Origin of the sequence: Brucella sp. MAB-22, assembly GCF_025908475.1 — a bacterium.
Taxonomy (GTDB): domain Bacteria; phylum Pseudomonadota; class Alphaproteobacteria; order Rhizobiales; family Rhizobiaceae; genus Brucella; species Brucella anthropi.
Genome location: NZ_CP109781.1, coordinates 57672 through 114849, shown reverse-complemented (window position 1 = coordinate 114849; position 57178 = coordinate 57672). Strand labels below are relative to the sequence as shown.

Here is a 57178-nt window from a genome sequence, read left to right as displayed (position 1 = left end):
CACGACTGCGATGCCCGGTCTCGTGCTGGGGCATGAAATTACCGGTGAAATTATTGAAAAAGGCAGCGATGTCGAGATGCTCGATGTGGGCGACATCGTTTCAGTCCCGTTCAATGTCGCTTGTGGTCGCTGCCGTTGCTGTAAATCCCAGGACACAGGTGTTTGCCTGACGGTCAACCCGTCGCGTGCCGGTGGCGCCTATGGATATGTTGATATGGGAGGCTGGATTGGCGGGCAGGCCCGCTATGTCATGGTGCCCTATGCCGATTTCAATCTGCTCAAGTTCCCCGATCGCGAGCAAGCGATGGAAAAAATCCGCGACCTGACGATGCTTTCTGACATCTTGCCGACCGGCTTTCACGGTGCGGTGAAAGCCGGCGTCGGGGTTGGTTCGGTTGTATATGTCGCGGGTGCGGGACCGGTGGGGCTTGCTGCTGCGGCATCCGCTCGCATTCTGGGCGCTGCGGTCGTTATGGTCGGTGACTTCAACAAGGAACGGCTCGATCACGCACGGAAAGTGGGGTTCGAACCAATCGATCTTTCGGCAAGCGATCGTCTCGGCGACATGATTGCAGAAGTCACAGGCAGCAACGAAGTGGATAGTGCTATTGATGCTGTTGGGTTCGAGGCGCGCGGTCATAGCGGTGGCGAGCAACCGGCGATCGTGTTGAACCAGATGATGGAGATAACTCGTCCCGCCGGGGCAATCGGTATTCCGGGGCTTTATGTCACCGAAGACCCAGGTGCTGTCGACAATGCTGCGAAACAAGGCAGCTTGTCGTTACGGTTTGGCCTCGGTTGGGCCAAGGCGCAGTCATTCCATACCGGACAGACACCGGTTCTGAAGTACAATCGCCAGCTGATGCAGGCGATCCTGCATGGGCGCCTGAATATCGCCGAGATCGTAAACGCTCAGGTCATTTCACTTGAGGACGCGGCAAAGGGCTATGAAAGTTTCGATCAGGGCGCTGCGAAGAAATTCGTTCTCGATCCGCATGGCCTTTTGAGCAAGGTGGCTTGATTCAAGTCGATTTCGAAATGCGAAAAAAGGGCGCTCTCACGAGTGCCCTTTTTGTTTGTGATTGTTGCAATCTGTAACGTTACAGATTCATAGATCTTGAGTGTTTCATGCTGAATATCTTACGAGATAAAACACAAGATGATTCTTTCGCGCCAAAAAAGTTCTTTAAGGAAAACAACAGAAGATCAATATGTTAGACTCTGCCTGAGCGCCAGATTCCACTCGTTGGAAATTAAGGACTTGCAAACGAGATTGTTTTGAATACCATATCTGTAACGTTTCAGATTTGGGAGGATATGGAATGTTACCAGAAAGAGCAAAAGTTCTCGCCACATCCGTGTGTCTCGCTATGACAACGTTAACAATGGCAGATTCGGCTTCTGCGGCTAATCTTGAAGTTACGCATTGGTGGACATCTGGCGGTGAAGCGGCAGCTGTCAAAGTTCTCGCTGAAAAATATGATGCGCTCGGCGGCGACAAGTGGGTCGATGGGGCGATTGCCGGTAGCGGCGCTACAGCCCGCCCGATCATTATCAGCCGTATTCTCGGCGGCAATCCAATGGGAGCGACCCAGCTCAATCATGGACGGCAGGCTGAAGAACTGGTTCAGGGCGGATTAATGACGGATTTGACCGAGCTCGCCGAAAAGGAAGGCTGGGCCAACTTCATTCGTCCGAAGAGCCTCTTGGAATCCTGCACTTATGAAGGGCGCCTCTACTGTGTGCCGCTGAATATCCATTCGTGGGAATGGATGTGGATCAATCCGCAAGCCTTTCGCGAGGCCGGAACCGAACCTCCAAAAAACTGGAATGACCTTATAGCTGCAGCTCCCAAGCTGAAGGAAAAGAACATTGTGCCGTTGGCGACCGGTGACGGTTGGCAGGTGAATGGCATGCTGACTGTCCTGACAACTGCGATTGGCGGTAAGGACCTCTATCTAAAGGTCAATAAGGACAAGAACGCCGATGCGGCACGCGGTCCTGAAATGAAGAAGGTTTTTGAAGCGCTGGCTCAGGCGCGCTCACTGGCTGATCCGGGTTATGTGGGCCGTTCATGGAACGAGGCGACCAACATGGTGCTGACCGGCCGCGCCGGTACGCAGATCATGGGAGACTGGGCGCAAGGCGAGTTTGGGACAGCGGGCAAGGTTGCAGGCAAGGATTATGACTGCTTGCCAGGACTCGGCGTTCATCAGTATCTGGATACTGGCGGTGATGCGATCTACTTCCCGAAGAACAAGGACCCGGAAGTCACCAAGGCACAGCTCAAGCTGGCAAGCATGCTTGTTTCCAAGGAAACGCAGGTTGCATTCAATCTGGCCAAGGGTTCGCTGCCGATCCGCGGCGATGTGGATCTCGATTCAGCCTCGAGCTGCATGCGTGCGGGTATCGATATTCTGAAGAACCCGGACAACATCGTTCCCTCTGTGGAGCAGTTGCGTGCGCCGGATACCCAAGGGCAAATCGAAAGTCTGGCTGCCGAGTTTTTCTCCAATCCAGACATGACGGTCGATGATATTCAGGAACGTTTTGCGGAGATTATCGAACAGGCACAATAGTCACGTTCAAGTCCTGCGCTGTCGATGAGGACGACGGTACAGGACACTCCGAGAACCGGAACAGGGAGGAGTATCATGGCCGTCATGGAAGAGGGCAATCGTGGAAAGCCGTCGGGAATATTTCGCAATCTGAATGCAAAGGTTGCAGCACTTCCAATGATCGCGACGGTTCTCGTGGTCTTCATTGGCTGCACGCTCTGGACGGTTGTTTATTCCTTCACGTCCTCAAAATCGCTGCCTATGTTGAATTTTGTCGGCTTCGATCAATATACGCGCCTGTTTTCTGCAACCCGCTGGCATGTGTCAGTCCGCAATCTGGCGATCTATGGCGTCCTCTGCATGGGCTTTTCCCTTGTGGCCGGGTTTGTCCTTGCTGCCCTGATGGACCAGAAAATCCGCTTCGAGAACACATTTCGCACGATTTTCCTCTATCCCTATGCCCTGTCGTTCATTGTGACGGGCCTTGTCTGGCAGTGGATTTTCAATCCGCAACTCGGACTGGAGAAAGTCATTCGCGATATCGGCTTCGACAATTTCCAGATGGCTATCCTGTCGAGCCGCACCTACGTCATCTATGCAATTGTCATTGCCGGGCTCTGGCAGATGACGGGGTTGGTCATGGTTCTGATGCTGGCCGGGCTGCGCAATGTCGATGATGAAATCTGGAAGGCTGCGCGAGTTGACGGCATTCCGAAGTGGAAAGCCTATCTCTTCATCATCCTGCCGATGATGCGCCCCGTTCTGGTGACGACCGTCGTTCTTATCGCGACAGGCATCGTCAAACTTTATGATCTGGTGGTTGCCATGACCAATGGCGGTCCCGGCATAGCGTCGGAAGTACCGGCAAAATACGTCTACGACTTCATGTTCGGCTGGGCCAATTTGGGGCAGGGACTTGCTGCTTCTACCGTCATGCTGGCCACGGTTCTGATCATTCTCGTTCCTTGGACAATGCTGGAATATAGTCGGAGGAAAGCGCGATGACTGAAGCTGTCCTCAACAGGAAGAGGCCAGCCGAAACTGAGGCTGTAGCAGCCCAGGCTCGTCCGGCACAAAAGCGGGCTTCGCAGCCGTGGGGTCGTAAGCCAAAACGGCGCTTTGCACCCGCCACCATCATGCTCTACAGCATTTTGTTTGTTGCCGCTGTCTATTACCTGCTGCCGCTTTACGTGATGGTAGTCACTTCTCTGAAGGGTATGCCGGAGATCCGGCTCGGCAATATCTTTTCACCACCAGTCGAGATCACATTTGAGCCATGGGTCAAGGCATGGAGTCAGGCTTGTACAGGCCTTTATTGTGAAGGCATCAGCGCGGGTTTTTGGAATTCGATCAAGATCACCGTGCCGAGCGTGATCGTCTCCATTGCCATCGCTTCAGTCAATGGTTACGCGCTGGCAAACTGGAAATTCAAAGGATCGGAAATCTTCTTTTCGGTTCTGTTGTTCGGTGCATTCATTCCATATCAGGTCATGCTGTATCCGCTCGTCATAATTACGCGCGAGCTTGGCATATTCGGTACACTGACAGGCGTTGTCTTCATCCATACCATCTTTGGAATGCCGATCTTGACGTTGTTGTTCCGCAACTATTTCGCCGGCCTGCCGCCGGAACTCTTCAAGGCAGCGCGTGTCGACGGAGCCGGGTTTTGGCGCATTTTCTTTCAGATCATGCTGCCGATGTCGCTGCCGATCTTCGTGGTTGCAATCATTCTGCAGGTAACCGGTATCTGGAACGACTTTCTGTTCGGTGTGGTGTTTGCAGGAACGCAGAATTTTCCGATGACCGTCCAGCTGAACAATATCGTCAACTCCATGCAGGGCGTGAAGGAATACAACGTCAATATGGCCGCCACCATTCTTACCGGGGCCGTGCCATTGCTCGTCTATTTTGTTTCTGGTCGGTATTTTGTACGCGGCATTGCCGCTGGCGCAGTGAAAGGATGAATTCATGAACTCCAGCGTTTCCATCCAGGATCTGTCGCTCGGCTTCGGCTCGGTCAATGTGCTGCAAAATCTCAATCTGGAAATCGGGGAGGGCGAATTCCTCGTTCTTCTGGGGCCGTCCGGTTGCGGCAAGTCCACTCTGCTCAATTGTGTAGCGGGCCTTCTCGATATCTCCGAAGGCAGCATTTTCATCAAAGGACGTAACGTTACCTGGGAGGAGCCGAAGGATCGCGGCATCGGCATGGTGTTTCAGTCCTATGCGCTTTATCCGCAAATGACTGTTGAGAAGAACCTTTCCTTCGGTTTGCGGGTTGCCGGCTTGCCGAAAGGGGAGATTGATAAACGCATCAAACGCGCGGCCGAAATTCTGCAGATCGAACCCTTGCTGCAGCGTAAACCTTCGGCACTGTCCGGCGGACAACGTCAGCGTGTTGCGATCGGTCGTGCGCTGGTGCGCGATGTCGACGTGTTTTTGTTCGATGAACCGCTTTCCAATCTGGATGCAAAATTACGTTCTGAGCTACGCGTTGAGATCAAGCGCCTTCACCAGAAACTCGGCAATACCATGATCTACGTCACGCACGACCAGATCGAAGCCCTGACATTGGCGGACCGCATCGCAGTCATGAAAGGTGGGGTGGTCCAACAACTGGCTGATCCGTCGACGATTTACAATCGCCCAAAGAACAGGTTCGTAGCGGGTTTTCTCGGCTCGCCGTCGATGAATTTTTTTACGGGAGAAATTACGGCTACAAATGGCAAGCCAGTCTTCCATGTTGGCGAGACCACCGTTCAGCTTGATGGATATGACGGTGGGCTGACGCCCGGACGTAAGGCCACTCTCGGGGTTCGTCCTGAGCATACTAGACTTGATGTCGAAGATGGTTTTGAGGCGACCGTCGATCTGGATGAGCCGATGGGTGCCGACAGTTTGGTCTGGCTTCGCCTGAACGGACATTCGCTATCCGCACGGGTGGAAGCGGGGAAGCGCTATCGGGCAGGTGAGAAGGTCAGGATCGGTTTCAAGCCGGATGCCCTGTCGCTTTTCGATGCGCAAACGGAGGAGAGGCTTTAGATGAATAGCGAAGAACGTTCCCCTTAAGAGCCTCTCCTGCGAGAGGCGAAGCTATTGGCTTTCAATGGACGGCACGAGGGCTTGCCTCGGACCGTGCGGGGATTTTTTGCTCGCAAGAAAGCCCGACACAATTCTGGATAGAGTTCTGAGGACGAGGACATGAACGGATATTCCTATCAACTTTACAGCTCCCGCAACTTCCAACCGTTGGAACGCACGCTCACCATGCTGCGGGATCTCGGCTATCGTCGGGTGGAAGGCTATGGGGGGATTTATGGTGATCCTGTTCGATTAAAGAAGGACCTCGACGCATTGGGACTTTCCATGCCTACCGGACACTTTGGTCTGGATATGCTGGAGAACGAAGTCAACCGTGTTCTGGAGATTGCCAAGGTCGCCGATATGAAGGCTATTTTCTGCCCTTATCTCGATGCAGACCGCCGCCCGGATAGTGTTGCCGGTTGGCAGGAGTTCGGAAAACGCCTTGCTGTCGCTGGAGAGCATTATCGCAAGGCGGGCTATGCATTTGGCTGGCACAACCATGATTTCGAATTCCGCCCGTTGGCCGACGGTTCCGTACCACAGGAACATATCCTCGATGCTTCGCCCGATCTTGCATGGGAGGCGGATATTGCGTGGATTATCAAAGGCGGTGCCGACCCGCTTGAATGGATCAGGCGCTATGGCGACCGAATCCTTGCGGTCCATGTCAAGGATATCGCCATAGCCGGTGAAAAAACCGACGAAGACGGCTGGGAAGACGTCGGACATGGCACTGTGGACTGGGCTGAATTGTTTACGGCTTTGCGCAAGACGCCCGTCCGCTATTTCATCATGGAACACGATAATCCGTCGGACGACACCCGATTTGCGCGCCGTTCCATCGAAACCGTAAAGAATTTCTGAGTTGGAGAACGAAATGACCAAGGCACTTGGTGTCGGCATTATCGGTTGTGGCAATATATCCGCTGCCTATCTGCGGCTGTCTCCCATGTTTCGAGGTATCGAAATAATAGCATGCGCCGATATAAATCCTGCTGCAGCAAAAGCGCGCGCAGACGAGTTTGGTATAAAAGCACAGACTATCGATGAGCTGCTTCAGAACGACGGCATTGATATCGTCGTCAACCTGACAGTTCCCGATGCTCATTATGCTGTCACGAAGCAAATTCTGGCCGCAGGCAAACATGCATACTCAGAAAAACCTTTGGTTCTCTCGATGGAGCAGGGGCTGGAACTGAAGGCGCTTGCCGATGGTCGCAACCTGAAAGTGGGGTGCGCGCCGGATACGTTTCTGGGTGGAGCCCATCAGCTGGCGCGGCGCGAAATCGATAATGGTAATGTCGGTCGCATCACCTCCGGTACATGCCATGTCATGAGCCATGGCATGGAACATTGGCATCCGAATCCCGACTTTTTCTTCCGAAAGGGCGGTGGGCCGATCCTTGATCTTGGACCGTATTACATCGCCAATCTCGTTAATCTGATTGGCCCCGTGAAGCGCGTCGCCGCTTTGACTTCTGCAGCTACACCGACGCGGACGATTAGCTCTGAACCACGCAAGGGCGAAGCCATTCCTGTGGAGACGCCAACGACCATTCACGCATTATTGGAATTCGAACAGGGCGCAACAGTAACACTATCAGCCAGTTGGGATGTCTGGGCGCATCGCCATGCGAACATGGAGTTGTATGGCACCGAAGGATCACTTTACCTGCCCGATCCCAATTTTTTTGGCGGAGAAGTTCAACTGGCGAAGCCGGGCGAACCAGCGGAAATAGTGGAAAATTGGGAGCATCCATTTGGCGTTGCCAATGAACAGCATTCTCAAGGTATGATGGCTAACTATAGAACGGCTGGTCTGGCAGATATGGCGGCTGCTATTCTGAACGGCCGCGATCTACGTTGTTCGCTGGAACGTGCACTGCATGGGGTCGACGTCATGCTGGCTATTTTGAGATCAGGCGAGGAAAAGCGTTTCATTGACATCGAAACGCGCTGTACGCGCCCGGAAGCACTGAACATTAAAGCGGCTGAGGCTTTGTTGCTGCCAGTTGAAAATGGAAAGAAACGGGCGGCGAACTGACTTTGCATCGCTCCTCCCGAGCGATAGGAGGCCATTCCGGGCTCACGGGTCCGGAGTGGCCTCCGCCCATTCTTATCCGATGGTCTGCAAGGACCTCACATCGATGCCGTTAATCCGGCCCAGAATGGCTTTGCCAAGCTGCTGCCCGGCCAGCTTGAAACTTTCCTCGACGACAATCAGCCCCGGGCGAAACCAATGCAAAATCTGCGTCGATTGTTTGGCTGCGACATCGACTTCATTACCGATACTCAATCCCGCATCTTCTACACCGGCAACAATTGCCAGGGCGGCTGCACTGCCAGAGCAGATGATACCGTCCGGTCGATCCGGTCTTTTCATCAATTGAGCAATATGCTGTCGCAAATCCTCAAGCGGTGTATCGAGATCAACGTCTTCGAGCGGCGATCCACTACAGTGAAAGGCACGCAGACCTTCATAAAATCCACCTACCATATGCCGGTAATAGGTGAGATGTGCGGGCGGAGTCAGTAAAGCGAGCCGCTTTCGTCCGCGCGCTGCCAGTTTGCCAACCATATCCAGCGCGAAAGTGAAATTATCAAAGTCGTGAAAAGGATGCTCAATGCCCGTATCAGTGCGACCATGGGTGGCGAACGGAAAATCATGTTCCGTCAGATAATGGACGCGTTGATCGTCCGGTTCTGTACGCGAAAAAATAATACCGTCGGCTGAGCCCGTTTCCACGATATAGCGGATCGGTTCGATTGGCGCCCGCGAATGAAAATAGGGTGTCAGAATGAGATGGTATTGCGTTTCGGCAAGAACATCCGCGACGCCATGAATGACCTGGCTGGTAAAGCCCATGATCTCGTCCTGTGTGTTCAGGACAAGGGCAATGACATTCGTCTTGCCGGTTCGAAGGCGCACACCGGCACGATTGGGACGATAACCGATCTGTCGGGCGATCAGTTGTACGCGTTTTCGTGTTTCCGGACCGATTTCCGGTGCATCCTTTAAAGCACGCGAAACCGTGGTCACGCCAAGGCCGGTCATGAATGCAATTGTCTTCAGCGTCGGACGTTCATTTTCAAAGAACGATTTGGCTGGATTTTGCGGCTTGGAAGCCTGCGGGCTCCGTTTTTCATTCATGCGTATTTCGTCCGGCAGCGAGGAACGATGTGTACGGGAAAAGCTAGAATTCGCTTTATCTATCAATAGCTTGTTTTGACGGACTTGTCATCTTTTATGATGTTGAATCGATATTTTCAGATACCATTTCGAACGGTTTTTATTGCGTTCCGCACGTACTCGCTGAGGCATGCTTTCCATCGTCTCGGTGCTTGTCATTGCCAGCGATAAGAACTTCTCCTTGAACGCTGTTTTGACTAGATTGTCATGAAGAAATTTCAGTATAATAGGACAATTCTGGATATGTCATGATGGAGTTGGTAGACGCATGTGGGAACCCATGTTGGAAATGCGCAAGGGCGTCACCAAGCACAGGCTTTTGACAGATAAAATTGTCGACGATATCGAGAAGGGCGTTCTTTTGCCGGCCACGCGCATGCCGACCCATCGGGATTTGGCGCACAAGCTCGGGCTTTCGGTACAGACGGTCAGTATCAGCTACAAGGAGGCAGAACGGCGCGGTTATTTGCGTGGTGAGGTTGGCCGGGGAACCTATGTCTGCAACCGGGTGACGGAGCGGGCTGATCGTTTCATGCTTGATCGGGATCCCAGCGGAACGGCGGATCTATCCATCATTCGCGCAGTCTATACAGAAGCCCACGAGAATGCATCGCGTCGTCTGCTGGAGGAAATGAGCCAGTCGGACAATGCGAGCTTCATGCGTCCATGTCGACCTATTGCGGGGCTGGATCGACATCGCGCGGTCGCGCGAGACTGGCTGCGTGGCCTGTCGGTTGATGTTGATCCGGGCCGGATCATTATTACGAATGGCGCTGCTCATGGCTTGTTTCTGGCAGTCGCAGCGGTTGTGCAGCCGGGTGAGGTTGTACTGACGGAAAGCCTTACCGATCATGGCATCATAGGTCTTGCCAATGTGCTTGGCTTCACGCTGCGTGCGCTGCCGACGGATAGAGAAGGTATATTGCCCGATGCTTTTGAAACTGCGTGCAAGGCGGGAGATGTAAGGGCGCTGGTGCTCATTCCGACGCTTGGCAATCCGACTAGTCATTTGATGGGAGTTGAAAGGCGCATTGCTGTCGCGGATATTGCCCGGCGATACGGCGTTTGTGTCATCGAGGATGAAGTCTATAAGCCGATCCTTGAAGAGCCTCTGCCGTCAATGCCGGAACTGCTGCCAGAACTGGGCTTCTTTGTGACAAGCTTCACCAAGACGGTTATGACCGGCTTGCGGACAGGCTATCTTGTGGTGCCTGCGCATTATTCCATCCGCGTAACGTCGATTTTGCGCGTCACGAGCTGGAGCGGCGTCAATCTCGTTGCAGAGATGGCCAGCCGCTGGATCGAGGACGGAACGGCGACCGAGCTTCTGGATATTCAGCGTAGCGAGTTGCGTTCAAGGCAGACATTGGTAGCCGATATTCTTGAGCCGCACATTGCTGGCAGCAATCCGCTGTCGCTTTGTGCCTGGTTGAAGATCCCGCGCAACTGGTCGGAGGATGGTCTGGTCCGTGCTCTGGCAAGCAAGGGCGTCGCTGTCACACCTTCTGATCCGTTCGTGGCAGGTGGTGAGCGGGGGGATGGCGGCATCCGCATCTGCCTCGGCGGAAGGCTTTCGCGATCTGCCTTGCAGACGGCTCTTGAAACTATTCGCGAAACCTTCGCGCAACTGCCGCCAGTCTATGACGTCAGTTCTATAGCCTGAGCGCTATAGAACTGATTGCAGAAATTCTTTCGTCCGCTCTTCGGTCGGAGACTGGAATATCTGTTCGGGCGTGCCCTGTTCGCAGATGCGTCCCTTGTCGAAAAAACAGACACGATCGGAAACTTCGCGTGCAAAGCGCATTTCATGAGTGACGAGGAGCATTGTCAGGTCATGTTCTTGCGCGAGACTGCGAATGACTGCCAGAACTTCGCCGACAAGCTGCGGATCCAGCGCCGATGTGGGTTCGTCAAAGAGTAGAACACGTGGACGCATAGCCAATGAACGCGCAATCGCAACGCGTTGCTGCTGGCCACCTGAAAGCTGTGAAGGGTAGTGATCTTTTTTGTCAGTCAGGCCGACAAGAGCAAGAAGATCGAGTGCACGCGCCTCGGCTTCGTCCCGCTTCATACCGAGAACGTGTACTGGCGCTTCGATGATATTGCGCAGCACAGACATGTGCGGAAACAGATTGAAGCTCTGGAACACCATGCCGACATGCGATCTGATTTTACGCAAGTGGGCTTCGCTCGCTTGAAACGGTCCTTTGCCGTTTGGTTGGTGATAGGACATATCTGCGAGTTCGAGCGTACCCTCCTGAAACGGCTCCAGTGTCATGAGAATACGGAGCACCGTCGATTTTCCCGATCCTGATGGGCCGATCAGTGTTACTTTCTCGCCTGTCTTGACCGAGAAATTGAATTGATCCAGCACAGTCAGTGCGCCGAAACGCTTGGCTACGTCCTGAAAGCGGATAATTTCCTGGGTCATTTGAGGGCGATCCCGTTCTTTGGAAGTGTGCGTTCGAGCAGGCGTATGAGCGCCGAGCAGATAAGTGTCAGGATGAGGAAGATCAGGCCGACCATGGACAGCGGCACCAAATATTCGAAGGTGCGGTCGCCGATCAGATTGGCGAGGTTCAGCATGTCGACGATACTGACGACAGACAGAACCGGGGTCTCCTTCAGCATGGAGACGAGGTAGTTGCCCATGGCCGGGATGATCCGGGGTATGGCTTGCGGAATGACAATGTCGCGATAGGTGCGCCAAGGCGTAAGGTTCAGGGCGCGCGCTGCTTCCCATTGTCCGCGCGGAATGGCCTCTATACCTCCGCGGTAAACCTCCGACGTATAGGCCGAATATTGAAGGCCAAGCGCCAGAGCGCCGGTCAGGAATGCGGGCAGAACAATGCCATAGACAGGCAGCACGTAATACAGGAAAAACAACTGTACCAGCAGCGGTGTATCGCGCAGAAACTCTACAACGACCACGGTCGGCCAGGATATGATTTTGTATGGGCTGCGGCGCAGAAGCGCAAAGACGAGGCCGAGCACTAGCGCAATAGCAAAGCCGGTGGCTGCGGCCTTGAGTGTTACTGTGAGGCCAATTCCCAGAATTGGTAGAATGGAAATCGCAAAGGATAGCGTGGACGAGGTGTCCCATGCATAGCCGTAGATCATGCGAAACCTCCTGCCATTGTCTGGCGTTTCAGTCGTCGCTCAAGCCAGCGAATAGCGGAGGCGAGCACCAGGGCCATTGCAAAATAACCAAGTAGTGTCAGCGAATAGATCGTCACATTGTCGAGCGTCAGATTGCGCAAACGCTGGGCCTGGAAAGTGAGATCGCTGATGGCGATAAGCGAGGCGAGTGCTGTATCTTTCAGATTATGAATAGCCAGATTGCCGAAAGCCGGCATCATCTCGACAACCGCCTGTGGCAGGACGATGTGAAACAATGTGTGGCCTCTGCTGAAGTTGAGGGCTCTTGCGGCTTCATGTTGCGCTTCAGGAACGGCCTGCAAGGCACCACGCACGACCTCAGCACCATAAGCACCAATGTTAAGGCCAAGCCCCATAATGCCGGTCGTGATCGGATCGAATGAAATGCCAATCAATGGCAGGGCGTAATAGAGCCAGAACAATTGCACGAGCAGGGAAGTACCCCGGAATATCTCGATATAGATCACCGCAATCGTGGAAAGGATCGGCCCACCCGCAAACCGGGCAATACCGGCTGCGAACGCCAGCAGAGTGCCGATAGCCATCGAACTGAGGGCAAGAACGACGGTGATTTGTGCGCCTTTGAAAAGGGCGGGAAGATACTCCGTCCAGTGCATATGGTCTTCTCCCGATAGAGATGAGACAAGGCCCGCCGAACCAATCATCATGGCACGGCGGGCGATAAAAGCGTTACTTTGCGTTGCAGAGGCTGGCCGTATCAACAGTCCGCGCCGCTTCGACGCTCTCTTCGCTAAGCCCATAGGTCATCAGGATTTTCTTGTAGTCATCGGTCTTCTTGAACTCGATAAGCTCCTTGTTGAAGGCGTCGTAGAACTCCTTGTCCTCTGGACGGAAGCTGAAAGCGCCAAAACTGCGCGCGGATTTGCCATCCACAACCGGATCGGTAAACGGATGTGCCTGTTCCAGTTGTGGCGAATTTTCAACGAGCTTGGCCACTGTCAGCTCTGTTGCGGCATAGGCATCCGCACGACCGGTCTGAACCGTGGATGGAGCGTCAGCATTGCCCTGAATCATGACGATCTGTGATTCATCGATACCCATTCCATGCAGGAAATCGATCTGATCGGCACCCGAAACAATTGCGACTTTCAGAGACGGATCTTTCTTGATGTCATCATAGGAATGAATGTTTTTTGGATTGCCTTTTGGAACCAGGAGACCTTCACCGTAGCTGGAATTGGCGACCGTGAACTGAACCTGTTTGCAGCGGTCGGGCAAAACATTCTGCTCGGCGGCGACAAACTCAAAGCGCTTGGCCTTCAATCCGGGAATAAGCGAGCCGAAAGGCGTAACAGTCCAATCGACTTCTTCAATTCCGAGTTTTTTGAAGATTGCTGCGGCAACGTCCGGGCCGATGCCTTTGGCTGCGCCACTCGCGTCCATATAACCATAGGGCACTTCGTTGGCAGTCGCTCCTCGCACAAAGCCCGCGCTTTTCAGATCGTCGATGGTGACGGCCTGTGACGGGATTGTAAGAGCTGCAAATGCTGCCGCGGAAAGCAGAGCGGAAATCGTATGAAATTTCATGCGCATGGTGTTCACTCCTCTTTATGGATGCCGGTTGTTTTTGGTCCGGCTTTTCAATTGGTCGGTACTGATTGATTTAAGACGAGGACGGTTCCTCGCTGATCGTGGCGATGACCGAAAGGCAATCACCCATCTTGATGAGACCCGGAAAGTGCCGTGCCGCGAGAATTCCGTCGAGTGCGGCGCGGTACTCTTGCGGAGCTACGCCGGTGCGTGCCACATTATGAACGCGGGCAATGAGGTCGCCCTTGCGTATTTCCGCGCCAAGATCGACCAAAGGTTCAAGCAAACCTTCGGTATCGGCAAAGCCGAAGCATTCCTGCGATGGCATATCGAGCCATGTCGTGGGTGAAAACTCCACTTCGCCATGCAAAATGTCTGCGTGACGCAGAAGGTTGCGAATGCCGCGCTTGGCGATTGTTGCCGACCGTGCTGAAATCGTGCCACCGCCGGAAAGCTCGGTCGTCACAAACACCTTCCCGGCTTCCTCAGCGGTCGTGTCGTACATGCCTACAGCATCGATCTCGATCATCCGCATGGAGAAAGGAGCCGAAAAAGCTTTGACGGCAGCAAAGCATTGGGCTTCCTGAGTTGCATCGGGCAGGGCGTGTGCTGCTGCATAGGGCAGGAAATCAAGTGTGCGGCCCCCGGAATGAAAATCCATGACGATATCGGCTGTGGGCAGCAGATAGCGGGTGAAATAATCGGCGATCTTTTCAGTTACCGTGCCATCCGGGCGGCCAGGAAAACTTCGATTGAGATTGCCTTTATCTATCGGCGATGTGCGTGTTCCCGCCGTGAAAGCTGGAAAATTCATTGCAGGAACAATGATAACGCGTCCGTTGATCTCAGCCGGTTTCAGATTGGCGGCGAGATCGTAGAGTGCAACCGGCCCCTCATATTCATCGCCGTGATTGCCACCCGTAAGAAGGGCTGTGGGTCCATCGCCATTGCGAATGACGCAGATTGGCAGCATCAGCGAGCCCCAGGCGGAATCGTCTCTGGACCAAGGCAGCCGCAAATGTCCGTGTTGCACGCCGTCGCGGTCAAAATCGACAGTTGGCGTGATTGGGGAGGGACGGGAAGGGGGCGAGCTAAGCATCATCGTAGCGTCCTAATTCTTGACCACGAGCTTGCGTGGCACATTCGACAGGCATTCGACGCCGGTTTCGGTGATCACGATGCTCTCGGTGATCTCCAGCCCCATGGTTTCCAGCCAGAGACCTGTCATGAAGTGAAAGGTCATGCCGGGCTGCAATTCGGTGTGATCGCCGGGGCGCAGGCTCATGGTGCGTTCGCCCCAATCCGGCGGATAGGACAGGCCGATGGAATAGCCGGTGCGGTTGTCCTTGATGATCCCGTATTTCTTCAAAACAGCGAAGAAGCCGTTGGCAATATCTTCGCAGGTATTGCCGGGACGAGCAGCAGCAAGTCCCGCTTCCATACCTTCGAGTGTTGCTTTTTCTGCATCAAGAAAAGCCTGCGTCGGCTTGCCGAGAAATACAGTCCGCGACAGTGGGCAATGATAACGCTTATAGCAACCTGCAATCTCGAAGAAGGTGCCTTCTCCGGTCTTCATCGGCAAATCGTTCCAGGTGAGATGCGGGGCGGAGGCGTCAGGTCCAGAAGGCAGCAACGGCACAATGGCAGGATAATCGCCGCCGAAATCGTCAACGCCGCGTGTGCCTGCATCATAGATTTCTGCAACCAGATCGCATTTACGCATACCCGGCTCGATTTTATCGACGATGCGCTGGTGCATGGCTTCCACGATGCGACCAGCTTTGCGCATATAGTCGATCTCGGTTGCACTCTTCACCGCACGTTGCCAGTTGACGAGTCCTTGCGCATCTTTGAACTGTGCATTGGGCAGATGCTTCTGCAAAGCATGGTGGGCCGCAGCAGTGTACCAGTAATTGTCGAACTCGACGGCTATCGTCTTGTTACCCCAACCCTTTTCCTCAAGGATTGAGGCCAGAAGATCCATCGGGTGGCGTTCCAGCGATTGCACGTAGTGGTCAGGATAGCCGATGATGTTGTCATGGCTTATCCACGCGGTGCGTTTCGCACCGTTGCCATCCTGACCGCGACCGTACCAGATCGGTTCGCCTTCCATCGAAAGCACAACGCATTGATGGACATAGAAGGACCAGCCATCATAACCGGTAAGCCAGTGTATGTTGGACGGGTCTGTGACGATGATGACATCGAAGCCTGCCTTCTCCATGGCGCGACGGGTTTTGGCTATCCGCTCATCATATTCCGCGCGGGTGAAGTTGAGTTCCACACTCATCGACTGGCTCCTGCAGTTATGGTTGAATCAATTTTCGTGCCTGCGTCGCGCAGGCTGGCGCGCTCCGTCGCAAGGCGAGCAATTGCGGTGTCCTGAACACCGGTGCCCGTGAGGTCGCAGAAGGTTATGTCCTCTGCCTGACGCTGGAATTTCGCCTTATTGAGAACGATCTGGCCCAGTTCTGAAAAGACAGTACCCGCTGCTACAATCCCAGCCGAAATTGCATGGTGCAATTCGCCAAGCCTGCGTGTCTGGGAGAGGCTGTCAGCGACATAGGTGATTGATCGCAGGAAAAGGGCGGGGTCGATCTCGTTCTTATGTTCGGCATCCGAACCCATCGCAGTAACGTGTTGGCCGGGTGCAAGCCATTCAGCCTTTATGAGCGGTGTTTCCGATGGCGTCGTCGTGACGATAATGTCAGTGCCATCGCAAGCTTCCTTTGCATCTGCGATTGCCGTCACCGGTATTCCGAGCTTTTGGGTAAAGTTCTGCGCGGCTTTTTTCGCGCTATCGACGTTGCGTGCCCAAATCCGCGCCTCGGAGATGGAGCGCACGAGTTTCAGCGCTTCAAGCTGCATTCCTGCCTGCATGCCCGCACCGATGATGGTGGCGACGCGGGCATTTTCCCGCGCCAGATATTTTGCTGCGACAGCACCGGCAGCCGCTGTACGCACATCGGTCAGATAGCCATTATCCAGCAATAGTGCTTCGATAAGTCCGGTCTTTGCCGAAAACTGGATCATCAGTCCGTTGGTAGAAGGCAGGCCGATGGAAGGATTATTGAAGAAGCCCGGACTTACTTTGATGGCAAAGCTGTCTAATCCAGGAATATAGGCCGTCTTCACATCGACTTCGCCACGCTCTGCAGGGATATCCAACCGAAGAATGGGCGGCATGCTGACACCGCCACTGGCGAGTGCCCGGAAAGCATCCTCCACGCACGCCACGCTTTCAAGGTCGAGGGCTATGATCTGTCGCAGATCAGCTTCGGTCAGAATTCTCATTTCAGCCATCAGCCTGCCCTCCGATAGCGGTCTTCCATGATTGCGCGGTGCAGTTCGGGATCGATATTGCCACCTGAGACTATGATGACGGCCGGTCCTGTCGGCCTGATCTTGCCACTCAACAAGGCGGCAATGCCGACGGCCGCAGCACCCTCAATGATTTCGCCTTCCTGTGTCGCGGCATGTCTGATCCCCGCTGCGATCTCCTCTTCATCGAGCAGGATCACATCATCAAGCAGGGCGTGACACATGGCAAAAGTCCAACGATTGTCGAGGCCTATGCCACCACCGAGGGAATCTGCCAGTGTATCCAGTTCTTCAACATTGACTGGTTTACCCGCTTCAAGGCTCGCTTGCATCGCCGCGCCGCGGCGCATGGAAATTCCAATTACCCGCGCTAGTGGGCGTTTTGCTTTCACTGCTGCAGCCACTCCGGCGGCAAGGCCGCCACCAGAAAGCGGAACAAGTACTGTATCCAGTTCGGGGAGGTCTTCGACAATTTCCAATCCCATGGTTCCCTGTCCGGCAATGATGCGCGGATCGTCGAATGGTGGGATGGCATTCATGCTTTCATCACGCACAAGTCGCATGACTTCTTCCATCGCATCGTCCTGGGATTTGCCGATGATGCGCACATCAGCACCAAGCTCACGGATGGCCTCGACCTTATTGCGCGGTACAAGCGATGAAAGGCAGATCGTGGCGGTCAACCCTTGCGTGGACGCCGCATGAGCCAATGCGCGCCCATGATTTCCGGTAGAGGCTGTGACAAGTCCCTGCTTGCGTTCATTTTCGGACAGGCTGAGAACGGCATTTGTTGCGCCGCGAAGCTTGAAACTACCCGTTGGTTGTCTGTTTTCAAGCTTGAGAAAAACCGGCACGCCTGATTGCGCGCTGAGACTTTTGGAGCAGATCAGCGGTGTTCTTTGGACCTGACCAATCAGCCTGTCTTGGGCTTGCTCTATTTCGTTGAGACTGATCATTTGCGACACACTTCCCGACATCCGCACCGCCGTTCAAAGCGGCGTGACAATGGGGAATACTGCACCAAGCAAAGCACTTCTTCGCTGCAGGCGAGCAAATTGAGGGCGCAATAAAGCACCATATGCGAAACCATTAGGCCGCATTCTCGTTCCCCATTTATTTGATTTTTGTTCTTGGCTATATGTGTGAAAGACCAATTACATCATGTCAATAATTATATTGGATCATTACAATATTGCTCTGAAGTGATTTATTACTGGCGCAGGCTTGCCTGCGCTATGCGACCATGCCAATGAGAATGGCCTTGAAACGCAAATACTCACTTACATTGGACCGTTATAATGAAATCCGCCCTCAAGCTTGATGCTGTTGATCTTCGCATTCTGGAAGCGGTGCAGCAGAACGCGCGGATCACCAAGCTCGCGCTCGCAGAGCAGGTGGGTTTGTCACCGACACCGTGCTGGCTGCGACTGCGCAAGCTGGAGGAGGCGGGCGTTGTAACGGGTTATCACGCGCGCATTGCCTATCGCAAAATCGCCCCCATTGCGCATGTCATGGTTCAGATCACGCTCGGTAATCACCGCCAGAGCGATTTTGACCGGTTCGAAAGAGCCGTCACAGCAGTACCCGAAATCGTGTCCTGCTGGTCGGTTGGCGGTGGGGTGGACTATTTTCTGATGATCGTGGCGCGCGACATTGATGGCTATCAGCGTCTGATTGACCGTCTTCTGGACCAGAATATCGGCATAGAACGCTACTTCACCTATATCGTGACCAAGCTGGTCAAGGACGAGAAAGCGAGCGCACCTTTGTCGCTGTTCAGGGAAGTCGCAGACTAGCCCAAACAGACTGTCTGGCTTTAAAATTTAGTCCAATTCGCATGTTCGTCGGGCTGCCTTTGGTCTGAATCCAGAGCTATCCTGTGACAAACTTCTTCCAGAATTGGGAGAAGCACAATGAATGCCGTTCTGGATCATCCGATACAACATGATGGCCTTAACAGGCTTCGGGACAAACATCTTTTTCGCGAACTTAGCTATATCGATGGACGCTGGGTAGCGGGACAAAAGGCCGAAACCTTCCCTGTTCTCGATCCTGCAACGGGTCAACGGCTTGCCCGTGTGGCTAGTCTTGGCGAAGCTGAGACGACGCTTGCGATCGATGCGGCAGTAAAGGCGTTTTCGGCCTGGCGTGATAAGCTGCCCCACGAACGATCCGCGGTCTTGCGGCGTTGGTTCGAGCTGGTCACGGCAAATCGCGAAGATCTGGCATTGCTGATGACGCTGGAGCAGGGCAAGCCGCTGGCGGAATCGCGCGGCGAAATCGACTATGGCGCATCTTTCATCGAATGGTTTGCAGAAGAGGCCAAGCGTCTTAACGGCGAAACCATAGCGAGCCATCTCCCAAATGCCGAGATGCTCGTGCGCCGCGAGGCGTTGGGTGTCGTAGCACTTGTAACGCCTTGGAATTTTCCGCATGCCATGATCACCCGCAAGGCGGCTGCAGCGATTGCCGCCGGTTGCCCGGTCGTCGTGCATCCGTCTTCTGAAACACCGCTTTCTGCACTCGCCCTCGCCGAACTGGCCGAACGTGCGGGAATGCCTGCGGGCATATTCAATGTGGTGACGGGCAAAGCCGTGCCTATCGTAGATGTATTGTGCCGCGACGAGCGTGTACGGGCGCTGAGCTTCACCGGTTCTACGGACATCGGCAGGCTGATTGCCACCAAATGTGCGAACACGATGAAGCGGCTTGTCATGGAGCTTGGTGGGCATGCGCCTCTGATTGTCTTCAACGATGCAGATGTTGACCGTGCAGTTGATGTTGCTATGGCCGCCAAATTTGCGACCTCTGGTCAGGATTGCCTTGCTGCAAACCGCATCTTTGTTCAGCGCGGCATTCTGAAAGCGTTCACAAATGCTTTTGCAGCGCGCATTGCGGCGCTGAAGGTTGGCAACGGTATTGATCCGACGGTGGAAATTGGGCCTCTGATGCACAGCCGGGCGGTGGACAAGGTCGAAGAGCACGCGCGGGACGCTGAAAAGCGAGGCAGTAAGGTACTCGTCGGCGGCAACCGGCTGGGAGAGAACTCGCTTTTCTTTGAGCCGACCTTGCTGGTCGATGTGCCTGACGAGGCGGCGATTATGCACGAAGAGACATTCGGGCCGGTAGCTGCCGTCACGGTTTTTGACGATGAGGACGAAGTCATCGCCCGCGCCAATGCCACACAATATGGTCTGGTTGCCTATGTCGTAACGGCGAATGGCGCCCGACAGCTCCGCATGGGGCGCGCACTCGAATATGGAATGGTAGCCATCAACCGCGCAAAAATTACCGGCGCGCCGATCCCCTTTGGCGGCTGGAAACAATCAGGGCTTGGCCGCGAAGGCTCCCATCAAGGCATCGAAGCCTTCACCGAACTCAAATATCTCTGCATCGATACCGCCGCGTGAAAGCGTGACGACAGGAAAGGAACATAACCATGTTGAATAATAGCAATGAACTGACCGCTTGGGACCGGGATCATTTCTTTCATCCATCCACGCATATGGGTATGCATGCCCGTGGTGAAACGCCAACGCGTGTGCTGGAAGGCGGCGAGGGCGTGTATATTGCCGACGTGAATGGTCGGAAGAGTCTTGATGCCTTTGCAGGTCTTTATTGCGTCAATGTTGGTTATGGCCGCACAGAAATTGCGGATGCGATTGCAGAACAGGCGCGCAAACTTGCCTATTATCATGCCTATGTCGGTCATGGCACTGAAGTGTCGATCACGCTTGCCAAGATGATCATCGACCGCGCGCCAGACCACATGAGCCGCGTTTATTTTGGGCTTTCGGGGTCCGATGCAAACGAAACCAACATCAAGCTGATCTGGTACTACAACAATATTCTTGGCCGCCCGGAAAAGAAGAAGATCATTTCTCGCTGGCGCGGATATCATGGTTCAGGCGTGATGACGGGAAGTATGACGGGTCTTGCAACCTTCCATAATGCATTCGATCTGCCGCGCGCGCCTATCCTGCATACGGAATCCCCTTATTATTTCCGTCGCGCAGACCGCTCGATGAGTGAAGAACAGTTCTCGCAACATTGTGCTGACAAGCTCGAAGAAATGATCCTTGCAGAAGGTCCGGATACGATTGCTGCCTTCATTGGTGAACCTGTTTTGGGCACCGGTGGTATCGTTCCGCCACCTGCTGGCTATTGGCAGAAGATTCAGGCCGTTCTTGATCGCTACGATATTCTGCTCGTTGCCGATGAGGTCGTTACCGGCTTCGGCCGTCTCGGCAGCATGTTTGGTTCCGACCATTACGGCATGAAGCCGGATCTGATTACCATCGCCAAGGGCCTGACCTCAGCCTATGCACCGCTTTCGGGTTCTATTGTATCGGATCGCATGTGGCAGGTGCTGGTTCAGGGCTCCGATCAGATGGGTCCAATTGGCCATGGCTGGACCTATTCTGCCCATCCGATCTGCGCTGCAGCAGGTGTAGCCAATCTCAAGCTCATCGACGAGTTGAAACTGGTTGAAAATGCAGGCTCCACAGGTGCCTATTTCCGCAAGGCACTGCAGGATGCTGTTGGCGATCACAAGCACGTTGGGGAAGTGCGCGGCGAAGGTCTGATGGCTGCAATCGAATTCGTGGAAGATCGCGATGACCGCAAATTCTTCGATCCTTCGCTGAAGATTGGCGCACAGGTTTCAACGGCACTTCTTGCCAACGGCGTTATCGCTCGCGCTATGCCTGAAGGCGATATTCTTGGTTTCGCGCCGCCTCTGTGCCTGACGCGTGAAGAAGCAGACAAGGTTGTTGCCGCGACGAAAAAGGCAGTTGCGACCGTCTTTGCTTGAGCCAGTAAAAGCCGTGGCTGTCGGATATTCAATGTCTGACAGCCACGGCTTTTCTCTTTGTCCGCCAGAACAGGAATGTGGCCTTGTCGAAGCCGTTCCATTCGCCATATGTGTTGGTGAGGCATTGAGGAACCATTCCTATGACGACGATTGGCTTGAAGCGTATTTATGAAGCTCCTTCACCGAACGATGGCTACCGTGTACTCGTGGATCGTGTTTGGCCGCGCGGTATGACGAAGGAGAAGGCGGATATAGATCTTTGGGCCAAAGATATTGCCCCGACCGCCAATCTTCGCAAATGGTTCTGCCATGATCCGGCGAAATGGAATGATTTTCAGATAAAATATCGCGAAGAGTTGGAAGGTAACAAGCCAGCACTGAAGGATTTGATCGCGACCGCCAAGGCAAGAGGTGGGCGACTAACGCTCTTATATGGCGCGAAAGACGAAGAGCATAATCAAGCTGTCGTCTTGCATGAATTCATGCAAACTCTGTAGACGACCTCAAAGAGTGCCACAACCGTGGCACTCTTTGGTATTCAATCTCGAAATCACCACTTGGTGTGGACCTTGAGTAGCGCTTTACGCCCTTCACCATAGCCGCAGACATAAATGCCCTGACAACCAGCGACATAGCTCTTGTCGAACAGATTGGTGACGTTGAGGTCGACCCCCCAATTGTCTTTTTCGTAACCGAGCTTCAAGTCGGCAAGCGCCACAGCTGGCACCTTGAGTGTATTTTCCTCATCAGCATAAGAGGAACCGAGGTAGCGTACACCGCCGCCGAGCGTCACCCCTTGAAAAGCACCGTCTGGCACCTTGTACTCGACAAAGACGGAGGCCTGTTGTTCCGGCAAGAGGTAAGGACGATTGCCGATAATATCGGGGTTGCTGTCATTCTCTTTGATTTTCAGGTCGTAGGCAGTAACCGAAGCAGTCACTTTCCAAGCATCGGTGATATTGGCCTGAACTTCCAGTTCGAAACCGCGCGAGTTGACCTTGCCAAGCTGCTCACGCGCGAAGCTGGAGCCAGTGAGGGCATTCTCCTTGGTCAAATCAAACAGTGAAGCGGTGATCAAGCCGTCGAACAATTCCGGACGGTATTTGACGCCCACTTCATACTGTGTTCCCGTCTCCGGTTGAGCATAGCTGCCATCTGCCAGCGTTTCGATGATCGGATTGAAGAAAGTCGCGACGCTGACATAAGGCGTTATGCCATTGTCGAATTCGTAGCCCAGTCCAGCGCGGCCTGAAGCTTTGCCCTTGTTATATTCGTAGCTAGGCAATCCTGCCGCGTCGGTTTTGACATAGTCGTAGCGACCATTGAATGTTGCGATCCAGCCGTCGCCGAACTCTACTCGATCCTGTGCGTAAATGCCGATCTGGTGACGTCGCAGATCTTGATCGATATAAGGGTCGAACATCGGGCCCTGTGGTTCACCATATATAGGATTGAAACCATCGATAACAGTCGCCCCGCCGGTCTGCTGCATCTGTTCAATCCGGAAATAACGGTACTCGACACCAAACAGAAGATTGTGTGTCAGAGCATCGGTCTCGATTGTTCCCTCAAGCTGGTTGTCGGCAAGGAAGGTGTTGACCGTCGTATCGTGCCTGAAATTGATGCGCGCAATGTTCGGGTTTCCTGGTGCCGGCTGCGGCAAGAAACCTTCATAACCATAGGCGTAAAGGGTGTGTTCTTTCACATGTGAAAAACCATAGCGAACGTTCTGTCGTACAGTCCAGTCATTGTCGAACTGATGCTCGAATTCATAGCCGATGGAGGCTTGCTCGCGCTCGTAGGAATCAATGTCGGGCTCGGTGAAATTTCGCTTGCGCGAAATCTTGCCGAACTCGGTTGGAACGACAGTGCCGTAGTAGGGAAGAAAGCCTCCACCATCGTGGGTCAGATCAAGATGGGTATAGTTGCCGAGAATGATCAGCTTCGTCGCTTCGTCCGGCTTGTATTCAATGCTTGGCGAGATGACGCCGCGAAATTCCTTGGCGAAGTCTGTATAATTATCACCGCCCTGAATCTTGCCGTTTACACGGTAATTGACCGTATCGCTGGCTTTGTCGCCGATGTCGAAACCAAGATAGGCGTTACCGTAACTATTGATGCCCGTTTCTAGATATCGTAGCCGCTCGTCGGTCGGACGCTTGCTGATATAGTTGACAATGCCGCCCGGATTGGACCCGCCGTAAAGGGCAGACGATGCTCCACGCAGAACGTCGATACGTTCAATGCCAAAGCTATCGATCAGGAAACCACCGAAGCCGTAGCTGAAGTTCTGCAAGCCGTCGAGATAGGTGCCGTATTGGGTGGCTTCGAAACCGCGAATATAGAGCCAGTCGGTATCGTTATCGACACCGAAAGGCTGTCCGAGCACACCTGGCGTATAGCGCAATGCTTCGTCCAGCTTTTGCGCGCCGATGGCATCCATCTGCTTGCGCCCTACAACTGATACGGATTGTGGAATCTTTTCGATGGCAACGCTGTCTTTCGAGCCGGTTGTCGTTGCTGTTGGAACAAAGCCGTTTACCGGCGCAACACCCTCATCACTACGACCATTTCCCGTCTGTACGACAACCGTGTCAAGGCGAACCGTATTGTTAGCCTCTTGCGCATAGGTTGTCGAAACCGGCAGAAACGCAAATGCTGCGTTGCCGGCCAGCAGCATCAGGAAGTGTTGCTTTATCGATGTGGTCATTCGGTGCAAGCCCCTTGAGAAATCCTATATCTGACCCAACTTGCCAACGTCCGATAAGACAACAGCCAGGTGCGGCGAATGCGTCAGCGCTGCAACGCATTGCGAATTAATATGAGTATTTACATCAAGATATTGCTAGAAGATTGTTCGTTATTTCGCCTAATTGAATGATCTTTGGCTAATGTAAAATGTCCTCAAATATCGCTCGCGCTGGGTTTACTGTTGGTGTTGTCTGACCCAGGCGGCAGGCGTAGTGCCGGTCAGTTTCTTGAAAACACGGGTGAAATGCGCCTGATCGGCGAAGCCCGTGAGAGCTGCGATATGGGGTAGGGACACGTTTGGTTGCAGAAGCAGCATCTGCGCTTGATCAATGCGCTTCCGCATCTGCCAGGAGTGCGGTGAAACGCCTGTCGAGGCTTTGAAGGCGCTGCAGAAATAGGATTCGGACAATCCGGCGAGCGTTGCCAGTTCTTGAAGGCGGATAACGCGCGCGTAATTATCCTCCATGAATTCAGTAACGCGGCGAAGCTGTCGCGGTGAAAGCTTGCTGTTAAGCGTCCTTTGTTCCAGCTGCGCTTCAAAGAGTTCTGTTACAAGTGCGGTTAGCAGGCCCTCTCCATAAAGGTCATGCATCGGTGCTTTTGAAATGCATTCTTCGGCCAGCAAGGAACCAATCTGTTCGATCTTCGAGTTCGAAAAGAACAGGCGAGGCTTTTCGATGCTACTTTTGTCCAGCACGTGACTGAAGCGTTGTTGTAGGGCAGCAATATCGAAATGCAGATCGAGATGCTTTAGTTTTCCCGGACGTGTTACGCGGCTCCAGATCGTCATGCCAGCAGGGACGTAGCAAAGCCTTTGCCGCGGTTGAACACTCGCCAGCGTATGGTTGGTTTGTTCGGGGCGGATTGCCAGTTCCCCTCGGCTTTCAAGCACAAGAAAAAGGCGCGGCGCTTCCGAAACATATTCTCCGCGTGCGCCTGGTCCGCAATCGACCGACCATACGTCGGCTATTGCGCCATTCCAAACGCGATAATGGAGATCGTCCAGTAAGCTGACGTCTTCAATGTGACTTTTCATATGCGGATGGAAGCCCAAACTCTTCTTCCCGATGGTGTTTCTCAAAACATGTATATCTTTCTCATATTTTGCTATCAACCTTCGATGAACTGCTTTATTGCAGGGCAGATATCTAGGTCCTGACCCTAGAGTTGACCAAAATCAGGAATGAGAATGATGACCTCCGCTCTGTTCGAACTCGAGAATGTCACCTTTTCAGCCGCCGGGCACGTCCTGTTGCAACCGCTGACGATGTCGATACCGGTGGGAAGCCTGACAGCGCTTATCGGGCATAATGGTTCAGGCAAATCAACACTTCTAAAAATTTTGGCTCGGCAGCAGCCAGTGTCCGGCGGGACTGTACGCTTTGCGGGTAAGGCGCTTGGTGATTGGGGTGACCGTGAGTTTGCGCGTAAGCTTGCCTACCTGCCACAGCAGACTGCACCTGCGGCAGGCATGCTGGTCAGGGAACTTGTCGCTTTGGGGCGCTACCCCTGGCACGGTGCTCTAGGGCGCTTCGGCGCAACGGACCGTCAGAAGGTGGAAGAAGCCATCGAACTGACCGGGATCGGAGCCTTCGCGGACCGATTGGTCGACACCCTTTCGGGCGGTGAGCGTCAGCGCGTCTGGCTCGCCATGCTGGTTGCTCAGGATGCGGAATGCCTTCTGCTTGATGAACCGACTTCGGCGCTGGATATCGCGCACCAGATCGAAGTTCTCTCGCTTGTGCGTAAGCTGTCACACGAAAAGGACCTGAGCGTCTTCGTCGTCTTGCATGATGTCAATATGGCCGCACGCTTTTGCGATGAAGTGTTTGCACTCCACAGCGGCAGATTGATCGCACAATCCACGCCTAAGGGAATTATGGTGCCAGAACGCCTGGAGGAAATCTATGGCATTCCGATGGAAGTCATGCAGCACACTTCTACGGGACAGTTGATCGCTTCGCCGCGATAGGCTGTCAGTCCCTACCTTCTTCGGGCGTTCCTAACGGAAACAGATGACGGAATGGTCGCGCTTCGTCGAGTGCGCGGGCATAGCTCGGCCGTGCAAGCAGACGTTTGCGATAGGTCCACACATTGGCGAATTTTTCGGGAATGGCATAGGTCCAGTCTGCGTAGAGCAGGGCAGGCGCCGCAGCGCAGTCGGCAAGGCTGAAATCATCCCCCGAGACCCATTTGCGCCCTTCCATATGTCGATCCAGAAACGCATAGGCTGTATCGAAGGCTGCTCGCCAGCGGTTGCCCCCGTCGTCATGCTCGCGACCAAGTGCGATATAGACGAGGCGTTGCTGCGGGTAGTTTATGTAATTATCGAAGAAACGATCCCACATTCTCACGTCCGCGCTGACAAGCGGGTCCGATGGGATCAGTTGTCTGGTGTGGGGATGGGTGGCGTCGAGATACTCGATGATACCGGTCGCTTCAAACACCAGTTTTCCATTATGCGTTAGCACGGGGAATTTACCGAAGGGCCAAACGGCGTTGAACTCGCTCGCTACCGGTTCCGTACCATCAAGCATTCTTGCTTCGAAAGTTATGTCCTTTTCATAGAAGGCGGTTATCGCCTTCTGGCAGTATGACGAAAAGGGATGAAGGTAGAGTTTCAAGGTCATCGTGGTCCTCCCAGACAGATGGCAGATGAACTTCAATCGCCGTTGGCGCGATAGTCCGCGCGATTGATGCCATGACGCTGCATCTTATCGTAAAAGGTCTTTCGCGGAATACCGAGCGCCTCAATCGTTTCCTGAACATTGCCATTATGGGCGGCAAGCGTTTCGCGGATGAGCGCTTCTTCGTAGCGCTCGAGCCGTTTTGGAAGTGTTTCTTGATTGCCGACCATCGATTGCAGCAAGTGAGCCGGTTTCGCAACGCCAAGCGCTACGCGGTCGGCAAAATGTGCCAATTCGCGGACATTTCCCGGCCAGCTATGGTTCATGAGATGTCGGTGTGTGGCCGCATCGATAGCGGGCACATCGCGATTGAATCGTTTCGACGCTCGCGTCAGGAAATGTGCGAAAAGCAACGGAATGTCGTCTCGTCTTTCTCTCAGCGGCGGGATGGAAAGCGTGACAACATTCAGCCGGTAATAGAGGTCCTCACGGAAGTCGCCTCTCTGGGCGGGGTCACCGAGGTCGATCTTTGCTGCAGCCACAACCCGCAGATCGACCGGGCGAACCTCATTCGTGCCGAGTGGTGTGATTTCGCGCATCTCAAGGACGCGCAGCAGTTTCACTTGCGTTGCTGCAGGCATGCTTTCAATTTCATCGAGAAACAGCGTGCCACCACTTGCATGTTCAACCCGTCCGAGCCGCTTTTTCTGAGCTCCCGTGAAAGCACCTGCCTCGTGACCGAACAGTTCGCTTTCAATCACCGTTTCGGGCAAGGCCCCGCAGTTGAGCGCTACGAAATTGCCTTTGCGACGATGGCCCCAGTTGTGCAGCAACTGTGCGACGACTTCCTTGCCACTGCCAGTTTCACCAGCCACGAGCACATCAACATCCGTATCGGCTATATCGCGCAAGGTACGGCGCAGATTTTCCATCGCCGGTGTCTGGCCGATCAACGGCAGATCGCCCTCCACATTCTCGGCGGCTTCGCGTAAGGCGCGGTTTTCAACGATAAGCTGTCGCTTTTCCCATGCACGACGGATGCTGTGCACGAGCCTGTCGGCTGCAAACGGCTTAGCGATGAAATCATAGGCACCGTCCTGAATGGCTTGCACCGCCATCGGAATATCACCGTGGCCAGTAATCAGGATTACTGGCAAATCGGGGTCAATGGTTTTGATCCGGGCAAAGAATTGGAGACCGTCGATCTGCGGCATGCGGACATCGGTAACGACAACGCCATCATACTCAAAAGTAACGCTGTTCAACGCATCCAGTGCGCTTGGAAAATCAGTAACCGCAAAACCGGCAAGCTCAAGCGTTTGACGAGTGGCGCGGCGGAGCGCCTTGTCATCGTCGACAAGAATAACGGAGGGTGACTTGCCCATCATGCTTTTCTCAGTTCGATGCGGAAAGATGTGCCTGCGGCATTACTTTCGGCGGAGATGGCCCCGCCATAGTCAGTGACGATCTCCTTGACGATCACAAGACCTAGACCGAGACCTTTCTCCTTCGATGTGTTGAAAGGCGAAAACAGATTGTCGCGAATATGCTGCGGCATACCCGGTCCATTGTCGGAAACCGATATGATGACCTTGTCACGATCTACATGAGTACGAACTTCTATTTTTCCATCATTCTGTTTTAAATCAATGGCTTCCAGTGCATTCTGGAACAGGTTGATGAAAACCTGTTCCAGCCGGATTGAATGACCGATAACTTGCAGTTCCGGCGGTGGTAGTGCGATATCGAGCTGATCCATGCGCCCGGAGAACCTGCTTCGCAACAGTACCAGCGCACCCGAAATGACCTGACTGAGCGAAGTCGGCTCGGAAGGAGTGCGTCCTTTGCGGGCAAGTGCTTTAAGGTCGCCCGTGATTGTACCTATGCGGTCCGTTAATGCGGCGATTTCACTGAGGTTTTCGGTTGCGTCAGAAAGGCGTTTCCGTTCGATGAAGGTTTTTGCGTTGTCTGCATAGGCGCGAATAGTTGCGACGGGCTGGTTGATTTCATGCGCCACGCCAGCCGCTACTTGCCCCATGATGGCCAGGCGATTGGCGTGCACGAGGTCCTGCTGCACCCCTTGCAGCATTGTTTCGGTGCGACGGTGGTCGCTGATCTCAGCTTGCAGTCTGTCGCGTGCCAGACTGAGATCGCGGGTGCGCTCTTCCACGCGTTCTTCCAGTTCCATCTGTGTACGCTGTGCATTGGCGATGCGTGTCGCGATTTTCTGCCTGCGACGTAAAAGAAGTCCGGCAACCGTTGCGATGGCTGAAAGGATGATAAAGGTGAACAACCGGGATTCACGAATGGCGGAAGGAATCTGCGGGCGAATTGGCGCGAGACTGTACATCTGCCAGGGAGTGGAAGGCACGATCGAACGGATCGCGAGAAAGTCGGTATTGCGCGCATTGCCGGGCAGCAGCGCATCAATCAACTGTACATCCTCGCCGTCGATTGACTTGATCGACAGGGGCAAGGGTTTAAGTGGCGCGTCACCAAACTGCAGGCTATCGCGGATAGACTGAAGCTGCTCCTGATCGATCGAGCCAATGGTCATGAAACGCCAGGACGGCAAGCTTGTAATCAGAACGATATTTCGTTCATCCGTCACGAAGGTCGGTCGTCCGGCATTGTTCCAGTCACTTTCCAGCCTGTCGAACTCCAGCTTGACAACGATCACCCCCAAGGGACCGCTTGGGCCATCGATGCGACGGGATATGTAAAGACCGGGGCGATTGCTGACATTGCCGAGCGCAAAGTACTCTGCATCCCCGTTTTTCAAAGCGTTGTGAAAATAGGGGCGAAACTTGTAGTCGTTGCCGACAAAACTCGTTGGTCCGCGCCAGTTGCTTGCCGCGATGGCAATGCCGTCCATGCCGACAAGATAAATGACGGCCGCTTGCGTCCCATCCGCCAATGCTTCGAGTTTCTCATTCAAGGGATCGATTGTTGTGGCTGTTTTGTCCAGTAATGCAGCTTCCAGCGCCTTATCCTTTGACAGCACCAGAGGCAAAGCACGTTGCTTGTCGAGAACAGCGCGCAACAATGCAGTGTTGAGGTTGGCATCGATCCTTGTCTGCTCGCTTAATGCGAGGACGGCCTTGTCTCGTGCCATGTCGCCGACGACCCAGAATGCAAGCGCGAAAACCGCAGCCCAAAACAATCCGAACAACGCCCATGTCCGTCGGTTGATGTTTGTGGGTCGGGTGCGGCTGTCCGCTGGGGAGGGGTTCGAACTCATTGCTCTCATTGTGCAATATTTCACACAAATAGGAAATCCAAATGTGCGGATAATCGCACTTATTCTAGATTTACTTCGATGCGAAAACTCACAAATTTAAAGAAAACAACACGTTAGTGATCTATCTCCAAACTGGCACGGACATTGCAATCAATCAGTTCAGCAGCGGCTGGGACCGCTGGAATTCGAGACTGAAGGCTTGGGAGGCTGGACAGGTTCCGGACTGAGCCGAACGGAGGACACTATGATTGCAGTACCGACAGGTGCCGTGGCTGCGCCGCGCGGCCCAATCCCCTTTTACAAGCATCTTTATGTACAGGTATTGGTGGCTATTGCTGCCGGTATTCTGCTTGGCCATTTTTATCCCGAACTGGGCACGCAGTTGAAGCCGCTTGGCGATGCGTTCATCAAGCTCGTGAAGATGATTATCGCGCCTGTCATCTTCCTGACCGTTGCGACCGGCATCGCCGGAATGACCGACATGAAAAAGGTCGGTCGCGTTGCCGGTAAGGCAATGATCTACTTCCTGACGTTCTCTACGCTTGCCTTGATTATTGGGCTTATCGTCGCCAACGTCGTGCAGCCGGGCGCCGGGATGCACATCGACCCGGCTTCGCTTGATCCGAAGGCCGTTGCCAACTACGCCGCCAAGGCACATGAGCAGACCATCACCGGCTTTCTGAGCAACATCATCCCGACAACGATTGTTGGAGCATTCGCAGACGGCGACATTCTGCAAGTGCTGTTCTTCTCGGTTCTGTTTGGTATTGCGCTGGCTCTTGTCGGCGACAAGGGCAAGCCTGTCACCGATTTTCTTCACGTCCTGACAGCACCCGTTTTCAAGCTGGTTTCGATCCTCATGAAGGCCGCTCCAATCGGTGCTTTCGGTGCCATGGCATTTACCATTGGCAAATACGGCATCGGCTCGATTGCCAATCTCGCGCTTTTGATCGGCACATTCTATCTCACGGCCCTGCTGTTCGTGCTTGTCGTTCTGGGAGCTGTCGCCCGTTACAATGGCTTCTCGATCCTCGCACTCATTCGCTACATCAAGGAAGAGCTGCTGCTGGTTCTGGGCACCTCTTCGTCTGAAGCCGCACTTCCCGCGCTGATGGACAAGATGGAGAAGGCTGGCTGCAAGCGCTCTGTCGTTGGCCTCGTCATTCCGACGGGTTATTCGTTCAACCTCGACGGCACAAATATCTACATGACGCTGGCAGCCCTCTTCATCGCGCAGGCGACGGATATTCCACTGTCACTGAGTGATCAGATACTGCTTCTACTGGTGGCTATGTTAAGCTCCAAGGGTGCAGCAGGCATTACGGGTGCCGGTTTCATCACGCTTGCGGCTACGCTGTCCGTTGTTCCAGCCGTTCCAGTCGCGGGCATGGCCCTGATCCTCGGTATCGACCGCTTCATGTCAGAATGCCGCGCTCTGACCAATCTCGTTGGCAACGCGGTCGCAACCATTGTCGTGGCACGTTGGGAAAATGAACTCGATACCGACAAGTTGGCCGCAGCGATGAACGGAACGCCTGTTGTCACAGACCTTGTTCCGCAGCTGGAACCTGCCGAATAACGGCATATCAGACAGTAAGAGAAACGGCCCGCTTCAGGCGGGCCATCTTCCATCTAGCGCTCTACAGGTTTGCCTTGCGTTATCAACCGGGCGCTATGCTGGCCGGAAATGTAAGTCCAGAGCCAGCTCCAGGCGACGGCGGCACGGCTTCGCGTTCCAATAAGGAAGAAGATGTGCGCAATGCCCCAGAACCACCAGGCGATGAGTCCCTTGAGCTTGAAGCGCCCCATATCAACCACAGCGGCGCCTCTGCCGATGGTCGCGAGATTGCCCTGATGCTTGTAACGGAATGGCATCGGTGGGGTCTTTCCTTCAATGCGGCTTTTGATGACCTTGGCAACATAGGCACCTTGTTGCTTGGCGGCAGGGGCAATACCCGGAACCGGCTTGCCGTCCGGTCCCTCGACCCACGCCGTATCACCAATGACGAAGATATCCCCATGGCCAGGTACATTGAGGTTGGATAACACCTTCACGCGCCCTGCTCGGTCACTCTCGGCGTTGAGCCACGTTGCAGCTGGAGAGGCAGCCACGCCTGCTGCCCAGATTGCCGTCCGGCATGGAATGAACTCTTCGCCGACAGTCACGCCCTCGGCTGTGATGTCTTTGACTGGAATTCCGAGCCGTACTTCCACCCCCAGTTTTTCGAGCGCTTTCAACGCATAACTGGACAGGTCTTCTGGAAACGCCGCCAGAATGCGCGGACCGGCTTCAAGCAGCATCACGCGTGTCTGCCGCGTGTCTATATTGCGAAACTCCGGCCATATGGTTTGCTTGGCCAACTCAGCGATAATGCCTGCTAGTTCAACGCCCGTCGGCCCGCCACCCACGATGGCAAATGTCAACAATGCTTGCCGCTTTGCTTCATCGCTTTCACGTTCTGCACGCTCAAAGGCGAGAAGCAGGCGACGGCGAATGGTGGTTGCGTCCTCAAGCGCCTTCAGTCCGGGGGCCAACGCTTCCCATTGATCGTTGCCGAAATAGGCGTGTCGTGCTCCAGTGGCGAGTACGAGCATGTCGTACGAAATTTCGGTGCCGTTTTCGAGCAGCACCTGACGGTGCTCGGTGTCAACATCGGTGACTGTGCCCAATAGCGTGGTCACTTCCTTGCGATCTTTGAACAGATGCCGGATCGGCCAGGCAATTTCGGACGTGGCGAGGATAGTTGTTGCCACCTGATAGAGAAGCGGCTGGAACAGGTGATGATTACGCTGATCGATCAGCGTTATTCGCACGTCGACGTTTCTAAGGTCGTGGATCAGTTGCAATCCGCCAAAACCGGCGCCTACGACAACGAGATGGGGGGCTCGCTTTTCACTCATTACTTCAGCCTGCTTTCATCCTTAAAATGCTCGTCAATCACCCTGTTGCAAGAGGAGGATCGTCGTCAGACATATTTTATGTCTGTGTCCTGTTTTTTCCAGACATCTTACCCCGATATTGATCTATTTTAAGTTTTCATCACACAACGGTGTAAGGAGATTGTCTCCGTTCCAGAATAGAACAATTCCAGAAAGCACTTTCAGCTTTTTGAGCGATCTTGTTTTGCTGTCATTTCTTTTAACATTTTGCGTTTGCGGCCTCTTGTCTTTGGTGTTTCCGCTCTAGCTAACCCTAGGTTGTTATCGGAGCTTGGAGGGACGGATGCATTGGCTTCAGGCAATATTTCAGCAGGCACCCGAAATTGCTTTGTTCCTTTCCCTGGCCGGCGGGTATGCGATCGGCAAGATACACTTCGGCAAGTTCCAGTTAGGAGGGGTTGCCGGGTCACTGCTTGTCGCGGTGATAATCAGCCAGGTGGGCGTTCAGATCGATAATGGGGTGAAGGCTCTGCTCTTCGCCCTTTTTATTTACGCAGTCGGTTTCGAAAGTGGTCCGCAATTCTTTCGATCACTCGGGCGGCAATCCTTGCGTGAGATCGCAATGGCCGCGGTGCTCGCGATCAGCGGTCTCGCGACCGTCGTCATCATGGCGCGCATATTTGGTTTGGACAAAGGTCTTGCGGCGGGTATCGCAGCAGGTGGGCTGACGCAATCTGCAATCATCGGAACGGCAAGTTCGGCCATTTCCAAGCTTGGTCTGGCAGCCGACGAAGTGCAGCGATTGCAGGCCAATGTCGCTGTTGGATATGCTGTGACCTATATTTTCGGTTCCTTCGGAGCGATCATTGTCTGCGTCAATCTGCTGCCGAAATTCATGGGACGCACTATCCGCGACGATGCCATCAAGGCGGAAGCCGAACTGTTGGCTGGCATAAGGGTCTTGGGGCAGGGCGAAAGCGAAGCAGCTCCTGATCTTGTGGGGCGCATCTATAAGGTGGAACAGGCATCAGGAAAGACCGTGGCCCAGATTGAGGCGATGACCTCTGTTGAAGACGCCATAACCATTGAACGGGTCAAACGTGCTGGCAAGATCATCGGCCTCGCACCCAATCTCCATCTGGAAAGGGACGACATCGTTCTTGCGGCCGGCAGGCGCTCAGGCGTTGTCGCTTCTGGCAACAAGATCGGCACCGAATTGCAATCTTCTGAAGGCATGGATGTCGTCGTGCAAATCCGTGACGTGACGATCACTTCACCGGATTATATCGGCAAGACCGTTGCTGCGATCAAGGAGAATATAAGCTCTGAACTGCGCCACGGCGTCTATGTTATCGGCGTCAAACGGGCCGACAAGCCTTTGCCGCTGCAACCTGATACAGTCATCAGTGCTGGCGATGTCGTTTCACTCTACGGAACCGATCAGGATTTGCAGCGTGCGGCGAAGTCTATTGGTCCGGTGATCGTTCCAAGTGACAAGACCGATTTCGTGTTTCATGGTCTTGGTATCGCATTCGGTCTTCTGATTGGTCTGGCTGTCGTGCGCATTGGTTCGATACCGCTGACACTCGGCAGCGGCGGCGGCGCGCTTCTGTCAGGTCTGCTCTTCGGCTGGTATCGCAGCCGGAACATGACCATCGGCAATATGCCGACCGGCGCTTCCACATTGCTGCGCGATTTGGGCCTCGCTGGCTTTGTTGCAGTTGTCGGCCTCCAGTCAGGTCTGCAGGCCGTGCAGACAATTATCAGCAGCGGTCTCACCATTTTCCTGATCGGTGTGGTCGTAACCATTCTGCCGCTGATCATCACGATGTTCTTTGGCCGTTACGTGCTGAAATATGACAATGTGGCTATATTTGCTGGCGCTCTTTCCGGGTCGCGCAGCGCAAATCCTGCCTTTGGCGAAGTGCTCGACAAGGCAGGCAATTCCATTCCTACCACCCCGTTCGCAATCACCTATGCGCTTGCCAATGTCTTTTTGACATTGCTCGGGCCGTTGGTGGTCGCTTTCTCCTGAGGAGTAGATCATGGCGAAGACTGATTATAGCAAATATGCAAAGCTAAGCCCGTTCGAACTCAAGGATGCACTGATCCAGCTGGCTTCAAGCAAAGCTGATCTGACCATGCTGAACGCCGGGCGCGGCAATCCGAACTTTCTTGCCACCTTACCGCGTCGTGCCTTTCTGCGGCTGGGGCTTTTTGCAGTCGCAGAAGCCGAACTTTCCTATTCCTATATGTCGACAAGCGTGGGCGGTTTGCCGAAAGTCGAGGGAATTGAAGGGCGTTTCCAGAGATTTCTCTCTGACAATGGCGACCAGCCCGGGGTGAAGTTTCTCGGGCGTGCACTGTCTTATGTGCGTGATCAGCTGGGCCTTTCCCCATCAGAATATCTGCATGAAATGGTAGAAGGCATTCTTGGGTGTAACTATCCGGTTCCGCCGCGCATGCTGAAGATCAGCGAAGAGATCGTGAAGCATTATCTCGTGCGCGAGATGATCGGCGGTTACATGAGTTCCGATAAACTCGATATATTTGCGGTCGAAGGCGGAACTGCTGCCATGACCTATATTTTCGATACGCTGAAACAGAACAAGATACTTGATGAAGGCGATACAGTCGCCATCGGTATGCCAGCTTTCACGCCCTACATCGAAATACCGGAACTGAACAATTATAGGTTGAAAGAAGTGCACATCAATGCCGACCCGCACCAGGGCTGGCAATATCCGGAAGCGGAGCTGAACAAGCTGCTCGACAAGTCGGTCAAGGTCTTCTTCCTGATCAATCCGAGCAACCCGCCGTCGGTCAAGATGGATCAACGCGGCCTTGAGCAAATCGCGCGGATCGTCAAGGAAAAGCGTCCCGATCTCATGATCTTGACGGATGACGTCTACGGTACTTTTGCAGATGACTTTAAGTCGCTCTTTGCGATCTGCCCTTACAATACAATGCTCGTCTATTCTTTTTCCAAGTATTTCGGAGCAACCGGCTGGCGTCTTGGTGTTGTCGCCATGCAGAAGGACAATCTTCTGGATGAAAAGCTCAAGAACCTCCCGTCATCGGCGAAGAAGGAAATGAATGAGCGCTATTCCTCACTAACGCCGGATGTCTCAAAACTGAAGTTTATTGACAGGCTTGTTGCCGACAGCCGCACTGTCGCGCTTAACCACACAGCAGGGCTATCAACGCCGCAGCAAGTGCAGATGGTTCTGTTCTCGCTTTTCGGTCTGATGGACGAAAAGGATTCCTACAAGGCCGAACTCAAGAAGTTGATCCGTCACCGTGAAGCGGCGCTTTATCGCGAGCTTGGGCTGGAACCACAGTCCGACGAGAATGAAGTCGATTATTATACGCTGCTCGATCTGGAAGATATCGTTCGCCGCCTCTACGGCGATGATTTTGCGGCCTGGGTGAAGAAGAATATCTCTCCAACAGAATTGCTTTTCCGTATCGCAGATGAAACCGGCATTGTTATGCTTCCGGGCACTGGCTTCGGTACTTTGCAGCCTGCAGGGCGTATCTCGCTGGCGAACCTCAATGAGTATGAATATGCCGCTATCGGACGTTCGCTGCGGCGTATGGCGGAAGAGGTTTACGACAAGGAATTCAAGCCAAAGAAGAAAAACAAATAAGTTGTTGGGCAGGGGCGCGAAAAGCGCCCCTTCGGCCATTAGACTGACGACAGAACCAGCAAGTCGCGGCGGACGTCATCACCGTTGCCGCTTATGAGCTGCTTCTCGATATCCGCATGTGTGGCTTTCCATATCGGCACCGCTGCAGCAAGGGCTGCTTTTCCCTCTGGCGTGAGTTGCAATAAACGCTCGCGCCGGTCCTTTGGGTTGATAACGATCTCCACCCAACCTTGCCGCTGCAATGGCTTCAACGCTGCAGTCAAAGTCGTCTGATCCATGGCCAGAAGCTCAGCGACCGGCTTCATTGGCGTCGGTGCCGGGCGATTGAGCGACATCATCAGCGAGAATTGGCCGTTGGTCAGCCCAACTGGACGCAGAGCGTCGTCAAACCGGCGGGCGAGCGCACGTGCGGCACGCTGAACATGCAAGCAAAGGCAGGTATCACGAACCAGAAGTGTTGTTTCAAAGGGTACATCGAGGCTATTTGACATGATTTATTAATATTGATATCAATGTAAATCGTCAAGCGGGAACATTGATATCTGGGCATAGACAGGGAGCAAAAGCCGGAGGAGGGCTTGCACCATGAATGAGGTCGTATCCCGAGAAGTTTGGCTTGAGGCGCGACGTGCGCTTCTGGCAAGTGAAAAAGAAGCCACTCATCTGCGCGACAAGGTCAATCGTGAGCGGCAGGCACTGCCATGGGTGAAGGTTGATAAGGATTATGCATTCGATACGCCTTCTGGTCGGAAGTCGCTTTCCGAACTGTTCGACGGGCGTAGCCAGTTGCTGATCTACCATTTCATGTTCGGACCCGACTGGGATCAAGGTTGCACCGGATGTTCGTTCCTTGCTGACAATCTTGATGGTGCCGTGACTCATCTCAACAATCACGACGTCACGCTAGTTGCCGTTTCGCGCGGGCCTCTGGCAAAGCTGGAAGCCTATAAGAAGCGGATGGGCTGGCATTTCCCATGGGTTTCGTCAGAAGGCAGTGATTTCAACTTCGATTACCACGTCTCCTTTACGAAGGATGAACTCGAGAATAACCGCGTTTTCTACAATTTCGACAAGCTGGCTGCAGAAGATGCTTTTGATGAGCTGCCCGGCATGAGCGCTTTCTACAAGGACGAAAGCGGTGCCATCTATCACACCTATTCCAGCTATGCCCGAGGCATCGAGGAGTGGATAGGCACTTTGATGATCCTCGACCGCGCCCCCAAGGGCCGGAATGAAAATGGCACGATGCATTTCGTCAAACGGCACGATGAGTATGAAGCACAGGCTTCCAAGCACAGCTGCTGCGGCTGATCATTCAACTGTGAAAGAAATCCAAGGGAGTACTTTCAATGAAAAACGGCTCTTCTCCGTTCGTCTGGTATGAACTTATGACAACAGATGCTGACAACGCACAGGATTTTTATACAAAAGTCGTCGGCTGGACAGCGAAAGATGCCGGGGTTCCCGGCATGAAATATACATTGTTCGAAGTGCCCGGATGCATGATTGCAGGCATGATGTCGATGGCGGATATGCCAAAGGAAGATTGCGGAGGCGAACCCGGCTGGATCGGTTATGTCGGTGTCGCAAATGCAGACGAATATGCCAAAAAGGTTGAAGCAGAAGGTGGCAAGGTGCTCAGAGCAGCGCAGGATATCCCGGACATTGGACGGTTTGCGATCGTTTCGGACCCGCAAGGTGGTATCTTTGCACTTTTTGAACCGAAAGACGACATGCCGCCACCGGCTGACTTCGGTTCGCGCAAACCGGGGCATCCGGGCTGGCATGAACTGTATGCTCAAAACTGCGAGACGGTATTTCCGTTCTATGAGAAAGTTTTCGGCTGGAAGCTCTCACGCAATTTCGACATGGGGCCTATGGGCAATTACAAGGTGTTCAGTGTCGATGGCGCCGATCACGGCGGTATCATGACCGCACCTCCCGGCACTCCTGTTGGCTGGGGCTTCTACTTCATGGTCGATGGCGTGAAGAATGCTGCCAGCCGGGTCAAGTCTCTCGGCGGAGCGGTTTTGCAAGAGCCGATGGAAGTACCGAACGGCGAATGGGTTGTTCAATGCAAGGATCCGCAAGGTGTGAACATCTCGCTCGTGGCGCCAAAACCGTAGGATAATTGCGCCTTGCGATTGACTGCCGATACATTTGCGATGATTGGTTGGACCATCGAAACGTATCGGCGGAAGATCGATCATGCACGACAGAAGGATGCGTCAGTCTCGGCAGGCAGGTACTGTTTTTGCCGCGGATGTTGGTGGGTCCTTCATTCGGCTGGCCCGCTCTGTACATCCGGGACACATCGAACTTCTTGAAAAGTTGCCGACCCCTGCAAACAGTTGGGATGAGTTCGGGGGCGCATTGGAAACTGCGCTTCGAACCCGCGTATCGGACGAGGCGGGGCCACTTGCACTTTCCATCGCTGGATTGGTTGATCCAGTAACTAGTTCCGCTTTCTCGGCGAACATTCCTTGCATCACCGATCATAGATTAAGCCTTGAACTCGGCGAGCGATTGCAGCGACAGGTGATCGCCGCCAATGATGCTGATTGTCTGGCCCTTGCAGAAGCTATCGAAGGGGCCGGTAAGGGGCACGACATAGTTTTTTGCGCAGTGCTGGGCACAGGTGTTGGCGGCGGGCTTGTTATCGACGGTCGATTGGTTCGCGGTAAAGCCGGTTTGACTGGCGAATGGGGGCATGGCCCGATCCTCAACACGTGTGTAGAAATAGACGGACAAACAGTGTCGGTTCCTCGCTTCGATTGTGGCTGCGGTCAGAGCGGTTGCGTCGATACGATTGGCGGCGCGCGCGGGATCGAAAAGCTGCACCAGTTTCTGAACGGTATAGATGCGAGTAGCCATGCGGTCCTGCAGGAATGGCTGGAAGGCAGACCGGAGGCGAGACGGACGATTACCGCTTATCTCCAGCTGGTTGCCGATCCGCTTGCAGCCGTCGTCAACATAACAGGCACGTCGATTATTCCGGTTGGTGGTGGACTTGCTACTGCTTCCGAATTGATCTCCGCACTTGATACGGCCGTCAGGGCCAGAATTTTGCGGAAAATGAACCAGCCATTGGTCGTTCCGGGTGTATTCGGCAGTGATGGCGGTTTGGTTGGGGCCGCAATATTGGGGCATCAGACGTGAGCGTGTTACTTGAAGTCTGCGTGGATAGCGCCGAAGGGTTGCGGTCGGCAATAGAAGGTGGTGCGGATCGTATCGAGCTCTGTTCTGCGCTTGAGCTTGGTGGTTTGACGCCTTCGCTGGGATTGATGGAGCTTGCCTCGAAAGCGCCAATCCCGGTTTACGCAATGATCAGACCGCGCGCCGGCAATTTCTGCTTTTCGACAGAAGATGAAGCCATCATGGTGTCGGATATTCGTAATGTCAGAAATGCCGGTTTGGCCGGTGTTGTTATTGGCGCTTCGCTGAGCGACGGTTCTCTTGATGTCGCCATGTTGGAAAGACTGGTTGCAGAAGCAAAAGACCTTGGAACGACGCTTCATCGCGCATTCGATCTCGTTCCGAATATGGAGATTGCCGTACAGCAAGCAATTGCACTCGGCTTTGAGCGCATTCTGACGTCTGGCCTGTCACAAACCGCGGAAAAGGGGTTGGATAATCTGCGGGTGCTGGCTGAGTTGGCTGGTGACCGCATCCGCATCACGCCCGGCAGCGGCGTCAACGCGGAGAATGCGAGACGGATCGTGGAGGCAACGGGCGCGGCAGAGATTCATGCTTCATGCCGTGTCCCGGTCGAAGAGAAGGATTCTCGCGCTATCGCTTTCGGTTTTGCCGCAGAACAATCATTTCGGACATCAGCTCAGCGTGTAAGCGCTTTGAAAGCCGCCATAGAAAAAATTTGAAGGACGTTTATTCCAAATTTTGTAAGTCGCTGAGTACAGCATTCATAAACTGATCGGCAAAAGAAATGGAAACTTCTCATACACTTTAAGGCAGCACTTAAACCCTATTGCCACCCCGAAAGAGTTTGAGTAGAAGTGACATCACATCAAGAGTTGGGAGACGCCCAACGCCAACCTGCCTCTCCGGGCAAGGTGGTACTCTCTGTAAAGAGAGGATGTGGCCAAACCGGCAAATATACGGACAAAGCCACTCGCGTCTTCCCCCAACATAAACTAGGGACCGACGCGACATGCCGATTAAAATTCCTGACGATCTGCCAGCAACCAGTGTTCTCCAGGCCGAGGGCGTTATGGTCATGCGTGAAGCAGATGCCATTCGTCAGGATATTCGTCCGCTGAAGATCGGCCTTCTCAATCTGATGCCGAACAAGGTCACGACAGAGACGCAGATTGCGCGTCTGCTTGGCGCGACACCGTTACAGGTCGAGCTTACCCTTGTTCGTATCACCAACCATGTGGCGCGCCATACGCCTGCCGATCACATGCTGTCGTTCTACCAGCCGTGGGAAGAGGTGCAGGACCAACGCTTTGACGGTTTTGTCATCACCGGTGCTCCGGTCGAACGCCTCGAGTTCGAGGAAGTCACCTATTGGGATGAGATGCAGCGTGTCTTCGATTGGACGCAGACCCATGTGCACCGGTCACTGAATATATGCTGGGCCGCACAGGCTGCGGTCCATCATTTCCACGGCATGGGCAAGTACGAGCTGCCGGGCAAGGCGTCGGGCGTCTATAGCCAGCGCAATCTTGCGCCGTCGTCTCCCTACCTTCGCGGGTTCTCGGATGATTTCAAAATCCCGGTTTCACGCTGGACCGAAGTGCGCAAGAGCGACATTCCAGCCGAGAGTGAGCTGAAGGTTTTGGTCGATAGTCCGGAAACAGGCCTTTGCCTGCTGGACGATCCACGTCATCGCGCGCTGCATATGTTCAATCACGTGGAGTACGACACAACGTCGCTTGCCGATGAGTATTTCCGCGACATTCAGGCTCAGCCTGAAACAAAGGTTCCAGCGAACTATTTCCCCGGAGATGACGCGACGCGCCAGCCGGAAAACCGCTGGCGCAGCCACGCACATCTTCTGTTTGGAAACTGGATCAACGAGATGTATCAATCGACGCCTTACGACCTGCAAAATATCGGGAAGCGTTAAGGGCACACAGTAAGGAAAGCGCGACCAGAATGCATCCGATCCACGGCAGGGCTTGCAAGTGCCAGTGCCGTAAAGCAAGTCCGCCCGTGGCCGTGCCAAGCGCTACGCCTATGTGCATGGCAGATAGATTGATCCCGACACCGGCATCTGCCGTTGCGGGATCGGTCGTGATGAGAAAGCTCTGAACGACGGGTGATATCATCCAACTGATACAAGCCCAGATCATCAGCACCGCGCCGAAAATAGTGCTGGACCCTGTTGCAAGTGGTATCGTTGCTAACGCCGTCAGATAGAGAAGTGGCGTCAGCACGATAGCCAACCTTGGTGAAAGCTTGTCGACGAGCAGTCCGCCGAGATAGCCGCCTGTCATTCCGGCCATGCCGAACGCCACCATCGCCCAGATGACTTTCTGTGAAGAGATGTGGACAGCCTCCAGAAGATAGGGTGACAGATAGGCGAACAAGACGAAATGACCGCCGATCATCAGGATGGAAACCAATTGTGCTGATACCAGCCGGAAGGATTTCAGGTGCGGCATATAAGGTGGCAAACCATGCGGGCTTCATCCTGCACGGGGCAGGGAAAGCAACGACAGGAGCAGCACCAAAGCTGCCGCCAGTGCCAGGCACAGGAAGACCGCACGCCAGCCCAGCCAATCGTTGACAATCATTCCCGTGGGGACACCGGCCACCATCGATCCGCTTATACCCATGAATATGATCCCGATGGCGCGTCCGCGCATTGCGGGACTAACCAGCTCTGTCGCCAGCATGGTGGCAATCAGGCAGACGACTGCACTTGCGGAGGCCATGCCGATGCGCGCGATAAACAGGACAGCATAATTGGGACTAATGCTCGCGATGATATTGCTTGCGATGAAAACGCCCAAGGCGAAGACGAGGATGGCTTTCCGTTCGAAGCGCGTTGTGAGAACAAGTGCCATTGGAGCGGTAAGCGCAAAGGTAATCGAGAAGATTGATGTGAGCTGCCCGGCGACACTGACTGAGACATTCAAACCGGGTGCGATGCCCGGAAGAATGCCGACGATAATGTTCTCGGCGGTGCCGGTAACGAAGGTTGCCAGCGCCAGCACAAATAACCGGATGTCCATATTTGCCATTCCCTTTCATGGTAGCACCATGCGGGCAGCAAATGGCCCGGCATGGCGATATTGCATGCCGGGTTTCGAGGCAAAGCTTCGGTTATCCCTGATATAACTTCATAACATCCAAACTGGCTTCTGGCCAGTTTCTCGCTGTTTAGCTGGCGGCACGCGCCAGCCATCTGTGCCAGTCGTCCTCTGAGCCGTGGAAAACGTTCAGGTCAATCTTACCGTTCACGCCCTGCGACAGACCCGACCCAGAATACTGCCAGAAGGTCCATGGGCGACCCGGATAGACCTTCGACGGATGCTGGGCAACGGCACGCAGCCAGAATGGATAGTTGGTGAAGGCACCTTTCAGGTTATCGTCATAGAAGTCCGGAGCTGTATAGATGATTGGCCGCTTGCCATAATGCTGCTCCAGCCTGTCCATGAAGACCTGCATCTTTTCCCGCACCTGCGCCGGAGAAGGTCGACGCTTGCATGAGGAATCGCCGTTCCATTCGACATCGATGACAGGTGGAAGCGCATCGGCTTCCTTTGGAACATTGCGGATGAACCAATCGGCCTGCTGGCTTGCCACGCGGCACCAGTAGAAAAAGTGGTATGCGCCGCGTTTGATGCCCGCTGCTTTCGCTTCGCGCCAGTTCTTGCGGAACATGGGATCGAGGTGGTCGCCGCCGTCGGTCGCCTTGATATAGGCGAAGTTTGCACCTTGCGTGCGCAGTCTCACCCAATCGATATCACCCTGCCAGCGAGAGACGTCCACACCGTGCACTGCCAGCTTGCGCGGCGATGAGCGTCCAAAATTGATTGGTTTCGCATCACGAAAGCGGTGGCTGTAGACTTTCGATCGTTCCTGTGGTGCGAGGCGCACCGGCGGATAGGCTGCGACTTCCGGCTTTGGAACAGAGATGCGCGCCTGAGGGCGTTCCTGCAACGGCGGTTGCGGTGTAACGGGAGCGGGCGGCTCTGCCTTGAACGGACCCGCATCCGGAATAGGGCCGGCCCAAGCCAGAACTTCTTCCTGCTCGGCAGCGGGCATCGGCTGCGGTGCGCTCGCCATTTCGCTCAAGGGGGCGGGCGGAACCGGGCGAGCCACCGAACTTGTGGTCTCAGCCGATGTCTTCGACTGGAGCATGATGCTGTCTATGCCCGAACTTGACGTACAGCCCGTCAAAGCGGCGCAGGCAAGGGCAATGACTGATACAACCGAAGAACGCATGAGCACCCGTAACGCAAAACAAATGGGCTGCAACGCTCCCTCCGAGCTAATTGCTAATCGAAGCTTACCGGGAAATGCTGAATCCAAAGTTTACGAAATTGCTAATGCACATTCTCTAATTCGATTGTTCGAGAATTTTTATCAGCGCTGTTGCCGAATTCTCCAATGCAGTTTCATCAAATCCTGAGAATCCGAGGATAAGCCCCTGACGTGGCGTCAGTTTTGTATAGAGCGTTGATAGCGGATGAGCCTCGATACCAGCATCTGCGAGAATAGTGGCAAGGCGCGTATCGCTTTTCCCGTCTGGCAAAGCCAGCAGCAATGAAAGCCCGGCAGGAGGGGCTTCAATTCGGAAAAACTTCGGATCTCCGGGAGCGAGCGCTGCAATCAGTTTACGACGCCGCGATGCATGTATGCGCCGCATGCGCCTGATGTGCTGTGCAAAGGCTCCCGTTTCGATAAAACTGGCCAATGCCGGTTGGGCCAAGGGCGATGGCGCTGGGAATAAGGTTTGTCGCAGCGCCCTGAATCGAGTGGTCATGTGCGACGGTACAATCAGAAAACCGAGCCGCAGGAGTGGCGAAAAGACCTTGGAGAAACTTCCGATATAAAGGATGCGATCTGGATCAAGCGACATCAGAGATGGCAATGGCTGGCCGACATAACGGTGCTCGCTGTCATAATCGTCCTCGATGATGATGGCGTCGCGTTCCCTTGCCCAGGCAAGCAGTTCCAGCCGGCGCCCTAATGGCATGGTCACGCCTGTCGGGTGGTGCCGTGCCGGTGTGACAAACGCTCCACGCGCATTGTTGGCCTTGTCTCGCGCGGTCGAAACATCGAGGCCTCCGCCATCAATGGGGACGGGAATGATGTCGAGGCCGTTGACGCCAAGGATCTTGCGCGCGGGCGGGTAGCCCGGTTCCTCCATCCACAGTCTGTCACCCGGTACAAACAGGGCCTCCCGAATGAGGGAAAGAGCGTCCGCGCTGCCGCCGGTAATGATAATCTGTTCTGGTGACACAATCATCCCCCGCCACTCGTGCAAATGACGGGCCAGTGAAGATCGCAAAAGATGAAAGCCGAACACATCGTCACTGCTTAGCAGCTCAGGGGATGGGTTGCGCCAGATGCGCCCGAGCAGCTTCCCCCACTCGTCGTGTGGGAAATGATCACTATCAAATACACCAAGATGAAAAGGTTTGGCTTCCTTGTGATGTAACTGCGGCTGGACTATCGCGTCGAGGGGCGGATGGTCGACTGTCAGGCTGGTGTCGGGAAGTTCGGCGGTGACATGGGTTCCGGAACCTTGACGTCCTTCGAGATAGCCCTCGGCAATCAACTGGTCGAATGCCGCGAGAACGGTTGTTCGTGACAGGCCGAGTTCGAGAGATAAGGCGCGGGTAGACGGCAATCTTGAATCGGGTTTCAGGCGTCCGGCTAAAACCGCTTGTCTTATCTGATCAACCAGTTGGGCGGTCAGCGAGACATCGCTGGAGCGATCAATCCCGAATTCTGGAAGTGTATTCGAAATTGGCATCATATTATTCTCTTAAAGTGGCTATTTTCTCAAAGCCACTATGACGGCAGTTTGGCCGAATATAAAGGAGAAAAATCGGCCATGACGACAGCCCCTTCTGAACGCAGCCGTGTAAAACGCTTGCATGAGCGCGGTGCCTATGACGCAGCCACGGTTCACGCAATCATCGATGCGCAGCCTCTGGCGCATGTGGCCTATGTGTTCAACGGAACGCCCTATGTCACGCCTACGCTGGTCTGGCGTGAAGGCGATTTCATTTACTGGCACGGATCATCCGCCAGTCGTATGCTGGAAAGCTGCGACGAAGCAGAAGTGTGCGTAAGCTTTACGTTGCTCGACGGGCTGGTCCTCGCTCGCTCGGCGTTTCACCACTCCTGCAATTACCGTTCGGTCATGGCTTTCGGGACAGCGCGCAAAGTTTCGGACATCGCGGTGAAGGAACATCACTTGCGCAGCTTCGTAAACGGCCTTTTTCCGGGTCGCTGGGAAGGCCTGCGGCCGATGATGGCAAAGGAGCTGAAGGCCACCATGCTTCTGGAACTGGAACTGAATGAAGCGTCAGCAAAGGTTCGCTCCGGTCCACCGAAGGATGACGACGCCGATTATGCCCTGCCAATTTGGGCAGGCGTCATTCCCATGACCACCCAGATGGGCGCGCCGGTGGATGACGGTCGTATTCTGCCGGGTGTTGCTGCGCCGGATGCCATCATGCAGCTCGGTTATGTGGCAGAAGCCGCAGAATAGACGGTCGAAGGTTCAGGCGGGTCCGAGAAAGATGTGCGTCTCGGACTTCGCGATCCCGTCCATGGCGCGGATACCTGTTACCAGCCGGTGAAATTCATTCATGTTGGGGACTTCGATCTCGGCGATCAGGTCCCACGTACCATTCGTGGTGTTCACCGCGGAAAAGCCGGGGTTCTTGCGTAAAGTCGCTATCACGCTTTTGATGTTTCGCCCGGTCAATTCGATCATCATGATGCCGCGGATCATGTCGGTGGCACCATGATCCTTCAATCTGACTGTAAAGCCTGCAATGACGCCTGATGCGATCAGGCGTTCCATCCGGCTTTGGATCGTGCCCCGCGCCACACCCAAAATACTGGCGAGAGTCGGAATGGACGCACGCGCATTGATGCGCAGTTCCGATATTAATCGTTGATCCAGATCATCCATCACCACACCGCCATTTGACGATTTCGTCAGTTTGATTGCGTTTATCGCAGATTACTGGACATTTCTATACAGAATTGACGTTTTCGTTGATCCTTTGCTCCGTTAGCGTGCTTGAAAACAAACAAGCCGGATAAGCAGCAACGCAACCGGCAAGGGGAATTTCGGAGGTGGATCGATGGAGCTTTTCTTTCTCCCGCTCCTGGGTAACCAGAGCATATCGTTCTTGCCTGTTCCGAATCTGTTTTCCCAAGAAATTTGCCGTCGCCCGTCGGGCGTCGACGATCTGGAAAGATGCGTCCAGCCGGGCGCTCGGAACGGGCATCGCCCGTGATCGCGATACGATCACTTAGGAGAAAATGAAATGAAAACCCTTCTGTCTTCGCTCATTGCCGCTGGCGTCGGTGCGCTGATGATGCTCGCTCCCGCTCATGCGGACGACCTCGAAAAGGTCAAGCAAAGCGGCGAATTGCGCATCGGCATGAGCGGTGTTTTCCCGCCATTCAGTTTTGTTGATGGTCAGAACCAGGTGGTCGGTTTCGACGTCGATATCGGCACCGAAATTGCCAAGCGCCTTGATGTAAAGCCGGTTGTCGTGACCACCGCTTTCGACGGCATCATTGCAGGCCTGCGTGCGGGCAAGTTCGATGTGGTCGTCGGCAGCATGAGCATCACGCCGGAACGCGAAAAGGCTGTCGATTTCGCAGGCCCTTACTATCGCGGTGGCCGTGGAATTTTCGTGACGGAAACCTCGCCGGTGAAGTCCATGGACGAACTGAAACAGGGCAAGACCATTGCCGTGACGCTTGGCGAAACCAGCGACAAGTGGGCGCGCGAACAGGGTGGCTGGACCGTCCGTACCTATAAGGGCATCCCGGAACTGCTGCTTGAGCTTCGTTCAGGTCGCGTGGACGCCATTGCATCGGATGACATTCCGATCCTGATCGCCATCAAGGAAAGCGGCGAAAAGGTTCGTCAGCTCGATACGCCTGAACTTCAGGGCACCGACAATGTCGGCATCGCTCTGCGCAAGGGTAACCCTGAGCTTAAGGATGCGATCAACAAGGCTCTCGACGACATGAAAGCGGACGGTAGCTACGAGAAAATCTCGACCAAGTGGATCGGTCGCGACATCCGCTAACCGCATGAAACCCCGAGCCGGGACAGCTATTAACGCAATTGTCCCGGCAACATTTCTTTCCGGCTTGGGTTTCCAGACAGGAAAGGGGAGATAATGAACTTCTCTTTGATGGTGGAGGTCTTTCCATATTTTTTGGAGGCCGCCCTGGTTACCGTCGAAATATCGGCGCTTGCCATTCTGATCGGGTTGAGCGTCGGTGCGCTTGCCACATCTGCAAAACTATCGCGTTTCTGGCCGCTGCGTTTTATCGGTACAGCCTATGTCAGCGTTTTTCGCGGCACGCCGTGCCTTCTGCAGCTTTTCGTTCTCTATTTCGGCGGCCCGCAGATCGGCATCAATCTCGAACCATTCGCAGCCGGTGCCATTGGTCTTGGCCTTAATATCGGCGCTTATTATGCCGAAGCCATGCGAGGCGCCATTCTGACGGTCGATACCGGGCAGAACGAAGCCGCCCGTTCCATTGGCTTCAGCAACGGACAGTCGATGCGCTTTGTGGTGTTGCCGCAGGCAGCGCGGCTCATGATCCGTTCGCTCGGTGTCAACACAGTCATGCTGATCAAGGGGTCTGCTCTCGTTTCCGCGATTTCCGTGGTCGAACTGACTTACACGGCTCAACGTTTCATCGGCTCGACCTATCGTCCGTTTGAAATCTTCGGCATCGCCGCGGCCATCTACATGGTCCTCATTTATATCGTTGCACGCTTCGTCGATTTCCTCGAAGCCCGCTATGCGCTCAAATAGGCGGTGATCCCATGCAACTCGATTTCTCTATCGTCCCGCCCTATACTGAACTTCTGATGACCGGCATCTGGTGGACGCTCATCATCGCCGTGTCCTCATCCATCGTCAGCTTCTTCGGCGGTATCGCTTTTGCCTTGCTCGTTCTCTATGGCAACTGGCTGGTGCGTTACCCTGTCCGCTTCTTCATCTGGCTGTTCATGGGTACGCCGCTGCTTCTGCAGCTGTTCCTGCTCTATTACGGCCTGTCGCAGATCGGCATCAACATTCCAGCCGTATGGACTGGTATCATCGGCCTTGGCCTGCATTTTGCGGTCTATAATTCGGATATCTTCCGCACCGCGATCCTGACTGTCGATCCGGGGCAGAATGAAGGTGCCCGTTCGCTAGGTTTCGGCAACGGTCAGACGCTGCGCTACATCATCGTGCCGCAAGCTGTCCGCAACGCGCTGCCGCAGGTGGGAAACAATCTGATTGCGCTTTTGAAAGACACGGCACTCGTGTCGGTGATCGGCATCACCGAACTGGTGCATGCGTCACAGCAGGCAATCAGTGAAACCTATAGCCCGTTTGAATTCTATATCACTGCCGCAGTGATCTTCTACGTACTCAATCTCATCCTGGAAGCCGGATTGCACTGGATGGAAAAGAAAGTCGAGGCTTACCGATGAGCAACAGCAAACCCATGGTGGAAGTGCGCGATGTCCACAAGGCTTACGGCGCGCTCGAAGTTCTCAAGGGCATCAATCTGTCGGTTGAACGCGGCCAGATCATCGCCATTATCGGGCCGTCCGGTTCCGGCAAAAGTACTTTGCTGCGCTCCATCAACCATCTGGAAACGGTCAATTCAGGCCAGATATTGCTGGACGGCGTGCAGGTAAACCAGTCGTTGAGCGGACGCTCCTTCGAGCGGCATATCAATGCCGTGCGCCAGCAGATGGGCATGGTTTTCCAGCACTTCAATCTGTTTCCGCATCTCAATGTCATGGAAAATATCACGCTCGGCCCCATTAAATTGAAGGGCAAGAGCAAGCAGGAAGCGCAGGAACTTGCCGTTTCGCTTTTGAAGAAGGTCGGTCTTGCCGACAAGGCCAGCATGTACCCGTCGCGTCTGTCGGGCGGGCAGAAACAGCGCGTGGCTATTGCCCGTGCACTGGCGATGCAGCCGAAAGTCATGCTGTTCGACGAGGCGACTTCTGCGCTCGACCCCGAACTGGTCGAGGAAGTCAATCAGGTCATGAAACAGCTCGCACATGAGCACATGACCATGCTGATCGTGACCCACGAAATGCGTTTTGCCGCCGAAGTTTCAGACAAGGTTCTGTTCATGGACAAGGGCGTTGTCGTCGAGGAAGGCAAGCCGGATGTGATCTTCACCAATCCGGAAAATGAAAGAACGAGAGCGTTCCTGCGAAAGCATCTCAACCAGTAAGTCGACGTTTAAACCAGATTTGAAAACCCGCCTGTGCCTTCCCCAAGGCACGGAGACGGGGAACTATTGAGCGAGGAAAGACCGTGGCATCCCCAAATGAATGGAACCCGACAGAACGGGTGCGAGAACTCTCCTATCGCATGGTGAGATGGCCGAGCGAAACGGGAACACCTGACGAGGCATCGTTCGGGCCGAAGCTGGCCGAGCTTTTGCGCGAGATCCCCTATTTCCAAAAGAACCCTGACGATATTGCCGTCATCGACAGTCACGGCTCGCCGATGACCAAGAATGTTATCGCAGTCGTGCGCGGCGCCGGGCGGCGAACCCTGGCTCTGGCGGGGCACTTCGATGTGGTGGAAACTGCAAACTATCGCGATTTGAAACATCTTGCTTTCGAGCCGGATGCTCTGCTGGAGGCTCTTCTGAACGACCTTACCAGCCGTCCGCTTGCGCCGAATGAGGAAAAGGCACTCGCTGATTTCCAGAGCGGAAATTACATTCCCGGTCGGGGCATGCTCGACATGAAAAGCGGTGTTGCAGCCGGTATCGCAACGTTGGAACATTTCTCGCAGCAGGCAGATCGCGAAGGCAATCTAATTTTGTTTGCGACGCCTGACGAAGAGCGTGGTTCGCGGGGAATGCGCAGCCTGCGCGATGCGTTGCCGGAACTTGCCGAACGCTGGGGCCTCGATATCGTTGCCGGTATCAATCTTGACGCAACGAGCGATCAGGGTGACGGTGCGGAAGGCCGAGCCATCTATCGGGGCACAATCGGCAAGCAACTTCCCTTTGCTTTTGTGGTCGGACAGCCTTCTCATGCGAGCTATCCGTTTGAAGGTGTCAGCGCGCATCTCATTGCATCGGAAATCATGCGGGCGGTGGAAGCCAATGCAGCCCTTTGCGACACGGCGGATGGCGAAGTTTCGCCACCTCCAATTTGCCTTGAAGCGCGGGATTTTCGCGGCGGTTATGAAGTGACCACGCCGGAACGGACGTGGATTGCTTTCAACTGGCTGACCCATTCCGTCTCGCCTGATGCTTTGTTCCAGCGGTTCAAGGCAATTGTCGGTGAGGCGCTGGATCTGGCGATCACGCACTTCAATGTGGAGGCGGAGCGCTTTGCAAAGCTGATTGGCAGCGATGCAGATGCCAATCACAAGGGCAGAATTCTGACCACGGCCGAGTTGCGCGACGAAGTCCGGCGTATTGGTGGTGATGCGGCACTGGAACGGATAGCGGCACTGGAAGCTGAACTTTCAAGCAGCGACAACCCGCTTCTCATCACGCGGGAACTCGTCAACGCCATGGTTGCTGAGGCACGCGTTACAGGCCTGGCGGTCATTATCGGCTTCGGAAGTCTCGTCTATCCTCACGTTCGCATGGGGGTCGAAACGGCCGAAGAACAGCGTTTCGCAGAAGCTCTGGAAACCGCACGCGCGCATGCAGAGCGCCAGTTCGAAACGACGATCCGGTATCGTGAAATTTTCGCCGGTATTTCAGATATGAGCTTCTTCGGTCATACCCCCGACGCGACGGATAGTGAAGTCATTGCGGCCAACACACCAGCGGCTCAATTTATCGACCGCGCCAATCCGAAAGCGCTTTCTTATCCGGTGGTGAATATCGGCCCGTGGGGCCGCGAGTATCATCAGCGATTGGAGCGGGTCTATGCACCCTATGCCTTTACGGTACTGCCACAGTTTCTCAACGGCATCGCCACGCGCTTCCTGAAGTCATAGCGGTTCGCGAATAGCGGCGCGATGTCCTTCACTTTGCCTGATTGACGGTTATAGCGATCATGTGGAGGACATCGTCAGCGCTGCACCCGCGTGAGAGGTCATTAGCGGGTTTGGCGAGGCCCTGAAGCACAGGGCCTATGGCCTGCGCCCCACCAATACGCTGGGCAATCTTGTAGCCGATATTGGCGGCTTCGAGATTGGGGAACACAAAGACATTGGCATTGCCCTTGAGTGGTGAATCCGGCGATTTGGCATGGCTGATTGCCTCGACGAATGCCGTGTCGAACTGTAATTCTCCATCGATGCACAGATCAGGCTTACGCTCCTGCACCGTCCGGGTTGCCTGAACGACCTTTGATACGCGCTCATGCGCTGCACTGCCGCCGGTGGAGAAGGATAACATGGCAACGGCTGCGTCTTTTTCTGTGAGCTGGCGGTATGAATCTGCCGACTGTATGGCGATGTCGGCAAGTTGTGCGGAATCCGGTTCCACCACGAGGCCGCAATCGGCAAAGACGAAAGCGCCTTTCTTCTGATGATGTGATTGGCACAGCAACATCAGGAAGAAGCTTGAGACGAGCGATGCGCCTTCGGCCTTACCAATGATCTGCAGGGCATGGCGCACCACATCGGCTGTTGTTGCGACTGCACCAGCCACCGTCCCATCCGCATCGCCTTCTCGTACCATCATCGCGGCGAAACCGAGTGGCGTCTTCGCCATCGCCTCAGCCTGTCCTTCCGTCATGCCTTTGGCCTGACGCAGCCGATAGAGTTTTTGCGCATAATCCGCGCTTTTGTCCGATGTCTCTGGGTTGATGATCGCGATCTTTGAGCCGTCAATCTGCCTGCTGATGACGCTTTCGGAGCCCAGAAGCGTGATGCGGGCAATGGCTTCGCGTTCGGCACGGAGCGCCGCATCGATGATGCGCGGGTCTTCGCCCTCGGCTAGCACGATGTGACGTGGCTTCGAACGAGCTTTCTCAAAAATCTTTTCCAACGGCAGCATGGCGCAATCTCTTCAAAAGGCCGGGAGTTGCGCTCCCGGCCTGATCACTGACGGACTGGTTCAGACGGGCATTTGCTGGCGCATGTCGGCCTTGTCGATGCCGGCCACGACAACGGGCTTCTTCATCGCATCGCGGCGGAATGGTTCGCCCAGTTCCTGATTGAGCACGACTTCGATGAAGGTAGTCACCCCCTTGGCCTGCTCGTCGATTGCCGTCTGCAAGGCTTCGGTCAGCGCCTGCTGGCTATCGACGGTCACGCCTTTCAGGCCGCAGCCATCCGCCACCTTGGCGTAGCTCAGGTTCGGATTGAGTTCGGTGCCGACGAAGTTGTTGTCGTACCACAGCGTCGTATTGCGCTTTTCGGCACCCCACTGATAGTTGCGGAAGATGACCATGGTGATCGCAGGCCAGCCCTTCCGACCGATGGAGGTCATCTCGTTCATGGATATGCCGAACGCACCGTCGCCTGCAAAGCCGACCACTGGCGTGTCAGGCTGGCCGATCTTGGCGCCGACGATGGATGGGAAGCCATAACCGCAGGGGCCGAACATGCCCGGCGCCAGATATTTGCGTCCGTGTTCGAAGCTTGGATAGGCGTTCCCGATGGCGCAGTTATTGCCGATGTCGGTGGACATGATGGCGTTCTTCGGCATTCCAGCCTGAATGGCACGCCATGCCTGCCGCGGCGACATGCGGTCCTTCTCGCGCTCGCGCGCACCGGCATTCCAATGCGTGCCCGGATCGTCATCCTCATGATCCATTGAGGAAAGCTGCTGCAACCAGGCGGATTTACTCTGATGGATGAGCTGCTTGCGCTCGTCGCGACCTGCATTGCCCGCATTGGCTCCCATCTGGTCGAGAATCTGCTGCGCAACCTGCTTGGCATCGCCGCAAATGCCGACCGAGATCTTCTTGGTGAGGCCGATACGATCAGGATTGATGTCGACCTGAATGATCTTTGCATCTTTCGGCCAATAATCGATGCCGTAGCCGGGTAGGGTCGAGAACGGATTGAGACGGGTGCCGAGCGCCAGAACCACATCGGCCTTGGAGATCAGCTCCATCGCGGCCTTGGAGCCATTGTAGCCGAGTGGACCTGCGGATAGCGGATGGGTGCCGGGAAAGGCATCATTATGCTGATAGCCGCAGCAGACCGGCGCATCGAGCCTTTCAGCAAGCGCGATGGATTCAGGGATCGCACCGCCGATAACGACACCGGCCCCGTTAAGGATGACCGGGAATTTCGCATTAGTGAGAAGCTTTGCAGCCTCGGCAATGGCATCGCGTCCGCCGCTCGGGCGTTCCAGCCGAACGATCTGTGGCAGGTCGACGTCGATGACCTGAGTCCAGAAGTCACGGGGAACGTTGATCTGTGCCGGTGCACAGCCGCGCCATGCCTTCTCGATCACGCGGTTCAGCACTTCGGGAATGCGCGTCGCGTCGCGCACTTCTTCCTGATAGCAGACCATCTCCTCGAACAGCGCCATCTGGTCAACTTCCTGAAAACCGCCCTGACCGATGGTCTTGTTGGCAGCCTGTGGAGAGACAAGCAGCATCGGCGTGTGGTTCCAGTAAGCAGTCTTGATAGCAGTCACGAAGCCGGTTACGCCGGGCCCGTTCTGGGCAATTGCCATGCCCATCTTGCCTGTCACGCGGGTATAACCGTCGCAGATCAGTGCCGCATTCGTCTCATGGGCGCAATCCCAGAAGGTAATGCCCGCCTTCGGAAACAAATCCGATACCGGCATCATCGCGGAGCCGATGATCCCGAATGCATGTTCTATCCCATGCATCTGCAAGACCTTAACAAATGCTTCTTCCGTCGTCATTTTCATGGCGCGTACCTTTCCTTGGAATTCAGAGAACTTCGTCTTTCAGCGCATACCAGTGATACATTGCGCGCTGGCCTATGCGCCTGAATGGCGTCAGCATGCCGTAACTCGGCAATTCAGAGGTGAAGATCGGCAGGTCGAGTTCCTGTCCCCGACCCGTCATCAGTTGGGCAACCCGGCGTCCGGCCTGCGCTGAATACATCACGCCGTTGCCGCCGTAGCCCATGGCATAGTAGATTTCCTGCGTCGGATCAGGACGATAGATGCGGGGCATCATGTCATGACTGACATCAACCCACCCCCACCAGGAATAATCGATCTTGATGCCTTTCAGAGCCGGGAACTTCCGGTAAAGGCCCGAAAGCAGCAGATCGTAATGTTTAGGGTTCGGTGCATCAGCCCCGGTAATGGCGCTGCGGCTGCCGATCTGCATCCGCCCGTCGGGCAGAAAACGATAATAGTGACGAAGCGTGCGCGTGTCGGTTAGCGGAATGCCGGTCTTGGGGCCGCATGCTTCAATTTCATCGGGCGTCAGTGGGCGTGTCACGACAGAGTTAGACAGCACCGGCATCAGCCGGTAACGGGTGAGAGGATGGAGGCCGGGTGAGGTGTAACCCGCTGTCGCGAAGCAAACCTGTCGCGCCGTGACCGTACCGTTCGGCGTGTTGAGATGGAATACATTGCCGTTCTTGCGGCAGCTGAGAACCGGGCTTGCGGTATGCACCTTTGCGCCCAGCTTGCGTGCAAGCCGGAGATAGCCGAAGGCGAGTTTCGCGGCGTGAATGCCAATGCCGTCTGGCTCATACATAGCTCCGCGAGCTTCCTGATCCCGGATGAAATCGCGGTGAATCTCGTCGCGACCGACCATGCGCGTCCGATAGCCGAATACGTCATTCAGCAGGCGGGATTCTTTTTCCAGCGAAGGAATGACCTTGTCGCGATGGGCGATGTAGAGATGACCGCCATCCTGCGGATCACAATCAATTTCCGGTTCGGCAATGAGTGAACGAAAGAGATCAAAACCCTCGGCAATTTCCTTATGCAATTTCCGGGCGATGTCCACACCCCAGCGCTCGATCCATTGTGAACGCTTGAGCCGGCCAGCTGAAATCTGCGCCTGACCGCCATTACGGGTACTGCAGCCCCAGGCGACGCCATTTGCTTCCAGCACCACGGCCTTGACGCCATGATCCCGAGCGAGATGGATTGCCGCCGAAAGACCGGTATAGCCTGAGCCGACGATAACGACATCGGCATCGACGTCTCCGCGAATAGGGCCATCGTCTTCCGGCGCCGGTCCGGCAGTGCCTATCCAGTAAGTCGGAGCATAGTCGCGGCCTTGTCCGGGTGTCTTCGAAACCACCGGATCATAGGCGGGGTCGAATGGCTGGGTGGCCGAGAAACTGTTGAGAGTGTGGGTATCCATATGTCGGTCCTCCAAAACACCGACTGGCGATGTTGGGGCTTACGCCTTCAGCAAAGGCCGGTTCTTGCGGAATGCCTGTTTGCGGACGATCTTGCCGTCGCGCTGTGTGAAGAGATCGCAGCCTTCTGCCTCGACGCGTGTGCCGTTGGCATCCGTTCCGCGAAAGGTCCATTCGGACACGGCACGGTCGCCGCTCACGAAATGCCTGTGTCCGTCCCATTTCACGTCGGGCATCGCGGCCCAGACGCCGGAAAAAGCCTTGGCAATCGCATCCTTGCCTTCGAGACGGGTGCCGTAAACTTCCTCACCACCGATGGTGTAAAACACGCAATCGTCGGCAAAGAAGGCCATGATCGCGTCGATGTCGTGCCGGTTGAAGGCGTCGAAGAGGTCGGAAAAATGCTTCTCTGTGAGTTGTCCGGCGGACATTCGAATGCTCCTTGATAGGTCTGAAATCTGCCCTGATTTCGGGCAAAGCTTTCCTGTGGCGCGGCAGAGTTGCCGCGCGATTGATATTGCGAATTGGATTTCGGTCGGGCTGGTTAAAGCGGTTGTAGCGCCATCAGACTTTACCCTTCCACGGGATGAGGACCTTTTCCATGTAACGGATCAAAAGGTCGAAGGCGAAAGCGAATACACCGATGACGATGATGCCCATGATGACGGTGTCGCTGGCCAAAAACTGCGCTGCATTGAGTACCATGAAGCCAAGACCGCGATGTGCCGCCACCATTTCTGCCGCTACCAGCGTCGTCCAGCCCACACCGATCCCGATGCGCATACCGGTGAAGATTTCCGGCATGGCCGCTTTCATGATGACCTGTGTTATTACCTGCGTCCGGGATGCGCCCATCGCATAGGCGGCATGGATCTGTTCGGTTGAGACCGAGCGCACGCCAGCTCTCGCTGCGATCGCCA

53 protein-coding genes and 1 riboswitch (2 of these 54 only partly in view) are annotated in these 57178 nt (G+C 54.7%); of the genes, 27 read left to right on the top strand and 26 right to left on the bottom strand.

The window, feature by feature from the left end; all coding sequences use genetic code 11:
- From fdhA to OHI65_RS00490, 7 genes are all read left to right on the top strand, one after another.
- On the top strand, positions 1 to 1021 hold the 3' portion of the coding sequence (fdhA, locus tag OHI65_RS00520; protein WP_012092875.1) for a formaldehyde dehydrogenase, glutathione-independent. It extends 170 nt beyond the left edge of the window; the window shows 1021 of its 1191 coding nt (coding positions 171–1191); the start codon falls outside the window, past its left edge; the stop codon is at positions 1019 to 1021.
- 301 nt (positions 1022 to 1322) lie between these two features.
- Positions 1323 to 2579: an ABC transporter substrate-binding protein gene (locus OHI65_RS00515; protein ID WP_012092876.1), complete on the top strand. Its 1257-nt coding sequence runs from the start codon at positions 1323 to 1325 to the stop codon at positions 2577 to 2579.
- 75 nt (positions 2580 to 2654) lie between these two features.
- Positions 2655 to 3563 carry a carbohydrate ABC transporter permease gene (locus OHI65_RS00510; RefSeq protein ID WP_125300663.1) on the top strand — a complete coding sequence of 303 codons (909 nt, stop codon included), beginning with the start codon at positions 2655 to 2657 and terminating at the stop codon, positions 3561 to 3563.
- Positions 3560 to 4522 carry a carbohydrate ABC transporter permease gene (locus OHI65_RS00505; protein WP_125300662.1) on the top strand — a complete coding sequence of 321 codons (963 nt, stop codon included), beginning with the start codon at positions 3560 to 3562 and terminating at the stop codon, positions 4520 to 4522. The genes OHI65_RS00510 and OHI65_RS00505 overlap by 4 nt, the downstream gene beginning before the upstream one ends.
- Before the next feature lie 4 nt (positions 4523 to 4526).
- The gene (locus tag OHI65_RS00500) at positions 4527 to 5597 is read left to right on the top strand and encodes an ABC transporter ATP-binding protein (RefSeq protein ID WP_125300661.1); all 1071 of its coding nucleotides are present in this window, start codon (positions 4527 to 4529) and stop codon (positions 5595 to 5597) included.
- Between the two features lie 159 nt (positions 5598 to 5756).
- Positions 5757 to 6503 carry a sugar phosphate isomerase/epimerase family protein gene (locus OHI65_RS00495; RefSeq protein WP_012092880.1) on the top strand — a complete coding sequence of 249 codons (747 nt, stop codon included), beginning with the start codon at positions 5757 to 5759 and terminating at the stop codon, positions 6501 to 6503.
- Positions 6504 to 6516: 13 nt separating this feature from the next.
- Positions 6517 to 7683 (top strand): Gfo/Idh/MocA family protein, encoded by a 1167-nt coding sequence (locus OHI65_RS00490; protein ID WP_012092881.1) that lies wholly within the window; start codon positions 6517 to 6519, stop codon positions 7681 to 7683.
- Positions 7684 to 7755: 72 nt separating this feature from the next.
- Here OHI65_RS00490 and OHI65_RS00485 read toward each other — a convergent pair whose 3' ends face one another.
- A complete protein-coding gene (locus OHI65_RS00485; RefSeq protein WP_012092882.1) occupies positions 7756 to 8790 on the bottom strand; it encodes a LacI family transcriptional regulator in 1035 nt (344 codons plus the stop codon).
- Positions 8791 to 9097: 307 nt separating this feature from the next.
- Between OHI65_RS00485 and OHI65_RS00480 the strand changes: the two genes are divergently transcribed.
- Positions 9098 to 10492 carry a PLP-dependent aminotransferase family protein gene (locus tag OHI65_RS00480; protein ID WP_040128351.1) on the top strand — a complete coding sequence of 465 codons (1395 nt, stop codon included), beginning with the start codon at positions 9098 to 9100 and terminating at the stop codon, positions 10490 to 10492.
- Positions 10493 to 10495: 3 nt separating this feature from the next.
- Here OHI65_RS00480 and ehuA read toward each other — a convergent pair whose 3' ends face one another.
- The 8 genes from ehuA to eutB all read right to left on the bottom strand — a co-directional run bounded on the left by ehuA (position 10496) and on the right by eutB (position 17816).
- A complete protein-coding gene (gene ehuA / locus OHI65_RS00475) occupies positions 10496 to 11260 on the bottom strand; it encodes an ectoine/hydroxyectoine ABC transporter ATP-binding protein EhuA (protein ID WP_012092884.1) in 765 nt (254 codons plus the stop codon).
- Positions 11257 to 11949: an ectoine/hydroxyectoine ABC transporter permease subunit EhuD gene (ehuD, locus tag OHI65_RS00470; protein ID WP_125300660.1), complete on the bottom strand. Its 693-nt coding sequence runs from the start codon at positions 11947 to 11949 to the stop codon at positions 11257 to 11259. Before ehuD ends, ehuA begins: the two co-directional genes overlap by 4 nt.
- The gene (ehuC, locus tag OHI65_RS00465) at positions 11946 to 12605 is read right to left on the bottom strand and encodes an ectoine/hydroxyectoine ABC transporter permease subunit EhuC (protein ID WP_010658663.1); all 660 of its coding nucleotides are present in this window, start codon (positions 12603 to 12605) and stop codon (positions 11946 to 11948) included. Before ehuC ends, ehuD begins: the two co-directional genes overlap by 4 nt.
- 73 nt (positions 12606 to 12678) lie before the next feature.
- Positions 12679 to 13542 (bottom strand): ectoine/hydroxyectoine ABC transporter substrate-binding protein EhuB, encoded by an 864-nt coding sequence (ehuB, locus tag OHI65_RS00460; RefSeq protein WP_012092886.1) that lies wholly within the window; start codon positions 13540 to 13542, stop codon positions 12679 to 12681.
- A 70-nt stretch (positions 13543 to 13612) separates the two neighbouring features.
- Positions 13613 to 14641, bottom strand: a complete 1029-nt coding sequence (gene doeB / locus OHI65_RS00455) for a N(2)-acetyl-L-2,4-diaminobutanoate deacetylase DoeB (protein WP_012092887.1) — start codon at positions 14639 to 14641, stop codon at positions 13613 to 13615.
- A gap of 9 nt (positions 14642 to 14650) precedes the next feature.
- On the bottom strand, positions 14651 to 15829 hold the full coding sequence (gene doeA, locus OHI65_RS00450; RefSeq protein WP_264358706.1) for an ectoine hydrolase DoeA: 1179 nt from the start codon (positions 15827 to 15829) through the stop codon (positions 14651 to 14653).
- Positions 15826 to 16842 carry a cyclodeaminase gene (locus tag OHI65_RS00445; protein WP_125300658.1) on the bottom strand — a complete coding sequence of 339 codons (1017 nt, stop codon included), beginning with the start codon at positions 16840 to 16842 and terminating at the stop codon, positions 15826 to 15828. Before OHI65_RS00445 ends, doeA begins: the two co-directional genes overlap by 4 nt.
- The gene (gene eutB, locus OHI65_RS00440) at positions 16842 to 17816 is read right to left on the bottom strand and encodes a hydroxyectoine utilization dehydratase EutB (RefSeq protein ID WP_264358705.1); all 975 of its coding nucleotides are present in this window, start codon (positions 17814 to 17816) and stop codon (positions 16842 to 16844) included. The genes OHI65_RS00445 and eutB overlap by 1 nt, the downstream gene beginning before the upstream one ends.
- A 342-nt stretch (positions 17817 to 18158) precedes the next feature.
- Here eutB and OHI65_RS00435 point away from each other — a divergent pair, with 342 nt between their 5' ends.
- From OHI65_RS00435 to OHI65_RS00420, 4 genes are all read left to right on the top strand, one after another.
- Complete coding sequence (locus OHI65_RS00435) at positions 18159 to 18656, top strand: Lrp/AsnC family transcriptional regulator (RefSeq protein WP_125300656.1); 498 nt, start codon at positions 18159 to 18161, stop codon at positions 18654 to 18656.
- A 117-nt stretch (positions 18657 to 18773) separates the two neighbouring features.
- Positions 18774 to 20270 (top strand): NAD-dependent succinate-semialdehyde dehydrogenase, encoded by a 1497-nt coding sequence (locus tag OHI65_RS00430; protein WP_125300655.1) that lies wholly within the window; start codon positions 18774 to 18776, stop codon positions 20268 to 20270.
- A gap of 29 nt (positions 20271 to 20299) precedes the next feature.
- A complete protein-coding gene (locus OHI65_RS00425) occupies positions 20300 to 21673 on the top strand; it encodes an aspartate aminotransferase family protein (protein ID WP_125300654.1) in 1374 nt (457 codons plus the stop codon).
- Positions 21674 to 21813: 140 nt separating this feature from the next.
- Positions 21814 to 22170 carry a DUF488 domain-containing protein gene (locus OHI65_RS00420; protein WP_010658672.1) on the top strand — a complete coding sequence of 119 codons (357 nt, stop codon included), beginning with the start codon at positions 21814 to 21816 and terminating at the stop codon, positions 22168 to 22170.
- Between the two features lie 53 nt (positions 22171 to 22223).
- On the opposite strand, the gene OHI65_RS00415 is transcribed toward OHI65_RS00420, so the two are convergent.
- Positions 22224 to 24383, bottom strand: a complete 2160-nt coding sequence (locus OHI65_RS00415) for a TonB-dependent siderophore receptor (RefSeq protein WP_264358704.1) — start codon at positions 24381 to 24383, stop codon at positions 22224 to 22226.
- Positions 24384 to 24599: 216 nt separating this feature from the next.
- Positions 24600 to 25460 (bottom strand): helix-turn-helix domain-containing protein, encoded by an 861-nt coding sequence (locus OHI65_RS00410; protein ID WP_235824408.1) that lies wholly within the window; start codon positions 25458 to 25460, stop codon positions 24600 to 24602.
- Positions 25461 to 25616: 156 nt separating this feature from the next.
- Here OHI65_RS00410 and OHI65_RS00405 point away from each other — a divergent pair, with 156 nt between their 5' ends.
- On the top strand, positions 25617 to 26396 hold the full coding sequence (locus OHI65_RS00405) for an ATP-binding cassette domain-containing protein (protein ID WP_040128704.1): 780 nt from the start codon (positions 25617 to 25619) through the stop codon (positions 26394 to 26396).
- A gap of 4 nt (positions 26397 to 26400) precedes the next feature.
- Here the strand turns inward: OHI65_RS00405 and OHI65_RS00400 are convergent, their stop codons facing one another.
- From OHI65_RS00400 to OHI65_RS00390, 3 genes are read right to left on the bottom strand one after another with little or no spacing between them, the layout of a single operon-like run.
- Positions 26401 to 27054, bottom strand: a complete 654-nt coding sequence (locus OHI65_RS00400) for a glutathione S-transferase family protein (protein WP_012092897.1) — start codon at positions 27052 to 27054, stop codon at positions 26401 to 26403.
- A 32-nt stretch (positions 27055 to 27086) separates the two neighbouring features.
- Entirely contained in the window at positions 27087 to 28439 is a 1353-nt protein-coding gene (locus OHI65_RS00395; RefSeq protein ID WP_125300651.1) for a sigma-54-dependent transcriptional regulator, read from the bottom strand.
- A complete protein-coding gene (locus OHI65_RS00390; protein ID WP_012092899.1) occupies positions 28436 to 30301 on the bottom strand; it encodes an ATP-binding protein in 1866 nt (621 codons plus the stop codon). Before OHI65_RS00390 ends, OHI65_RS00395 begins: the two co-directional genes overlap by 4 nt.
- Positions 30302 to 30536: 235 nt before the next feature.
- On the opposite strand from OHI65_RS00390, the gene OHI65_RS00385 reads away from it, so the two are divergent.
- Entirely contained in the window at positions 30537 to 31871 is a 1335-nt protein-coding gene (locus OHI65_RS00385; protein WP_125300650.1) for a dicarboxylate/amino acid:cation symporter, read from the top strand.
- A 53-nt stretch (positions 31872 to 31924) separates the two neighbouring features.
- On the opposite strand, the gene OHI65_RS00380 is transcribed toward OHI65_RS00385, so the two are convergent.
- Positions 31925 to 33193, bottom strand: coding sequence for an NAD(P)/FAD-dependent oxidoreductase (locus OHI65_RS00380; RefSeq protein ID WP_125300649.1), 1269 nt, complete (start codon positions 33191 to 33193; stop codon positions 31925 to 31927).
- A gap of 322 nt (positions 33194 to 33515) precedes the next feature.
- Here OHI65_RS00380 and aspT point away from each other — a divergent pair, with 322 nt between their 5' ends.
- Entirely contained in the window at positions 33516 to 35207 is a 1692-nt protein-coding gene (gene aspT / locus OHI65_RS00375) for an aspartate-alanine antiporter (RefSeq protein ID WP_264358703.1), read from the top strand.
- Between the two features lie 10 nt (positions 35208 to 35217).
- Complete coding sequence (locus OHI65_RS00370; RefSeq protein WP_010658682.1) at positions 35218 to 36822, top strand: bifunctional aspartate transaminase/aspartate 4-decarboxylase; 1605 nt, start codon at positions 35218 to 35220, stop codon at positions 36820 to 36822.
- Positions 36823 to 36860: 38 nt separating this feature from the next.
- Here OHI65_RS00370 and OHI65_RS00365 read toward each other — a convergent pair whose 3' ends face one another.
- On the bottom strand, positions 36861 to 37313 hold the full coding sequence (locus OHI65_RS00365) for a MarR family winged helix-turn-helix transcriptional regulator (RefSeq protein WP_125300648.1): 453 nt from the start codon (positions 37311 to 37313) through the stop codon (positions 36861 to 36863).
- A 94-nt stretch (positions 37314 to 37407) separates the two neighbouring features.
- Between OHI65_RS00365 and OHI65_RS00360 the strand changes: the two genes are divergently transcribed.
- The 5 genes from OHI65_RS00360 to metA all read left to right on the top strand — a co-directional run bounded on the left by OHI65_RS00360 (position 37408) and on the right by metA (position 41911).
- A complete protein-coding gene (locus tag OHI65_RS00360; RefSeq protein ID WP_010658684.1) occupies positions 37408 to 38133 on the top strand; it encodes a DUF899 domain-containing protein in 726 nt (241 codons plus the stop codon).
- Between the two features lie 38 nt (positions 38134 to 38171).
- Entirely contained in the window at positions 38172 to 38948 is a 777-nt protein-coding gene (locus tag OHI65_RS00355) for a VOC family protein (protein WP_010658685.1), read from the top strand.
- Positions 38949 to 39030: 82 nt separating this feature from the next.
- Positions 39031 to 39981: an ROK family protein gene (locus OHI65_RS00350; RefSeq protein WP_125300647.1), complete on the top strand. Its 951-nt coding sequence runs from the start codon at positions 39031 to 39033 to the stop codon at positions 39979 to 39981.
- On the top strand, positions 39978 to 40700 hold the full coding sequence (locus tag OHI65_RS00345) for a copper homeostasis protein CutC (RefSeq protein WP_125300646.1): 723 nt from the start codon (positions 39978 to 39980) through the stop codon (positions 40698 to 40700). The genes OHI65_RS00350 and OHI65_RS00345 overlap by 4 nt, the downstream gene beginning before the upstream one ends.
- Before the next feature lie 138 nt (positions 40701 to 40838).
- A riboswitch (SAM-I-IV-variant riboswitch) is annotated at positions 40839 to 40947 on the top strand.
- A 43-nt stretch (positions 40948 to 40990) separates the two neighbouring features.
- The gene (metA, locus tag OHI65_RS00340) at positions 40991 to 41911 is read left to right on the top strand and encodes a homoserine O-acetyltransferase MetA (protein WP_012092907.1); all 921 of its coding nucleotides are present in this window, start codon (positions 40991 to 40993) and stop codon (positions 41909 to 41911) included.
- Here metA and OHI65_RS00335 read toward each other — a convergent pair.
- From OHI65_RS00335 to OHI65_RS00320, 4 genes are all read right to left on the bottom strand, one after another.
- Complete coding sequence (locus tag OHI65_RS00335; RefSeq protein WP_264358702.1) at positions 41856 to 42461, bottom strand: MFS transporter; 606 nt, start codon at positions 42459 to 42461, stop codon at positions 41856 to 41858. The genes metA and OHI65_RS00335 overlap by 56 nt on opposite strands.
- 12 nt (positions 42462 to 42473) lie before the next feature.
- Positions 42474 to 43022 (bottom strand): MFS transporter, encoded by a 549-nt coding sequence (locus OHI65_RS00330; protein ID WP_264358701.1) that lies wholly within the window; start codon positions 43020 to 43022, stop codon positions 42474 to 42476.
- Between the two features lie 148 nt (positions 43023 to 43170).
- Complete coding sequence (locus OHI65_RS00325) at positions 43171 to 44238, bottom strand: GH25 family lysozyme (protein ID WP_125300644.1); 1068 nt, start codon at positions 44236 to 44238, stop codon at positions 43171 to 43173.
- Positions 44239 to 44353: 115 nt separating this feature from the next.
- Positions 44354 to 45775 carry a PLP-dependent aminotransferase family protein gene (locus OHI65_RS00320; protein ID WP_125300718.1) on the bottom strand — a complete coding sequence of 474 codons (1422 nt, stop codon included), beginning with the start codon at positions 45773 to 45775 and terminating at the stop codon, positions 44354 to 44356.
- An 81-nt stretch (positions 45776 to 45856) separates the two neighbouring features.
- Between OHI65_RS00320 and OHI65_RS00315 the strand changes: the two genes are divergently transcribed.
- Positions 45857 to 46519: a pyridoxamine 5'-phosphate oxidase family protein gene (locus OHI65_RS00315; RefSeq protein WP_125300643.1), complete on the top strand. Its 663-nt coding sequence runs from the start codon at positions 45857 to 45859 to the stop codon at positions 46517 to 46519.
- A 12-nt stretch (positions 46520 to 46531) separates the two neighbouring features.
- On the opposite strand, the gene OHI65_RS00310 is transcribed toward OHI65_RS00315, so the two are convergent.
- Entirely contained in the window at positions 46532 to 46948 is a 417-nt protein-coding gene (locus OHI65_RS00310; protein WP_010658693.1) for an Lrp/AsnC family transcriptional regulator, read from the bottom strand.
- A gap of 361 nt (positions 46949 to 47309) precedes the next feature.
- Here OHI65_RS00310 and OHI65_RS00305 point away from each other — a divergent pair, with 361 nt between their 5' ends.
- The 5 genes from OHI65_RS00305 (at position 47310) to OHI65_RS00285 (ending at position 51995) form a co-directional block, all read left to right on the top strand.
- A complete protein-coding gene (locus OHI65_RS00305; RefSeq protein WP_125300642.1) occupies positions 47310 to 48086 on the top strand; it encodes a transporter substrate-binding domain-containing protein in 777 nt (258 codons plus the stop codon).
- Between the two features lie 93 nt (positions 48087 to 48179).
- A complete protein-coding gene (locus tag OHI65_RS00300) occupies positions 48180 to 48827 on the top strand; it encodes an amino acid ABC transporter permease (protein WP_012092914.1) in 648 nt (215 codons plus the stop codon).
- A gap of 11 nt (positions 48828 to 48838) precedes the next feature.
- Positions 48839 to 49495 (top strand): amino acid ABC transporter permease, encoded by a 657-nt coding sequence (locus OHI65_RS00295; RefSeq protein WP_012092915.1) that lies wholly within the window; start codon positions 48839 to 48841, stop codon positions 49493 to 49495.
- Positions 49492 to 50256, top strand: coding sequence for an amino acid ABC transporter ATP-binding protein (locus tag OHI65_RS00290; protein WP_125300641.1), 765 nt, complete (start codon positions 49492 to 49494; stop codon positions 50254 to 50256). Before OHI65_RS00295 ends, OHI65_RS00290 begins: the two co-directional genes overlap by 4 nt.
- A gap of 140 nt (positions 50257 to 50396) precedes the next feature.
- Positions 50397 to 51995: a M20/M25/M40 family metallo-hydrolase gene (locus OHI65_RS00285; protein WP_264358749.1), complete on the top strand. Its 1599-nt coding sequence runs from the start codon at positions 50397 to 50399 to the stop codon at positions 51993 to 51995.
- Between the two features lie 28 nt (positions 51996 to 52023).
- On the opposite strand, the gene pta is transcribed toward OHI65_RS00285, so the two are convergent.
- The 5 genes from pta to OHI65_RS00260 all read right to left on the bottom strand — a co-directional run.
- Positions 52024 to 53001, bottom strand: a complete 978-nt coding sequence (pta, locus tag OHI65_RS00280; protein WP_012092918.1) for a phosphate acetyltransferase — start codon at positions 52999 to 53001, stop codon at positions 52024 to 52026.
- Between the two features lie 60 nt (positions 53002 to 53061).
- A complete protein-coding gene (gene xsc / locus OHI65_RS00275; RefSeq protein WP_264358700.1) occupies positions 53062 to 54837 on the bottom strand; it encodes a sulfoacetaldehyde acetyltransferase in 1776 nt (591 codons plus the stop codon).
- A 22-nt stretch (positions 54838 to 54859) separates the two neighbouring features.
- Positions 54860 to 56260 (bottom strand): NAD(P)/FAD-dependent oxidoreductase, encoded by a 1401-nt coding sequence (locus OHI65_RS00270; protein ID WP_094515817.1) that lies wholly within the window; start codon positions 56258 to 56260, stop codon positions 54860 to 54862.
- 39 nt (positions 56261 to 56299) lie between these two features.
- Positions 56300 to 56689, bottom strand: a complete 390-nt coding sequence (locus tag OHI65_RS00265; protein WP_125300640.1) for a nuclear transport factor 2 family protein — start codon at positions 56687 to 56689, stop codon at positions 56300 to 56302.
- 133 nt (positions 56690 to 56822) lie between these two features.
- Positions 56823 to 57178, bottom strand: partial view of an ABC transporter permease subunit gene (locus tag OHI65_RS00260; RefSeq protein WP_010658703.1) — the 3' end only. Its footprint extends 472 nt past the window's final position; the window shows 356 of its 828 coding nt (coding positions 473–828); the start codon falls outside the window, past its right edge — the gene reads right to left on this strand; the stop codon is at positions 56823 to 56825.

Coding starts and splice junctions, on each gene's coding strand:
- OHI65_RS00325 (WP_125300644.1), bottom strand. CDS start 44,238: ATGCGTTCTTCGGTTGTATCAGTCATTGCCCTTGCCTGCGCCGCTTTG.
- OHI65_RS00400 (WP_012092897.1), bottom strand. CDS start 27,054: ATGACCTTGAAACTCTACCTTCATCCCTTTTCGTCATACTGCCAGAAG.
- OHI65_RS00360 (WP_010658684.1), top strand. CDS start 37,408: ATGAATGAGGTCGTATCCCGAGAAGTTTGGCTTGAGGCGCGACGTGCG.
- pta (WP_012092918.1), bottom strand. CDS start 53,001: ATGCTGCCGTTGGAAAAGATTTTTGAGAAAGCTCGTTCGAAGCCACGT.
- OHI65_RS00420 (WP_010658672.1), top strand. CDS start 21,814: ATGACGACGATTGGCTTGAAGCGTATTTATGAAGCTCCTTCACCGAAC.
- OHI65_RS00425 (WP_125300654.1), top strand. CDS start 20,300: ATGTTGAATAATAGCAATGAACTGACCGCTTGGGACCGGGATCATTTC.
- ehuD (WP_125300660.1), bottom strand. CDS start 11,949: ATGATCTACGGCTATGCATGGGACACCTCGTCCACGCTATCCTTTGCG.
- OHI65_RS00315 (WP_125300643.1), top strand. CDS start 45,857: ATGACGACAGCCCCTTCTGAACGCAGCCGTGTAAAACGCTTGCATGAG.
- ehuB (WP_012092886.1), bottom strand. CDS start 13,542: ATGCGCATGAAATTTCATACGATTTCCGCTCTGCTTTCCGCGGCAGCA.
- OHI65_RS00300 (WP_012092914.1), top strand. CDS start 48,180: ATGAACTTCTCTTTGATGGTGGAGGTCTTTCCATATTTTTTGGAGGCC.
- OHI65_RS00355 (WP_010658685.1), top strand. CDS start 38,172: ATGAAAAACGGCTCTTCTCCGTTCGTCTGGTATGAACTTATGACAACA.
- OHI65_RS00405 (WP_040128704.1), top strand. CDS start 25,617: ATGACCTCCGCTCTGTTCGAACTCGAGAATGTCACCTTTTCAGCCGCC.
- OHI65_RS00350 (WP_125300647.1), top strand. CDS start 39,031: ATGCACGACAGAAGGATGCGTCAGTCTCGGCAGGCAGGTACTGTTTTT.
- OHI65_RS00370 (WP_010658682.1), top strand. CDS start 35,218: ATGGCGAAGACTGATTATAGCAAATATGCAAAGCTAAGCCCGTTCGAA.
- ehuA (WP_012092884.1), bottom strand. CDS start 11,260: ATGACCCAGGAAATTATCCGCTTTCAGGACGTAGCCAAGCGTTTCGGC.
- OHI65_RS00490 (WP_012092881.1), top strand. CDS start 6,517: ATGACCAAGGCACTTGGTGTCGGCATTATCGGTTGTGGCAATATATCC.
- OHI65_RS00305 (WP_125300642.1), top strand. CDS start 47,310: ATGAAAACCCTTCTGTCTTCGCTCATTGCCGCTGGCGTCGGTGCGCTG.
- OHI65_RS00500 (WP_125300661.1), top strand. CDS start 4,527: ATGAACTCCAGCGTTTCCATCCAGGATCTGTCGCTCGGCTTCGGCTCG.
- OHI65_RS00320 (WP_125300718.1), bottom strand. CDS start 45,775: ATGCCAATTTCGAATACACTTCCAGAATTCGGGATTGATCGCTCCAGC.
- OHI65_RS00385 (WP_125300650.1), top strand. CDS start 30,537: ATGATTGCAGTACCGACAGGTGCCGTGGCTGCGCCGCGCGGCCCAATC.
- OHI65_RS00270 (WP_094515817.1), bottom strand. CDS start 56,260: ATGGATACCCACACTCTCAACAGTTTCTCGGCCACCCAGCCATTCGAC.
- OHI65_RS00265 (WP_125300640.1), bottom strand. CDS start 56,689: ATGTCCGCCGGACAACTCACAGAGAAGCATTTTTCCGACCTCTTCGAC.
- eutB (WP_264358705.1), bottom strand. CDS start 17,816: ATGATCAGTCTCAACGAAATAGAGCAAGCCCAAGACAGGCTGATTGGT.
- xsc (WP_264358700.1), bottom strand. CDS start 54,837: ATGAAAATGACGACGGAAGAAGCATTTGTTAAGGTCTTGCAGATGCAT.
- OHI65_RS00365 (WP_125300648.1), bottom strand. CDS start 37,313: ATGTCAAATAGCCTCGATGTACCCTTTGAAACAACACTTCTGGTTCGT.
- OHI65_RS00435 (WP_125300656.1), top strand. CDS start 18,159: ATGAAATCCGCCCTCAAGCTTGATGCTGTTGATCTTCGCATTCTGGAA.
- ehuC (WP_010658663.1), bottom strand. CDS start 12,605: ATGCACTGGACGGAGTATCTTCCCGCCCTTTTCAAAGGCGCACAAATC.
- OHI65_RS00505 (WP_125300662.1), top strand. CDS start 3,560: ATGACTGAAGCTGTCCTCAACAGGAAGAGGCCAGCCGAAACTGAGGCT.
- OHI65_RS00515 (WP_012092876.1), top strand. CDS start 1,323: ATGTTACCAGAAAGAGCAAAAGTTCTCGCCACATCCGTGTGTCTCGCT.
- OHI65_RS00415 (WP_264358704.1), bottom strand. CDS start 24,383: ATGACCACATCGATAAAGCAACACTTCCTGATGCTGCTGGCCGGCAAC.
- OHI65_RS00285 (WP_264358749.1), top strand. CDS start 50,397: ATGGTGAGATGGCCGAGCGAAACGGGAACACCTGACGAGGCATCGTTC.
- OHI65_RS00380 (WP_125300649.1), bottom strand. CDS start 33,193: ATGAGTGAAAAGCGAGCCCCCCATCTCGTTGTCGTAGGCGCCGGTTTT.
- OHI65_RS00390 (WP_012092899.1), bottom strand. CDS start 30,301: ATGAGAGCAATGAGTTCGAACCCCTCCCCAGCGGACAGCCGCACCCGA.
- OHI65_RS00430 (WP_125300655.1), top strand. CDS start 18,774: ATGAATGCCGTTCTGGATCATCCGATACAACATGATGGCCTTAACAGG.
- OHI65_RS00310 (WP_010658693.1), bottom strand. CDS start 46,948: ATGGATGATCTGGATCAACGATTAATATCGGAACTGCGCATCAATGCG.
- OHI65_RS00495 (WP_012092880.1), top strand. CDS start 5,757: ATGAACGGATATTCCTATCAACTTTACAGCTCCCGCAACTTCCAACCG.
- OHI65_RS00395 (WP_125300651.1), bottom strand. CDS start 28,439: ATGATGGGCAAGTCACCCTCCGTTATTCTTGTCGACGATGACAAGGCG.
- OHI65_RS00330 (WP_264358701.1), bottom strand. CDS start 43,022: ATGGACATCCGGTTATTTGTGCTGGCGCTGGCAACCTTCGTTACCGGC.
- OHI65_RS00445 (WP_125300658.1), bottom strand. CDS start 16,842: ATGGCTGAAATGAGAATTCTGACCGAAGCTGATCTGCGACAGATCATA.
- OHI65_RS00295 (WP_012092915.1), top strand. CDS start 48,839: ATGCAACTCGATTTCTCTATCGTCCCGCCCTATACTGAACTTCTGATG.
- OHI65_RS00410 (WP_235824408.1), bottom strand. CDS start 25,460: ATGAAAAGTCACATTGAAGACGTCAGCTTACTGGACGATCTCCATTAT.
- OHI65_RS00290 (WP_125300641.1), top strand. CDS start 49,492: ATGAGCAACAGCAAACCCATGGTGGAAGTGCGCGATGTCCACAAGGCT.
- OHI65_RS00510 (WP_125300663.1), top strand. CDS start 2,655: ATGGCCGTCATGGAAGAGGGCAATCGTGGAAAGCCGTCGGGAATATTT.
- metA (WP_012092907.1), top strand. CDS start 40,991: ATGCCGATTAAAATTCCTGACGATCTGCCAGCAACCAGTGTTCTCCAG.
- aspT (WP_264358703.1), top strand. CDS start 33,516: ATGCATTGGCTTCAGGCAATATTTCAGCAGGCACCCGAAATTGCTTTG.
- OHI65_RS00480 (WP_040128351.1), top strand. CDS start 9,098: ATGTGGGAACCCATGTTGGAAATGCGCAAGGGCGTCACCAAGCACAGG.
- OHI65_RS00485 (WP_012092882.1), bottom strand. CDS start 8,790: ATGAATGAAAAACGGAGCCCGCAGGCTTCCAAGCCGCAAAATCCAGCC.
- doeB (WP_012092887.1), bottom strand. CDS start 14,641: ATGATGCTTAGCTCGCCCCCTTCCCGTCCCTCCCCAATCACGCCAACT.
- doeA (WP_264358706.1), bottom strand. CDS start 15,829: ATGAGTGTGGAACTCAACTTCACCCGCGCGGAATATGATGAGCGGATA.